64 protein-coding genes and 1 tRNA gene (2 of these 65 only partly in view) are annotated in these 56,905 nt (G+C 36.8%); 23 read left to right on the top strand and 42 right to left on the bottom strand.

Annotation, left to right across the window (positions count from 1 at the left end):
* The 8 genes from GL301_RS05105 to GL301_RS05070 form a co-directional block, all read right to left on the bottom strand.
* Positions 1-332, bottom strand: the 5' portion of a protein-coding gene (locus tag GL301_RS05105; protein WP_003740532.1) for a MarR family winged helix-turn-helix transcriptional regulator. It extends 94 nt beyond the left edge of the window; 332 of the gene's 426 nt are visible here — the first part of the coding sequence; the start codon lies at positions 330-332; the stop codon falls past the left edge of the window.
* A gap of 107 nt (positions 333-439) precedes the next feature.
* Positions 440-2,008 carry a peptide chain release factor 3 gene (locus GL301_RS05100; protein ID WP_003727054.1) on the bottom strand — a complete coding sequence of 523 codons (1,569 nt, stop codon included), beginning with the start codon at positions 2,006-2,008 and terminating at the stop codon, positions 440-442.
* 81 nt (positions 2,009-2,089) lie between these two features.
* Positions 2,090-2,944 (bottom strand): ABC transporter permease, encoded by an 855-nt coding sequence (locus GL301_RS05095; RefSeq protein WP_003726679.1) that lies wholly within the window; start codon positions 2,942-2,944, stop codon positions 2,090-2,092.
* Positions 2,937-3,848 (bottom strand): ABC transporter ATP-binding protein, encoded by a 912-nt coding sequence (locus GL301_RS05090; protein ID WP_003726678.1) that lies wholly within the window; start codon positions 3,846-3,848, stop codon positions 2,937-2,939. Before GL301_RS05090 ends, GL301_RS05095 begins: the two co-directional genes overlap by 8 nt.
* The gene (locus GL301_RS05085; RefSeq protein ID WP_003730929.1) at positions 3,845-4,273 is read right to left on the bottom strand and encodes a DUF3021 family protein; all 429 of its coding nucleotides are present in this window, start codon (positions 4,271-4,273) and stop codon (positions 3,845-3,847) included. The genes GL301_RS05090 and GL301_RS05085 overlap by 4 nt, the downstream gene beginning before the upstream one ends.
* Positions 4,270-4,725, bottom strand: coding sequence for a LytTR family DNA-binding domain-containing protein (locus GL301_RS05080; protein WP_003726676.1), 456 nt, complete (start codon positions 4,723-4,725; stop codon positions 4,270-4,272). The genes GL301_RS05085 and GL301_RS05080 overlap by 4 nt, the downstream gene beginning before the upstream one ends.
* A 132-nt stretch (positions 4,726-4,857) precedes the next feature.
* Complete coding sequence (locus GL301_RS05075) at positions 4,858-5,337, bottom strand: glutathione peroxidase (RefSeq protein ID WP_003726675.1); 480 nt, start codon at positions 5,335-5,337, stop codon at positions 4,858-4,860.
* A 12-nt stretch (positions 5,338-5,349) separates the two neighbouring features.
* Positions 5,350-6,402 carry a M42 family metallopeptidase gene (locus GL301_RS05070; RefSeq protein WP_274758842.1) on the bottom strand — a complete coding sequence of 351 codons (1,053 nt, stop codon included), beginning with the start codon at positions 6,400-6,402 and terminating at the stop codon, positions 5,350-5,352.
* Positions 6,403-6,542: 140 nt separating this feature from the next.
* Between GL301_RS05070 and GL301_RS05065 the strand changes: the two genes are divergently transcribed.
* The gene (locus tag GL301_RS05065; protein ID WP_003727059.1) at positions 6,543-8,018 is read left to right on the top strand and encodes an LM6179_1298 family efflux MFS transporter; all 1,476 of its coding nucleotides are present in this window, start codon (positions 6,543-6,545) and stop codon (positions 8,016-8,018) included.
* Positions 8,019-8,051: 33 nt separating this feature from the next.
* Here the strand turns inward: GL301_RS05065 and lieB are convergent, their stop codons facing one another.
* The 3 genes from lieB to GL301_RS05050 all read right to left on the bottom strand — a co-directional run bounded on the left by lieB (position 8,052) and on the right by GL301_RS05050 (position 10,782).
* Positions 8,052-8,804 (bottom strand): multidrug efflux ABC transporter permease LieB, encoded by a 753-nt coding sequence (lieB, locus tag GL301_RS05060; protein WP_003730926.1) that lies wholly within the window; start codon positions 8,802-8,804, stop codon positions 8,052-8,054.
* Positions 8,801-9,565 carry a multidrug efflux ABC transporter ATP-binding protein LieA gene (lieA, locus tag GL301_RS05055; RefSeq protein WP_010958831.1) on the bottom strand — a complete coding sequence of 255 codons (765 nt, stop codon included), beginning with the start codon at positions 9,563-9,565 and terminating at the stop codon, positions 8,801-8,803. The genes lieB and lieA overlap by 4 nt, the downstream gene beginning before the upstream one ends.
* A 197-nt stretch (positions 9,566-9,762) precedes the next feature.
* The gene (locus tag GL301_RS05050; protein ID WP_003726194.1) at positions 9,763-10,782 is read right to left on the bottom strand and encodes a branched-chain amino acid aminotransferase; all 1,020 of its coding nucleotides are present in this window, start codon (positions 10,780-10,782) and stop codon (positions 9,763-9,765) included.
* Between the two features lie 218 nt (positions 10,783-11,000).
* On the opposite strand from GL301_RS05050, the gene GL301_RS05045 reads away from it, so the two are divergent.
* Both GL301_RS05045 and GL301_RS05040 read left to right on the top strand, forming a co-directional pair.
* A complete protein-coding gene (locus GL301_RS05045) occupies positions 11,001-11,750 on the top strand; it encodes an alpha/beta hydrolase (RefSeq protein ID WP_003726193.1) in 750 nt (249 codons plus the stop codon).
* 17 nt (positions 11,751-11,767) lie between these two features.
* Positions 11,768-12,202 (top strand): GNAT family N-acetyltransferase, encoded by a 435-nt coding sequence (locus GL301_RS05040; protein ID WP_003727062.1) that lies wholly within the window; start codon positions 11,768-11,770, stop codon positions 12,200-12,202.
* A 44-nt stretch (positions 12,203-12,246) separates the two neighbouring features.
* On the opposite strand, the gene rpiA is transcribed toward GL301_RS05040, so the two are convergent.
* Positions 12,247-12,921 (bottom strand): ribose-5-phosphate isomerase RpiA, encoded by a 675-nt coding sequence (rpiA, locus tag GL301_RS05035; RefSeq protein WP_003727063.1) that lies wholly within the window; start codon positions 12,919-12,921, stop codon positions 12,247-12,249.
* A gap of 207 nt (positions 12,922-13,128) precedes the next feature.
* Here rpiA and GL301_RS05030 point away from each other — a divergent pair, with 207 nt between their 5' ends.
* The 5 genes from GL301_RS05030 to dltD are packed head-to-tail and all read left to right on the top strand — an operon-like array spanning position 13,129 to position 17,561.
* Positions 13,129-13,275, top strand: coding sequence for a teichoic acid D-Ala incorporation-associated protein DltX (locus GL301_RS05030; RefSeq protein WP_003726190.1), 147 nt, complete (start codon positions 13,129-13,131; stop codon positions 13,273-13,275).
* 36 nt (positions 13,276-13,311) lie between these two features.
* A complete protein-coding gene (gene dltA / locus GL301_RS05025; protein ID WP_003727064.1) occupies positions 13,312-14,844 on the top strand; it encodes a D-alanine--poly(phosphoribitol) ligase subunit DltA in 1,533 nt (510 codons plus the stop codon).
* Positions 14,841-16,025 carry a D-alanyl-lipoteichoic acid biosynthesis protein DltB gene (dltB, locus tag GL301_RS05020; RefSeq protein ID WP_003726188.1) on the top strand — a complete coding sequence of 395 codons (1,185 nt, stop codon included), beginning with the start codon at positions 14,841-14,843 and terminating at the stop codon, positions 16,023-16,025. The genes dltA and dltB overlap by 4 nt, the downstream gene beginning before the upstream one ends.
* Before the next feature lie 25 nt (positions 16,026-16,050).
* Positions 16,051-16,287: a D-alanine--poly(phosphoribitol) ligase subunit DltC gene (gene dltC / locus GL301_RS05015; protein WP_003722794.1), complete on the top strand. Its 237-nt coding sequence runs from the start codon at positions 16,051-16,053 to the stop codon at positions 16,285-16,287.
* Positions 16,287-17,561 carry a D-alanyl-lipoteichoic acid biosynthesis protein DltD gene (gene dltD / locus GL301_RS05010; protein ID WP_003726187.1) on the top strand — a complete coding sequence of 425 codons (1,275 nt, stop codon included), beginning with the start codon at positions 16,287-16,289 and terminating at the stop codon, positions 17,559-17,561. The genes dltC and dltD overlap by 1 nt, the downstream gene beginning before the upstream one ends.
* A 27-nt stretch (positions 17,562-17,588) precedes the next feature.
* Here the strand turns inward: dltD and fabI are convergent, their stop codons facing one another.
* From fabI to GL301_RS04990, 4 genes are all read right to left on the bottom strand, one after another.
* Positions 17,589-18,377, bottom strand: coding sequence for an enoyl-ACP reductase FabI (gene fabI, locus GL301_RS05005; protein ID WP_003722791.1), 789 nt, complete (start codon positions 18,375-18,377; stop codon positions 17,589-17,591).
* Between the two features lie 77 nt (positions 18,378-18,454).
* Positions 18,455-19,345 (bottom strand): RluA family pseudouridine synthase, encoded by an 891-nt coding sequence (locus tag GL301_RS05000; RefSeq protein ID WP_003730922.1) that lies wholly within the window; start codon positions 19,343-19,345, stop codon positions 18,455-18,457.
* An 18-nt stretch (positions 19,346-19,363) separates the two neighbouring features.
* Complete coding sequence (locus GL301_RS04995) at positions 19,364-20,158, bottom strand: NAD kinase (RefSeq protein ID WP_003726185.1); 795 nt, start codon at positions 20,156-20,158, stop codon at positions 19,364-19,366.
* Between the two features lie 31 nt (positions 20,159-20,189).
* Positions 20,190-20,858, bottom strand: a complete 669-nt coding sequence (locus GL301_RS04990; protein ID WP_003722788.1) for a GTP diphosphokinase — start codon at positions 20,856-20,858, stop codon at positions 20,190-20,192.
* A 158-nt stretch (positions 20,859-21,016) separates the two neighbouring features.
* Between GL301_RS04990 and GL301_RS04985 the strand changes: the two genes are divergently transcribed.
* From GL301_RS04985 to yjbH, 3 genes are all read left to right on the top strand, one after another.
* Positions 21,017-21,484, top strand: coding sequence for a tetratricopeptide repeat protein (locus GL301_RS04985; RefSeq protein ID WP_003727069.1), 468 nt, complete (start codon positions 21,017-21,019; stop codon positions 21,482-21,484).
* Positions 21,485-21,500: 16 nt separating this feature from the next.
* Positions 21,501-22,085, top strand: a complete 585-nt coding sequence (locus tag GL301_RS04980) for a CYTH domain-containing protein (RefSeq protein WP_010958830.1) — start codon at positions 21,501-21,503, stop codon at positions 22,083-22,085.
* 237 nt (positions 22,086-22,322) lie between these two features.
* Positions 22,323-23,141 (top strand): protease adaptor protein YjbH, encoded by an 819-nt coding sequence (yjbH, locus tag GL301_RS04975; protein WP_003726182.1) that lies wholly within the window; start codon positions 22,323-22,325, stop codon positions 23,139-23,141.
* 37 nt (positions 23,142-23,178) lie between these two features.
* Here yjbH and htpX read toward each other — a convergent pair whose 3' ends face one another.
* The 12 genes from htpX to GL301_RS04915 form a co-directional block, all read right to left on the bottom strand.
* On the bottom strand, positions 23,179-24,093 hold the full coding sequence (htpX, locus tag GL301_RS04970) for a zinc metalloprotease HtpX (RefSeq protein ID WP_003726181.1): 915 nt from the start codon (positions 24,091-24,093) through the stop codon (positions 23,179-23,181).
* Between the two features lie 22 nt (positions 24,094-24,115).
* The gene (locus GL301_RS04965; RefSeq protein WP_003722783.1) at positions 24,116-24,673 is read right to left on the bottom strand and encodes a LemA family protein; all 558 of its coding nucleotides are present in this window, start codon (positions 24,671-24,673) and stop codon (positions 24,116-24,118) included.
* An 83-nt stretch (positions 24,674-24,756) separates the two neighbouring features.
* Positions 24,757-25,983 carry a peptidase U32 family protein gene (locus GL301_RS04960; protein WP_003726180.1) on the bottom strand — a complete coding sequence of 409 codons (1,227 nt, stop codon included), beginning with the start codon at positions 25,981-25,983 and terminating at the stop codon, positions 24,757-24,759.
* A 14-nt stretch (positions 25,984-25,997) separates the two neighbouring features.
* The gene (locus GL301_RS04955) at positions 25,998-26,906 is read right to left on the bottom strand and encodes a peptidase U32 family protein (protein WP_003727071.1); all 909 of its coding nucleotides are present in this window, start codon (positions 26,904-26,906) and stop codon (positions 25,998-26,000) included.
* A gap of 112 nt (positions 26,907-27,018) precedes the next feature.
* Positions 27,019-28,074 carry a glycosyltransferase family 4 protein gene (locus GL301_RS04950; protein ID WP_003734310.1) on the bottom strand — a complete coding sequence of 352 codons (1,056 nt, stop codon included), beginning with the start codon at positions 28,072-28,074 and terminating at the stop codon, positions 27,019-27,021.
* Positions 28,075-28,193: 119 nt separating this feature from the next.
* Positions 28,194-28,916 carry a GntR family transcriptional regulator gene (locus tag GL301_RS04945; RefSeq protein ID WP_010958829.1) on the bottom strand — a complete coding sequence of 241 codons (723 nt, stop codon included), beginning with the start codon at positions 28,914-28,916 and terminating at the stop codon, positions 28,194-28,196.
* A 15-nt stretch (positions 28,917-28,931) separates the two neighbouring features.
* Positions 28,932-29,636, bottom strand: coding sequence for a glucosamine-6-phosphate deaminase (locus GL301_RS04940; RefSeq protein ID WP_003727073.1), 705 nt, complete (start codon positions 29,634-29,636; stop codon positions 28,932-28,934).
* Positions 29,637-29,651: 15 nt separating this feature from the next.
* Positions 29,652-30,785, bottom strand: coding sequence for an N-acetylglucosamine-6-phosphate deacetylase (gene nagA, locus GL301_RS04935; RefSeq protein ID WP_003726858.1), 1,134 nt, complete (start codon positions 30,783-30,785; stop codon positions 29,652-29,654).
* Positions 30,786-30,975: 190 nt separating this feature from the next.
* Entirely contained in the window at positions 30,976-31,821 is an 846-nt protein-coding gene (locus tag GL301_RS04930) for a PspA/IM30 family protein (protein WP_003722776.1), read from the bottom strand.
* Positions 31,822-31,836: 15 nt separating this feature from the next.
* On the bottom strand, positions 31,837-32,151 hold the full coding sequence (locus GL301_RS04925; protein WP_003726348.1) for a lmo0954 family membrane protein: 315 nt from the start codon (positions 32,149-32,151) through the stop codon (positions 31,837-31,839).
* 227 nt (positions 32,152-32,378) lie between these two features.
* Positions 32,379-32,612 carry a hypothetical protein gene (locus GL301_RS04920; protein ID WP_003726347.1) on the bottom strand — a complete coding sequence of 78 codons (234 nt, stop codon included), beginning with the start codon at positions 32,610-32,612 and terminating at the stop codon, positions 32,379-32,381.
* A 93-nt stretch (positions 32,613-32,705) separates the two neighbouring features.
* Positions 32,706-33,164, bottom strand: coding sequence for a DUF4064 domain-containing protein (locus GL301_RS04915; RefSeq protein ID WP_003726346.1), 459 nt, complete (start codon positions 33,162-33,164; stop codon positions 32,706-32,708).
* Between the two features lie 157 nt (positions 33,165-33,321).
* Here GL301_RS04915 and GL301_RS04910 point away from each other — a divergent pair, with 157 nt between their 5' ends.
* A complete protein-coding gene (locus GL301_RS04910) occupies positions 33,322-34,143 on the top strand; it encodes an alpha/beta hydrolase (protein WP_003726345.1) in 822 nt (273 codons plus the stop codon).
* A 20-nt stretch (positions 34,144-34,163) separates the two neighbouring features.
* Positions 34,164-35,063 carry an alpha/beta hydrolase gene (locus GL301_RS04905; protein WP_003726344.1) on the top strand — a complete coding sequence of 300 codons (900 nt, stop codon included), beginning with the start codon at positions 34,164-34,166 and terminating at the stop codon, positions 35,061-35,063.
* A gap of 9 nt (positions 35,064-35,072) precedes the next feature.
* On the opposite strand, the gene GL301_RS04900 is transcribed toward GL301_RS04905, so the two are convergent.
* On the bottom strand, positions 35,073-36,119 hold the full coding sequence (locus GL301_RS04900) for an AI-2E family transporter (RefSeq protein ID WP_003727076.1): 1,047 nt from the start codon (positions 36,117-36,119) through the stop codon (positions 35,073-35,075).
* A gap of 121 nt (positions 36,120-36,240) precedes the next feature.
* Here GL301_RS04900 and GL301_RS04895 point away from each other — a divergent pair, with 121 nt between their 5' ends.
* Both GL301_RS04895 and GL301_RS04890 read left to right on the top strand, forming a co-directional pair.
* On the top strand, positions 36,241-36,930 hold the full coding sequence (locus GL301_RS04895; protein WP_003726342.1) for a FadR/GntR family transcriptional regulator: 690 nt from the start codon (positions 36,241-36,243) through the stop codon (positions 36,928-36,930).
* Entirely contained in the window at positions 36,927-38,144 is a 1,218-nt protein-coding gene (locus GL301_RS04890; RefSeq protein ID WP_070298293.1) for a CynX/NimT family MFS transporter, read from the top strand. The genes GL301_RS04895 and GL301_RS04890 overlap by 4 nt, the downstream gene beginning before the upstream one ends.
* A gap of 198 nt (positions 38,145-38,342) precedes the next feature.
* Here the strand turns inward: GL301_RS04890 and GL301_RS04885 are convergent, their stop codons facing one another.
* From GL301_RS04885 to fri, 4 genes are all read right to left on the bottom strand, one after another.
* Positions 38,343-38,570: a DUF3006 domain-containing protein gene (locus GL301_RS04885; RefSeq protein ID WP_003722767.1), complete on the bottom strand. Its 228-nt coding sequence runs from the start codon at positions 38,568-38,570 to the stop codon at positions 38,343-38,345.
* A gap of 9 nt (positions 38,571-38,579) precedes the next feature.
* Positions 38,580-39,710 (bottom strand): MBL fold metallo-hydrolase, encoded by a 1,131-nt coding sequence (locus GL301_RS04880; protein ID WP_003726338.1) that lies wholly within the window; start codon positions 39,708-39,710, stop codon positions 38,580-38,582.
* A gap of 112 nt (positions 39,711-39,822) precedes the next feature.
* On the bottom strand, positions 39,823-40,125 hold the full coding sequence (locus GL301_RS04875; protein ID WP_003722764.1) for a HesB/YadR/YfhF family protein: 303 nt from the start codon (positions 40,123-40,125) through the stop codon (positions 39,823-39,825).
* 233 nt (positions 40,126-40,358) lie between these two features.
* Complete coding sequence (fri, locus tag GL301_RS04870; RefSeq protein ID WP_003719147.1) at positions 40,359-40,829, bottom strand: non-heme iron-binding ferritin Fri; 471 nt, start codon at positions 40,827-40,829, stop codon at positions 40,359-40,361.
* A gap of 202 nt (positions 40,830-41,031) precedes the next feature.
* Between fri and GL301_RS04865 the strand changes: the two genes are divergently transcribed.
* The 5 genes from GL301_RS04865 (at position 41,032) to GL301_RS04845 (ending at position 45,379) form a co-directional block, all read left to right on the top strand.
* On the top strand, positions 41,032-42,837 hold the full coding sequence (locus GL301_RS04865; protein ID WP_003730915.1) for an HSP90 family protein: 1,806 nt from the start codon (positions 41,032-41,034) through the stop codon (positions 42,835-42,837).
* Positions 42,838-42,848: 11 nt separating this feature from the next.
* Positions 42,849-43,817 (top strand): hypothetical protein, encoded by a 969-nt coding sequence (locus GL301_RS04860; RefSeq protein WP_003726336.1) that lies wholly within the window; start codon positions 42,849-42,851, stop codon positions 43,815-43,817.
* A gap of 95 nt (positions 43,818-43,912) precedes the next feature.
* Positions 43,913-44,659 carry an SMI1/KNR4 family protein gene (locus GL301_RS04855; RefSeq protein WP_003734305.1) on the top strand — a complete coding sequence of 249 codons (747 nt, stop codon included), beginning with the start codon at positions 43,913-43,915 and terminating at the stop codon, positions 44,657-44,659.
* Between the two features lie 12 nt (positions 44,660-44,671).
* A complete protein-coding gene (locus GL301_RS04850; protein WP_003726334.1) occupies positions 44,672-45,130 on the top strand; it encodes a low molecular weight protein-tyrosine-phosphatase in 459 nt (152 codons plus the stop codon).
* 87 nt (positions 45,131-45,217) lie between these two features.
* Complete coding sequence (locus tag GL301_RS04845; RefSeq protein ID WP_003722759.1) at positions 45,218-45,379, top strand: lmo0937 family membrane protein; 162 nt, start codon at positions 45,218-45,220, stop codon at positions 45,377-45,379.
* A gap of 49 nt (positions 45,380-45,428) precedes the next feature.
* Here the strand turns inward: GL301_RS04845 and nfsA are convergent, their stop codons facing one another.
* From nfsA to GL301_RS04825, 4 genes are all read right to left on the bottom strand, one after another.
* Complete coding sequence (gene nfsA / locus GL301_RS04840) at positions 45,429-46,169, bottom strand: oxygen-insensitive NADPH nitroreductase (RefSeq protein WP_003727081.1); 741 nt, start codon at positions 46,167-46,169, stop codon at positions 45,429-45,431.
* A 12-nt stretch (positions 46,170-46,181) separates the two neighbouring features.
* Positions 46,182-46,691 (bottom strand): tRNA (uridine(34)/cytosine(34)/5-carboxymethylaminomethyluridine(34)-2'-O)-methyltransferase TrmL, encoded by a 510-nt coding sequence (gene trmL, locus GL301_RS04835; protein WP_003724857.1) that lies wholly within the window; start codon positions 46,689-46,691, stop codon positions 46,182-46,184.
* Positions 46,692-46,711: 20 nt separating this feature from the next.
* Positions 46,712-47,851, bottom strand: a complete 1,140-nt coding sequence (queG, locus tag GL301_RS04830) for a tRNA epoxyqueuosine(34) reductase QueG (RefSeq protein WP_003724856.1) — start codon at positions 47,849-47,851, stop codon at positions 46,712-46,714.
* 101 nt (positions 47,852-47,952) lie between these two features.
* Positions 47,953-48,023: transfer RNA gene (locus GL301_RS04825), tRNA-Gly, on the bottom strand.
* Positions 48,024-48,210: 187 nt separating this feature from the next.
* Between GL301_RS04825 and GL301_RS04820 the strand changes: the two genes are divergently transcribed.
* Both GL301_RS04820 and GL301_RS04815 read left to right on the top strand, forming a co-directional pair.
* The gene (locus GL301_RS04820) at positions 48,211-50,268 is read left to right on the top strand and encodes an ArnT family glycosyltransferase (RefSeq protein WP_003724855.1); all 2,058 of its coding nucleotides are present in this window, start codon (positions 48,211-48,213) and stop codon (positions 50,266-50,268) included.
* A 126-nt stretch (positions 50,269-50,394) separates the two neighbouring features.
* Positions 50,395-51,000, top strand: coding sequence for a TVP38/TMEM64 family protein (locus GL301_RS04815; protein WP_003724854.1), 606 nt, complete (start codon positions 50,395-50,397; stop codon positions 50,998-51,000).
* A gap of 39 nt (positions 51,001-51,039) precedes the next feature.
* Here the strand turns inward: GL301_RS04815 and lplA1 are convergent, their stop codons facing one another.
* The 4 genes from lplA1 to GL301_RS04795 all read right to left on the bottom strand — a co-directional run bounded on the left by lplA1 (position 51,040) and on the right by GL301_RS04795 (position 54,303).
* Positions 51,040-52,035 carry a lipoate protein ligase LplA1 gene (lplA1, locus tag GL301_RS04810; protein ID WP_003734303.1) on the bottom strand — a complete coding sequence of 332 codons (996 nt, stop codon included), beginning with the start codon at positions 52,033-52,035 and terminating at the stop codon, positions 51,040-51,042.
* 23 nt (positions 52,036-52,058) lie between these two features.
* Positions 52,059-52,790, bottom strand: coding sequence for an MBL fold metallo-hydrolase (locus GL301_RS04805; protein ID WP_003724852.1), 732 nt, complete (start codon positions 52,788-52,790; stop codon positions 52,059-52,061).
* Between the two features lie 112 nt (positions 52,791-52,902).
* Positions 52,903-53,571, bottom strand: a complete 669-nt coding sequence (locus GL301_RS04800; RefSeq protein ID WP_003724851.1) for a class A sortase — start codon at positions 53,569-53,571, stop codon at positions 52,903-52,905.
* A 108-nt stretch (positions 53,572-53,679) separates the two neighbouring features.
* Positions 53,680-54,303, bottom strand: coding sequence for a DNA-3-methyladenine glycosylase (locus tag GL301_RS04795; RefSeq protein ID WP_003724850.1), 624 nt, complete (start codon positions 54,301-54,303; stop codon positions 53,680-53,682).
* Positions 54,304-54,561: 258 nt separating this feature from the next.
* On the opposite strand from GL301_RS04795, the gene ltaS reads away from it, so the two are divergent.
* On the top strand, positions 54,562-56,523 hold the full coding sequence (gene ltaS / locus GL301_RS04790) for a lipoteichoic acid synthase LtaS (protein WP_003722749.1): 1,962 nt from the start codon (positions 54,562-54,564) through the stop codon (positions 56,521-56,523).
* Between the two features lie 31 nt (positions 56,524-56,554).
* Here ltaS and GL301_RS04785 read toward each other — a convergent pair whose 3' ends face one another.
* Positions 56,555-56,905 carry the 3' portion of a TetR/AcrR family transcriptional regulator gene (locus GL301_RS04785; protein ID WP_003734004.1) on the bottom strand. Its footprint extends 306 nt past the window's final position, so 351 of the gene's 657 nt are visible here — the last part of the coding sequence; the start codon falls outside the window, past its right edge; the stop codon is at positions 56,555-56,557.

Genomic DNA, 56,905 nt, shown 5'->3' with positions numbered 1-56,905 from the left:
GGGAAGGATTCATTAAATTCGTCCACTATTCGTTTACCTTCTTCTGTTAAAGTGACTACTTTTTCTCTGCCATCTCGAATGCTTGGTTTACGAGAAATTAATTCTTTTTTCTCGAGTCCTTGAATGAGGCTAGTAATACTTGCGCCACGCGTTTGGAAGATTCGCTGAAGATCTTTTTGGATAATTTCATTTGCCGCATTATCATTTAAAAACCCTAGAACTCTAGCTTGTTGAGTTGTCAGCCCAAATTGAGCTACTTTTGCGTCCATTTTCCGTTTGGATTTAATCATAATCGAACGAATTAACGTATCCATCGTTTTCTCTCTTCTCACGAGTATTCCTCCTTATTAATTAGAATTCTAACTAATTATAGCGCGTTTCAAAAAATTGTCAAGCAAAAAAACAACCTATTTGCGAAAGTACAAATAGGTTGCAGCTATTATAGTAATGAAGTTAATTCGATATCTGGATTTTTATCATTAAACCAATTAATTGCGAATTCATTTTCAAATAAGAATAACGGTTGGTCGAAGCGGTCTTTTACGAGCATACTTCGAGCGGTGGATAGTTTTTCATCCGCATCTTCTTCTTTGACCCAACGAGCGATTTTTTTGCCGATTGGTTCCATCCGAATTTCTGAATTATATTCGCCACGCATTCTGTGTTCGAATACTTCAAATTGCAACTGACCAACAGCCCCAATAATGTATTCTTCCGTGCGCCACGTTTTAAATAATTGAATCGCACCTTCTTGAACAAGTTGCTCGACGCCTTTATGGAAATGCTTTTGTTTCATAACATTTTTCGCATAAACACGCATAAATAATTCTGGGGTAAACTGCGGAAGTTTTTCAAATTCAAGTTTTTTACTTCCATTAGTAATCGTATCGCCAATTTGGTAATTTCCCGTGTCGTACAAACCGATAATATCACCAGCTACCGCACGATTAACAGTTTCCCGGTCATCCGCCATAAACTGCGTTGAGTTAGCAAGCTTCATACTTTTGCCCGTTCGCGTTAACGTAACATTCATGCCGCGTTCAAATTCGCCTGAACAAATTCGAATAAAGGCAATCCGGTCCCGGTGAGCAGGATTCATATTCGCTTGGATTTTGAAAATAAAGCCAGAAAACTTCGGATTATCAGCTTCAATCACGCCCTCATTCGATTCATGACTTGAAGGAGATGGCGCAAAATCAACAAATGTACGTAAGAAAGTTTCTACACCAAAATTAGTTAAGGCACTTCCAAAGAATACTGGTGTTTGTTCACCGGCAATAATACGTTCCCGGCTAAAATCATTTCCAGCCTCATCAAGTAACATAATTTCTTCCAATGCTTGATCATAATAAAGTGATTTTTGAATAGCATGTGCTTCTTTCAAATCACCATCTTCACCAAGTGGCAAGAAACGCTCATCTTCCTCTGAACGATATTGTTCAATCACACGATGATAGCGGTCATAAAGCCCAGCAAGCTCTTTCCCCATACCAATTGGCCAGTTCATTGGATACGATTCAATGCCAAGAACTTCTTCTAATTCAGCAAGTAATTCAAGCGGCATTTTCCCTTGACGGTCCATTTTATTAATAAAAGTAAAAATTGGAATCCCGCGCATCCGACAAACTTTGAAAAGTTTTAGCGTTTGGGCTTCAATCCCTTTCGCAGCATCGATAACCATAACTGCACTATCCACTGCCATCAATGTCCGGTACGTATCCTCACTGAAATCCGAGTGACCCGGTGTATCCAAAATATTAATTCTTGAACCATTATAATCAAACTGCATCACAGAACTCGTTACCGAGATACCACGTTGTTTTTCAATTTCCATCCAGTCACTTGTCGCAAACTTGCCAGATTTCTTTCCCTTTACAGTCCCAGCTGAACGAATAACGCCACCGAATAATAATAATTGTTCCGTAATCGTCGTTTTCCCAGCATCCGGGTGAGAAATAATCGCAAACGTTTTGCGTGAAGCAACTTCTTTTTGCAAATCTTGACTCATTGTTATTTTCCTCCTAGATTCATTCACATTCCATTAGTATAGCATAACTAGGAGAATTTCGGCTGATTTTTTATTCAAAAATTATTTTGTTTGTCGTTTCATGAGGATCACAGATAATACACCAAACACGACTGCAAAGGCACTTAAAATAAGTAAACTAAGCCCTGTTGTAACTGTTTTATCGCTCCAATAAATCGTAATTCCAATCATTTCTTTTGTTGCATCCATCGCCTGAGTATTACCTGCAAAAACTTGTTGTAATGGCTCTTTCGTCATGATTTCTCGAATGGTAGAAGCTCCGTATGTGAAAGGAAAACATTTCATCGCAGTTTGCACCGTAGCCGGAAGTGAACCAATGGGTAAATAAATCCCTGCAATAAAACCAATAACAGTCCCAACAATCGTCGAAACGGAGCTAAAGGCACTCGCTTTTTTCACCAAACTGGCGATAAAAAACATCATACTACTACAACAGAAAACATTAATTAAAATAACCCCAATTAAACGAATCCAGCTCTCAAAAGGTAAAAATGCTCCGCCAGTCAACCAAATATACATTTCTCCAACAAAAAGTGTTACAACAGACAACAAGAAGGAAGCAACTAGTCCACTAACAATATAACTAATAACAATACGCCATCTGGAAGCTGGTGTTATCGCAAAGCTTCTCGCAATACTTAATTCTTCATCATGTACTTTCAAAGAAAAAACAGCTAACGATACTGTCACAGGTGTAATGGATAAAATCCCCGCAATCACCCAAGTATTCACTAATTCTTGAATCCCTATCGTTTTTCCAGAAGCCTGTTTGAACATCTCTTCCATATTATTTCCTAAAAAAATCGCATACAGCCCAATAATAATTAAAACAGTTAGTAATGACATAAATACAGCTGTTCTATCACGAAAATAAATTTTTAAATTACGACTAATCATTGGAGTCCTCCTTAATCATCGAAATAAAAGCGTCATCTAAGTTCCCTTTAATCACCTCAAAAGAGTCGTAAAATCCTATAGCCTGATTTAAAATAGCCAATATTTCGACATTTTCATCTATGACATCTACACGCATCGTTCTGTTAGTCACTTTAAATGGTAAATTCATTTTTTTCATTATTTTTTGAAGTTCTGCAACTTTTGCATCGTAAAAGAAAATTTTGTCTACAGAAAAACGACTTCTAATGTTTGCTGGTGTCCCTTGCGCGATGATTTTCCCCTTATGGATTACAGCCAACTGATCCGCATCTTTGGCTTCTTCTAAATAATGTGTCGTTAAAAACACCGTCATTCCTAATTCTTCTCGCAAATAATCAATAATTTTCCATACACTCACTCTAGTTTTTGGGTCCAGTCCGGTCGTTGGCTCATCTAGCAGCAAAATTTCTGGGTCATGCATAATTGCCCTAGCAATTTCCGCGCGACGTTTTTGACCACCAGACAATTTTTCAAAACGCCGATTTAAAATATCCTCAATCCCCATAATAGAAGAAACTAGCGCTAATCGTTCCGTAATTTCTGCTTTTGTTTTCCCATATAAACTAGCACGATTATATAAATTTTCGCGCACCGTGAGTAAGTCATCCAACACATTTTCTTGGAAAACAACGCCTAGTTTTTGTCTAAATAATTTACGGTTTTTAAATGTCAATTTTTCATCATCAATGAAAATTTCTCCCGAAGTTGGTTCGCTTTCTGTGCAAATCATGCTAAGCGTAGTCGATTTACCCGCACCATTTTCGCCTAGAAAAGCAAATAACGAGCCTTTTTCAACTTCTAAATTAATACCTTTGACAGCCTCGATTTTGCCAAATTTTTTAACTACATTGATCAATTTTATCATTTTGTCTCCCTTTCTCGCATTTCTGCTAGTTTTTGATTAATTTCATTACTGAATTTCACATCACGGAAGCTGAAGAAAATATGCATTACAAGGAAAGTCACACAAATAAAGCCCAAAATAATCATAAACCCAGCTATGTTATGATACCAATCCAGCAACCAACCAAGCCCTAAAATTGCTGCGCCAATAAAGAGGAAGAAAGCAATCAAACGACTGTAAAAAGCACGTTTCGTTTTCACTGAGTTATTAAATAATAATTGCTGTATGAATGTTGTCACAATACTAAAACCTAGCATAATAAAAATATCCCGGATTGCGACCGTTTCTGATTCTCCAGTTGCGATGTAAGAGCAGATCATCGTGATAATAGAGGCAGAAAAAATAAGGCATGCTGATTGTATAAATTGAATTAGTTTTGTACTCATTTCCGCTTACCTCCCATGTTTAATTTTTGCTTTAAAACCTTCGCGTACTGCCGAGAAATAATTACTTTTTCTCGATTTAAAAGTTTCGCTTCAAATTTACCGTTGAAGCCAGGGGCAATCTTTTCAATCCATTCAATATTTAAGATCATTGATTTCGAACATCTGAAAAAAGAACTCTCCTTGAATTTTTCTTCCAGTTCATATAATTTCCAATGGATTTCATAAATTTCTTTTTCCGTATAAACAAAAATCTTACTTTCGACTGCCTCAAAATATAAAATGGCTTTTGGTTCTAGTAAATAAGTGGCTCCATCCTTTTTGACTGAGATTTTTTCAGCTGACTCTTCTATTCCTATTACCATGTTCGTTACTTCTTCTAAATTATCGGGATGGCAATACACATCCACTTCACCAACTGCTAAATTATTATTTTGCTTCACATGGAATTTCATCTGGTTGCCTCCCTTTTTCTTTTATTATAAACGCCATGTCAAAAACTACAAGCTGATTTCAGTAACATGCATTTTTAACTAACTAAGATGCAAAAAACTCGGTAGTACTATAATAGCACTACCGAGTTTTCCTTAATTATTTACTTTCGCAACAAGTGCTTCCACTTTATCCTCAAAATCTGCTGGTTTCATTTTAGATGGGAAACGTTCAACAACTTCTCCATTTTCATCAATTAAGAATTTCGCAAAGTTCCATTCTACTTTTTTACCACCCGTTTGTTCGGTTAAATATTTATAAAGTGGGCTGGCATCTTTGCCTTTTACTTTAATTTTGGAAAACATTTGGAAAGTCACACCATAATTCATTTGGCAAAATTCTAAAATTTCCTCATCACTGCCAGGATCTTGTCGCAAAAACTGGTTACACGGGAAACCGAGGATTTCAAAATTAGCGCCACCCAATTTTTTATACATTGCTTCGAGACCTTCTAATTGGGGTGTTAAGCCACATTTACTCGCAGTATTCACGATGAGTAATACCTTACCTTTATAATCACTTAAAGCTATTTCTTTGCCATTCATTGCTTTTTCAGAAAAATCATGGACATTCATATGGGATTCCTCCTATTTCAATATATTTGAAAATAAATATGCATAAACTAATTTTTCTGTATGGTAAAGTGAATCGCGGTGTGTGCGTTCATATGCATGGCTAGCATTAATACCTGGTCCAATCAAACCATGGACAATATCATTACCAGCATTAATTGCCGCACTCGCATCAGATGCATAAAACGGATAAATATCCACTTTATAATCAATATTATTGCTTTTAGCAAGCTCCACTAAATGTTTGCGCAAGCCAAGGTGATACGGGCCACTACCATCTTTTGCACAAATAGAAACAGTGTATTCATCAGACGTTTGTCCGTCACCAAGGGCTCCCATGTCGACCGCTAAATATTCCACCGTTTCAGACGGAATGTTAGAATTACCACCATAGCCAATTTCTTCATTATTAGAGATGAGGAAATGGGTTGTATGAGGAAGCTCCAGTTTATTTTCGTGAATATGATTGATTAGTTGTAATAAAATCGCGACACTTGCTTTATCATCCAAATGGCGAGATTTGATATATTCATCATTAATAATTTGCACGCGCGGATCAAAAGAAACAAAATCCCCTACTTCTATTCCAAGCGCACGAACTTTGTCTGCATCTAATGCTTTTACATCTAAGCGAACTTCCATATTTTTGTCATTACGCTCAGCAGTCCCAGCATCTTTATAGACATGGACAGAAGTTTGATGCATTAATATGGTGCCACTATACAAATCTCCATCACTTGTCTCAATGGTACAATATTCGCCTTCAATCGCGTTAAAACGGTAGCCTCCAATTAAGGTTAAAAGTAATCGTCCGTCTGCTTTAATTTCTTTAACCATTGCACCAAGCGTATCCACATGGGCGGTTAGCATACGGTGTTTCGTGTCGTCTTTCCCAGGAAGCGTTACGATTAATCCACCTTTGTTGTTTAAATGGTAAGGGATTTTTGAAGCATCTAAATCTTTTGCCAGTTTTTCGATGATTTTCCCTGTATTGCCAGTTGGGCTTGGGATAGATGTTAATTCTTTAATTTTTTGCATTGTTTCTTTTGTATTTGGTTCGTATGACAAAAAAATTCCTCCTTTAGTTCGCTTTCTTCTATTATATTATAGCGCTTATCTTGAATATGCGCATTTCTTAGGATTAACTTTTTTCCCAATTTAGTCCTTTTATATGCTATAATTCGGTAGACGAAAAGGGAGGGAATTTTTTGGAACAAACAAAAGTAAAAGCCGTTACCATCGCCGTATTTGTCGCAACATTTATGGCAGCTATTGAAGGTACCATCGTGAGTACTGCGATGCCAACGATTGTAAGTCAGTTGGACGGCATAGAGTTAATGAACTGGATTTTTTCTGTTTATTTGCTAACATCAGCAGTGACGGTTCCGATTTACGGAAAACTGTCTGATTTGTATGGACGAAAAAATATTTTTGTGATTGCGACAATTATTTTTATTATTGGTTCATCACTTTGTGGATTTGCACAAAATATGGAACAATTAATTATTTTTCGCGCGATCCAAGGTATTGGAGCAGGTGGGATTTTACCATCTACTATGACGATTATCGCAGACGTGTATCCATTTGAAAAACGAGCAAAAGTACTTGGCTTCATGGGTTCCGCTTGGGGTATCGCTGGCGTATTTGGACCACTTGTTGGAGGATTTTTAGTAGACCAACTTTCATGGCATTGGATTTTCTTCATCAATGTCCCAATCGGTATTTTAACAATCCTACTTATTTTGCTTTATTTACGCGAAAAAGTGGAACATGTCAAACTACCAATTGACTATTTAGGTGCCTCGTTCTTTACGGTGGCTCTGCTTGGATTATTATTTGCGTTACAGCGAGCCGGGGAATCACTCAACTGGACAGAACCGCTCGTCGTTATTCTTTTTGCCGTTTCGATTGTGTTATTTATTGCTTTTTATTTTGTCGAAAAACGTGCAAAAGATCCGATTATGCCATTTGTATTATTTAAAAACCCAGTGGTGTTAATTGGGAACTTAATTGGTTTCTTGATTAGTGCCTTCCTAATTGGAATTAACGTGTATATTCCAATGTGGGCACAAGGAATGCTTGGGCACGGGGCTACGATTGCTGGATTTATGCTTGCACCGCTTTCAGTTACATGGATAATTGGTTCATTTATCGGCGGCAAACTTTTAATGACGCTTGGAAATCGGCATACGGTTGGCATTGGCGTTTTAATTACTGCTGCAAGTGGATTAATTTTAGCCTTATTCCCCGCTTCCACAAATGATATCTTCTTCTATTTAAATAGTGCATTTATGGGATTTGGTTTTGGGATAATCTTTACAACAACAACTGTTACCGTTCAAGATGCAGTACCGCGATTCCAAACTGGTATTGCTACAGCTTCTAACACACTGTTTAGAACAGTTGGTCAAACAATCGGGGTCGCTGTCTTTGGAACTATCTTCAACTCAGTTCTTACAAGCGAATTCCGCGCTGCAGCTGGCAGTGAAGTAAATCGTAGTAATCTAAACCAACTAATTAGCCCACAAACTTCTGGCAACGTTAGTGCAGACCTTGTTGATCCGCTTCGAGATATTTTATATAGCGGGCTTCATATGGTTTTCTGGGTTATGTTTGCTTGCTGTATCGTTAGTTATTTTATTCATTTTATCTTACCGAAAAAACATATTTCCGGTGAAAAATAAAAAGTTTGGCTCCGCGGAGCCAAACTTTTTATTTTATACCATTTTTTTATAAATAGTTATCGCAAAAACATACGCAACAACGGTAATTCCGACACACCAAGCAAGCGCAATCCAAATATCATTCCCGATTGGTTCTGAATACAGCAATCCACGTATCGTATTAACAATTGAGGTCACGGGCTGATTTTCTGCAAAAACACGAACTGCAGTTGGCATCGTATCTGTTGGAACAAAAGCTGAACTAATGAATGGTAAAAATATGAGCGGATAAGAAAATGCGCTTGCTCCATCTACTGATTTGGCAGTTAAACCAGGAATCACAGCAACCCATGTGAGCGCTAATGTGAATAATAGCAAAATACCGGCTACAGAAAGCCATTCCACTATTCCTGCCGATGAACGAAAACCAATAAGAAGAGCAACTAAAATAATGAGCACAATAGAGATAACATTAGAAACTAAAGAAGTTAAAACATGACCCCATAATACCGAAGAACGACTAATTGGCATAGAATGAAATCGTTGAAATAATCCTTTTTGTACATCTGTAAATAATCGTACCGCCGTATAAGCAATCCCACTTGCGATTGCCATCAAAATAATTCCCGGCAACAAATAATCTACGTAATTGTCTGTCCCCGTTTGAATTGCGCCTCCAAGCACATACACAAACATCAACATAATCATAATTGGAATAATGGCAACTGTAATAATCGTATCAGGACTACGCATAATATGACGCATGGAGCGACCAAATAATATGCTTGTATCACGAATTGCTTTCATTTTACTTCCTCCTTCCCATTAATAATTGCTAAGAAAATTTCTTCTAGTGATGGTTGTTTTTCGATATATTCTACTTCAGCTGGCGGGAATAATTTTTTAAGTTCATCCAAGGTTCCATTTGCAATAATGGTTCCACCGTGAAGGATAGCGATTCTATCCGCAAGCTGCTCTGCTTCATCTAAATATTGCGTTGTTAGTAATATAGTTGTTCCTCCATCAGAAAGTGTTTTAATCGTTTTCCAGACTTCCATTCGCCCTTCCGGATCAAGTCCAGTTGTTGGCTCATCAAGAAAAATCACATCTGGGGAGCCAACGAGACTCATCGCAATATCCAGTCGTCTTGTCATTCCACCTGAATAAGTGTCTGCACGCCGATCCGCAGCTTTTTCAAGTCCAAAACGTGCCAATAAGTCATCTGCCGTTTGTGCTGGATTCTTTTCACTACGTAACTTAGCAATGAGTAAAATATTTTCTCGTCCTGTTAAAAGTCCATCTACTGCCGCAAATTGTCCGGTAAGACTAATATGTTTCCGTACTTTTTCCGGCTCCGTTTTCACATCAAAACTAGAAACTGTAGCAAGTCCATTATCCGCTTTTAAAAGAGTCGCTAAAATTTGGATGGTTGTCGTCTTGCCCGCACCGTTTGAGCCTAGTAATGCAAAAATTTCGCCATGTTTTACTTCAAAATCCACACCTTTCAAGACTTCTGTTTTCTTAAATGACTTTTCCAAACCCGTGGCTTTAATCATCACTTCTTTCATTTGAATACAACCTTCTTTCCATTTTTTATTAAAACTCCACTACTCAGTAATACAGGTATTCTGTATCACTTATTACTACTACATAGTAACACCGAGTTGCTATCATGTCAATAAAAAAGTCATTTTCTTTTTATTAATCAGAAATGACTTTTGATTTTGTACATAAAAAAACCGTCCGCTGAACGGACGGTTTAAAATTATTTCACTTTATAAATCCAACCTTCTGGAGCTTCTACATCTCCAAATTGAATGCCACATAGTTCATCGAATAAACGCTTCGTTACTGGCCCCACTTCTGTTTCACTATGGAATACATGGAAATCATCTTTGGTTTGAATACCACCAATTGGTGTAATAACCGCTGCCGTTCCACATGCTCCAGCTTCTTTAAACTCATCTAATTTATCAATATATACATCACCTTCTAATGCTTCTAAACCTAGACGATGCTCTGCCAAATAAAGTAACGAATACTTCGTGATACTTGGCAAAATAGAAGGAGAATACGGCGTAACAAATTTATCATCTTTTGTAATACCAAAGAAATTAGCAGAACCAACTTCTTCTATTTTTGTATGAGTAGCTGGATCTAAATAAATACAATCACCAAAATTGCGTTCTTTTGCAGCCTGGCCTGGAAGTAAACTTGCAGCATAGTTTCCGCCTACTTTTGCGGCACCCGTACCATTTGGAGCAGCACGGTCAAAATCGGAAACAATAAAGTTAGTTGGCGCCATTCCACCTTTGAAGTAAGGGCCGACTGGTGAACAGAAAACAGAGAAAATATACTCTGGGGCTGCATGAACACCAATATTGTCACCTACACCAATAACAAATGGACGTAAATAAAGTGTTGCACCTGTTCCATACGGCGGTACAAATTCTTCATTGGCACGAACAACTTGCATAACAGCATCAATAAATTTTTCAGTTGGGATGTGAGGCATTAATAAACGCTCACAGCTTTTTTGAATACGAGCAGCATTCCGATCTGGGCGGAAAAGATTAATTGAACCGTCCTTACAACGATATGCTTTTAAACCTTCAAAACATTGTTGTCCGTAATGAAGCGCTGTTGAACCCTCACTAATATGTAGCGTATTATCTTCTGTTAGCGTACCTTCATCCCATTCCCCGTCTTTCCAATAAGAAATGTAACGCTTATCCGTTTTAATATAACTAAATCCTAAATTACTCCAGTCAATATCTTTACTCATTCAAAATCCCCACTTTCTATCATTAAAACAGAATTATTGTATGTTTCAGTATAGCATATTAAATAGCATTATTGCAGTGATGTCTCGTGAAAAAGAAATTTTTTTCAAATAAATAGGCAAAATGTTCTTTCTTTTAACGTAATTCATGCTAAAATAGAGTAACTTTTCAAAAAACAATCCCCTATGAAGGAATGATTTCAAGAAAGGAGAGAATGAAAATGACAGCTCACAAAATGTTAGATGAGAAATTTTACAGTAAATCGCTAGGAGAGGAACTTGATTTAATTATCTGCTTACCACCTGATTTTTCTCCACTATACAAATATCCACTTTTCATTGTACAAGATGGTAAAGATTATTTTCAGTTTGGCAAACTTGCGCGTCACTCCGAAGAATTAGCGCTAAATGAGCAGATTCAAAAAGCCATTTTCATTGGTATCCCATACAAAACTGTTATGGATCGTCGCGAAAAATATCATCCGGACGGTAAACAAAACGATGCATATATCAGATTTTTAGCATTTGAACTCGTTCCTTATCTTGAAGAACGCTTTCCTTCTTTCCAAATGCCTACTAGTAGATTCCTGATGGGAGATTCACTCGGGGCATCCGTTTCTTTAAAGGCAGCTCTTCTTTTTCCCTTTACATTTGGTAATGTGATTTTACATTCCCCCTATGTGGATGACACAATCCTTACACTTGCAGAAAAAGTAGACCCTTCAAAAGTGAAAATCTTCCATATTATCGGTGACCGAGAAACTGCAGTCGAAACATCCGGAAATGAAGTGCTCGATTTCCTATCACCAAATAAATCTTTAGAGCAAATTTTAACCACTCGCGGATTTGATTATTATTTCCATGTATTTAACGGTGATCATCGCTGGAAATACTGGCAGCCATTTATCAAAGATTCTTTACAATTTATGCTACCAGTGAATACATTTGATTTAGAAAGCATGCGCGCATAAGAAAGGACGGAAACAACTTGACCGTAAAGAAAGTAACAGATGATATTGGCAAACAAGCCGCACTTAAAATTAGAAATGATGTTTTTGTCGTTGAGCAACATGTTGATCCAGCATTAGAATGGGATGAATTCGATGAAATAGATTCTGTTGTAATGTTTGTTGATTATGCAGAAGATGGCACACCGCTTGCAACCGGTAGATTCCGCGAAAAGGATGGTTATGGTAAAGTCGAACGCATCTGTACCCAGAAAATAGCTCGCGGCACTGGGAGCGGCCGGAGAATCATGGAAGCCATTGAATCCGAAGCTAAGTCTCGTGGCTTAACAACCTTAAAATTAGGAGCCCAAGTAACTGCTATTCCCTTCTATGAAAAATTGGGATACGAAACTTGCTCGGGATTGTTCCTTGATGCTGGAATTGAACATAAAGAAATGAAAAAAACATTAACATAGGAAATTTAATAAAAATAGTTATTTCTTTTATATAGAAGAAATAACTATTTTTTTATTAGCTCTATTTCGCCATTTGCCTTCGCACAAACAATTATATCCACATAATGAAGAAATAATCCATGCTCCACAATCCCTGGAATTTGCGCTAATTTTTCTTGCCACATTTCTGCATCCCTAAAAGTTTGATTTACTATATCCAAAATATAGTTCCCGTTATTTGTCACATAGATTTCTCCTGAAGATTGTCTCCGTAAAATTGTTTGAATATGCTCTTTTTCAAGTGTTCTCTCAATTTGCTTCCAACCAAAAGGTATTACTTCTATAGGCAAAGGAAACTTCCCTAAGTTTCTTACAAGCTTCTCCTCACTGACAACCCAAATGTTTTTCAAACTCGCACTTGCTACCATTTTTTCACGTAATAGTGCTCCTCCTCCACCTTTTATTCCTTGAAAATCCGTATCAATTTCATCAGCACCATCAATAGTAATATCTATTTCCGCTACGTCATTTAGCGATTTCAAAGGTATTCCTAAATTTTGTGCTTGTTTGCTTGTTTCTTCAGAAGTTGCCACCCCTGTAATATGCAAACCATTATTTACCATTTCTCCAAGCTTTTCAATCGTGTAATAGACTGTACTGCCCGTTCCAAGGCCCACAACCATTCCATCTTTAATCCACTCACAAGCCTTTTCTCCTGCTATCTTCTTTTGATTAATCATATTCCAACCTCTTTTCTAGCATTAAAACATTACTATATCTATTGTTTCATTATACTCGTACCTACTTTCAAGTTCAAAATATGCATATTTTCCTAACCTTACAAAAATGTAATTAGACATTTAAAGACAAATGTATTACAGTAAGTAAGTATTAAACGTTTATTTTTAATATTTGTAACACAAATGAAATAATAAAGAGGTGGATTTATGAATAAAATAAAACTCATTTTGCAACATCCAGCAACTATTTTTACAATGAAAACTTTTTTCTACCTTGTTGTTTTGCTAGGATTGCTTTGGTTTTATGGTTTCAAAAACCCTGAAGGTGCGAAATTCATTTACAATGAATTCTAAAAGAAGAAAGGACTGTTAAAAATGGGAATATCAATAATGACAACGAGTATCATAGAAAGAATTGATGCATGGGCAGAGAAGACACCGGATTTCCCTTGCTATGAATATGCTGGAACACGTCTTTCCTATAAAGAACTAAAACGACAATCTGATGCATTCGGCTCTTTTCTACTAAAAAACCTAAATACTGACAAAGAAAAACCTATTATCGTTTACGGACATATGTCTCCCCTAATGCTAGTTGCATTTTTAGGCTCTATCAAATCAGGTCGAGCTTATGTACCAGTAGATGTTTCTATGCCAGTTGAACGTATAGAACAAATTAAAAAAGCAGCTGATCCTTCTTTGTTTATTTGTACAGAAGAGCTACCTAGTAACCTTACTATTACTGGTTGTCCGGTACTAACACAAGATCAGCTAATGGACGCCTTAGAGAAACATTTCGGAGAAGTTCCAGATAAAGAAGCATGTGTAAAAAATGATGATAACTACTATATTATTTACACATCCGGAAGTACAGGAAATCCTAAAGGGGTTCAAATCAGTCAAAACAATCTAGTAAGTTTTAGTAACTGGATATTACAAGACTTTTCTTTAAGCCAAGGATTGCGTTTCTTAAACCAAGCACCCTTTTCCTTCGATCTATCCGTTATGGATTTATATCCAAGTTTACTATCGGGTGGAACGCTTGTACCTCTTGATAAAACAATTACTGCGAATATGAAAGATTTATATCGTGAAATACCTGCTCAAAACTTGGATGTATGGGTTTCTACTCCTTCTTTTGCTGATTTGTGCTTACTAGACGATAACTTTAACCAAGAAAATAACCCTGGCTTAATTCGTTTCTTATTCTGTGGTGAAGTACTTGCCAAGAAAACAGCAAGCGAATTGCTGAACCGTTTCCCAGATGCAGTTATTTACAACACATACGGACCTACAGAAGCAACCGTGGCTGTCACTCAAGTAAAAGTAACTCGAGAGGTTATCGATGCTTATCCAAGCTTACCACTTGGCGTTATTAAACCAGATATGCGTTTACACATCGTTGACCAAGAAACTGGTGAGGTTCTTCCAGAAGGCGAAAAAGGAGAAATTGTCCTGATTGGTGCTAGCGTTTCTAAAGGTTACTTAAATGAACCTGAAAAAACAGACCAAGTATTCTTCGACTATAAAGGTTATCAAGCTTATCGCACAGGAGACTCTGGCATTATCAAAGACGGTTATCTGTTCTTCCAAGGACGTCTTGACTTCCAAATTAAACTGCATGGTTATCGCATCGAATTAGAAGATATCGAAAACAACCTAAAAAAAGTAAGTTACATTCAAAACTGCGCTATTATTCCTAAAATGAAAGATGAAAAGGTAGATATGTTGGTCGCACAGGTCATCCCTACTAACCATGATTTCGAAAAAGAATACCAGCTAAGTGCAGCAATAAAAAATGAACTGAAAGAATTTATGCCAGCATACATGATCCCAAGAAAATGGATTTACAAAACGGAATTCCCGTTAACTATGAATGGCAAAATCGATCGCAAGGCGCTTAATAGCGAGGTTAACAAGTGAGTTTACCATACGGCACAATCCTTTATTTTGGAGTACTTGTACTATTTTTGATTCCTATCATAGTAGCTGGTTTGTTAGGAAAAAGATTACCGATTTATAATGCTTTTGTGACACTCGTATTTTTATACTTTATGTTCTCAGCAAGTCCAGTCCAAGGAGCTACTTTTATCTTCTTTGTCTTCTGGCAACTTGCTCTTGTACGACTTTACTTCCATTACAGGCAGGAGAAAAAGCAGAACCACGGCGGCGTATTCGTCATAGCAGTGATTCTGTCTATTCTCCCCCTTATTATCTCTAAAGTTGTTCCAATTTTAGGAGACAATGTTACAATGGTTGGTTTCCTAGGGATTTCCTACTTAACATTTAAAGCGGCACAAATGATTATTGAAATACGCGATAACTTAATTAAACAGTATAACGCGTGGGATTTTGTTAATTTCTTACTATTCTTCCCGACTATATCATCCGGACCGATTGACCGATTCCGTCGCTTTAAAAAAGACGTGGATAATCCGCCTAGTAAAGAAGCTTATCTAGCTTTATTAAACCGAGGAATATTCCTTATCTTCCTTGGTTTTCTCTACAAATTCATTATCGCTTACTTAGTAAACAAACATTTTGTTGTTCCACTAGACATCGCGATTACACACCATGTAGACACAACAAAGAGTTTAATTGGTTATATGTATGCCTATAGTATGTATTTATTCTTTGACTTTGCAGGTTACAGTGCCTTTGCAGTTGGGGTTAGTTACTTACTCGGCGTTCAAACACCTATGAACTTTAACAAACCTTTCGCAGCTCGCAATATTAAAGAGTTCTGGAATCGTTGGCATATGACGCTTTCTTTCTGGTTCCGCGATTATGTATTCATGCGTTTCGTATTTTGGGTTACAAAAAAGAAATGGTTTAAAAGTAAGTTCACTATTGCCTACCTAGCATATTTCGTTAACTTTTTCATCATGGGTGTATGGCATGGACTTCATTGGTATTACATCGTTTATGGCCTTTATCAAGCAACACTAATTGTTGGATTTGACCTATTCGAACGCTTTAACAAGAAGCACAAATTCTATCCAAAAAACAAAATTACTTATGTAATCGGCGTTTTCATTACATTCCAATTTGTTTGTTTCGGATTCCTGATATTCTCAGGTATTTTAGATAAAATTAATTTTTAAAACTAACTAAAGGTGGTAATTTATAATGGCTTTTCGTGAAAATGTATTAGAAATCTTAGAGGAAATTACAGAAACGGATGAAGTAGTACAAAATACAAATATTAAATTATTTGATGAAGGCTTGCTTGATTCTATGGCTACGGTTCAACTTTTAATTGAAATTGAAGAAAAATTAGATATCACTGTACCTGTTTCCGAATTTGACCGCGACGAATGGGCTACTCCTGAAATGATTATTACACAACTCGAGGCGCTAAAATAATGAAAAAAAAGCTGTGGATGACATTTGGGCCTTTACTGGTCGCATTCGCGGTTTTCCTTTTCGTTCTATTCGGACCTAGTAGCTTATTCTCTAAAGTTTCTTCTGAAACCGTAGAGAAAAGCGCTACATCAATGAACGAATCCGTCATCCAAGGCTTAGACATCCAGAAAAAAGCTTTACAAGAAGGAAACTATTTACCAATTTATGGTTCTTCAGAGCTTTCCCGCGTCGACCCATTTCATCCTAGCGTAGTCTCAAAAAAATACAATCAGGGCTATACACCATTTTTACTTGGTCGCCCAGGTACACAATCATTAAGTCATTTCTTAGACGTAAATGCACTTGGTGATGATTTAAAAGGAAAAAAAGTAGCGGTAGTTTTATCTCCACAATGGTTCCAACCTAAAGGCGTTTCTGACCCATCATTTGGTGCCAATTTTTCCCCTCTTCATGCATATAAATTCGCATTAGAAGATACGAAAAATACGCCTGAACGTCGCTATGCAGCTAAACGTTTATTATCTTTTCAAGTAGTTCAAAGTGACTCTACATTAAAAAAATTACTCGAAAACATTGTCGCAAAAGGGCCTAAAAAACCTCATGATCCAAAACTTCTAAACATTACTGGTAATATCGAACTGAAGATTTTGGAACGTAAAGATGATTTAGAATCAAAATACATCATTGGTTCCAAACAAGATCGCGTAAACAAAGGCCTAAAAGAACTTCCAGAAACTTTAGATTACCAAAAACTAGATGAATTGGCTAAAGAAACTGGGGAGAGAAGTACTGGTAATAACCCTTTTCAAGTCAAAGAACATTATTACCAAAAGAAAATCAAACCAATTGAAGGTAAATTAAAAAATAGCCGCAAAGATTTACGTTATGACCAATCTCCTGAGTTTGCTGATTTACAGCTACTAATGGATGCTTTCAAAAAGGCTGGTGCAGATGTCATTTTCATTAACCCGCCTATCAATGGAAAATGGATTGATTACATTGGTATGGACAAACAAGGTTTAGATGACTATTATGCTAAAACAAAAGAACAAATTGAGAGTCAAGGTTTCCGTTACTACTCTCTAGAAGAATATCAAAATGATGCTTTTTTCTTAGAAGATCCGATTCATTTAAGCTGGCGCGGTTGGGTAAAAATCGACCAAGTATTAGCAGACTTTGTTAAAGAACCAATGCAAACAAACTATAAACCAACACCAAAAGAATATTACTTTAAAGAACATCCAGAAAATGGACCAAAAAAAGACCGTAAGTAGTTTTTAACTACTTACGGTCTTTTTTCTTTAAAATCCAATAATATGATAACCGCTATCTACATGAATTACTTCGCCTGTAACGCCTCGAGATAAATTACTGAATAAGTAATATGCTGTGTCGCCAACTTCTTCCGCTTGTGTCGCACGTTTTAGTGGGGCTCTTTCTTCCACTAGTGAAATAGAATCAGAGAAACCGCTAACGCCACGAGCAGATACCGTTCTGATTGGTCCTGCAGAAATAGCATTTACACGAACACCAATTGCCCCTAAGTCCATAGCAAGGTATCGAACACTTGCATCCAGAGAAGCTTTTGCTACACCCATAATATTATAGTTTTCTACTACACGTTCCCCACCAAGGTAAGTTAATGTTAGTAAACTTGCATCTTCTGTCAACATTTCTAAGTGTTTTAGTGCACGAGCAACAGCTGTGAATGAGTAAGCACTAATTTCATGTGCCTGTAAGAAGCTTTTACGATCTACTTCTAAATAATCTCCAGTTAAAAAGTCTTTGTTAGCGAAAGCAATACAATGTGCTAAGCCACTAAGTTTGCCAGTTTTATCTTTAATTGTTTCAAATGTTTCTGTAATAGCTTCTTCACTTGTTACATCACAAGCTAAGATAAGTGGATTTTGATTTACTTCGCTTAATGAAGGTACTAGTTCTGTAATGCTTTTTTTCGCACGATCGTCCGCATATGTAAATACAAGTTTCGCTCCAGCTTCATTTAGTGAACGCGCAATTGCCCAAGCAATACTACGCTTATTAGCTACTCCCATTACAACATATGTTTTTCCCTCTAATGATAAATTCATGTTCTTTCCTCCTAAAATTGATGCGATTTGTTCGCTTCTTCCATTTTACATGACCAAATAACTTTTTAAAACTCTTATTACTTCGATTTTTGAATTATCTCTTCCATATCTGCTGGTAAAGGTAGATCAAACGCCATATATTTTTCTGTCAAAGGGTGGACTAAATGCAGATGACATGAGTGCAGCGCTTGTCTTTTCAACAAATTCGTATCTCCTCCGTACATATCATCGCCAATAAGCGGATGTCCAATATAAGAGAAATGCACACGAATCTGGTGTGTTCTTCCTGTCTCAAGTTGAATAGCCACATGGTCAAATGCTCTATAGCGCGCGAGAACCTCATAATTTGTTTTGGCATATTTACCTTCAGGAGTAACAAAACGTTCCATTATACTCACTTCTTTGCGTCCTATTGGCGCTTCAATCGAACCCTTTTGTTCTACTAAAACTCCTGATGTAAATGCTTGATAGCGCCGTTTTAGTAATCCTTTTTGCAAAAACGTACTTAATCTAGCATGAGCAAATCTATTTTTGGCGATTAACATTAACCCAGACGTCTCACGATCGAGTCTTGTTACAATATGAATAGCATTCGTCAGTCCTTGCGTTTCATAATGCCCTTTGACAAAATTTGCAACGGATCCATTTGGATGATATTGTGATGGAATAGAAGCCATACCAGCTGGTTTATTGATAATTAATAAAAAATCATCTTCAAAAATAATATCTAAATCGGTATATTCCGCAAGCAATCGTTCATTTTGTTGCTCTGTTGGAAAAGTAAGCCTCACTTTATCGCCTGCTTTTACGTGATACAAAACATTTTGTTCTTCGTTATTTACTTCAATTTTCCCCTCTGCCCCAAATTTCACGGCAGTTAATAATTGTTTCGAAATATGTTTACTCTTCAAAAACGTGCGAAGTAAGAGTCCATCTTCTTCCGTTTCGACTTTCCATTCTAAAAACACATGCTTCCTCCTGCTAGCTTAATCTTCAATAAACGAATCGTGTACACGACGCCAAAATGGAAATGATTTAAATCTGGCAAAGTGAATTTTTTTTGCAGATACTTCATACCGAATTTCTTGTACATCCCGGTGCAAAATGCTCAAATGATCTACAGAAATTTGAAAGTCCTTGTCATTAACCGGTTGTAAACTAACAACATGATGTTTCGGAAAAACTAGTGGGCTACCGATTGTCCGGTACACTCGATTATTAATCGATGCCATCTCTGTTAACTGCATTGCTTCAATAGAAGGATGCATAAGTGCCCCACCTAGCGATTTATTGTAAGCCGTTGTTCCACTAGGTGTTGACATACAAAGGCCATCTCCACGAAATCGTTCAAAATGAATATCGTTAATCACAACATCTACTACAAAAGGGCCTCCTGAACTTTTTACAGTTGATTCATTAAGCGCTAAATATGTTGCTTCTTTTTTGCCAATCCCATATTTCACGGTTGTTTTGAGAAGAGGATAGGAAACTTTCTGATATTCTCCTTTTGCTACAAGCTTAACTAATTTATTTGCCTCAGCTGGTCTCCAATCCGCATAAAAGCCTAGATGACCAGTATGAATCCCTATAAAGGCAATTTCATCCAAGCGTTCCTCGTATTGATGAAAAGCAGACAGAAACGTTCCATCTCCACCAATAGAAATAACAATTTCAGGCTCTACGTCATCATATTCCATGTCATATTCCCCAAAACCTGCGATCATATTTAGTCGCAGCAAATCGGATTTTTCGTCCCCTTTGGAAGTAATCATATATTTCATTATTTCTATTCGCCCCTATTCCTACAACTAATTACTTATTTTTCTTTGGCATTACTTGATGCACTGCTTTTTTATCCTTTGATACGTCTTTATTTTGAGAAAAATAAACTTGCGCTTCTTGTATTTCTTCGCGAATTTGCGACATTTCCTCATCTAGTTGAAAAGCAGCCTCAGCAGCACGCTTTAAACGTTTATTGATCGCTTCTGGAAATTCGCCTTGATACTTGTAGTTTACCGAATGCTCAATCGTTGCCCAAAAATTCATTGCAAGTGTCCTAATTTGGATTTCAGCTAAGATTTTCTTTTCTCCTTGAATTGTTTCCACTGGGTACTCAATAACAACGTGATAGGAGCGGTAACCACTGGGTTTCTTGTTTGTAATATAATCGCGTTCTTCTACAATTCGAAAATCATTCCGCTGTCTTAAAAGGCGCACTACTACTTCAATATCATCTACAAATTGGCACATCATACGGAGTCCCGCAATATCCTGCATTTCTTCTACTAAGTGATCTAGTGCAATATGCTTTTGATTGGCCTTATCTAATATGCTCGCAACCGGCTTCACTCGGCCTGTAACAAATTCAATTGGCGAATGATTATTTTCAAGCTCAAATTGTGAACGCATTCCTTTAAGTTTAATTTTAAGTTCTTCCACAGCCTGTTTGTATGGCGCTAAAAAGTCTTCCCAATGATTCAAATCGCTCACCTCAAGTATATTCATGATTAAATTTATGCAACATCAGTTTTATTTTAACACAAAAGCAGTTAATCCACCTTGCTTAAAGTAACCTTTTTTTCAATCCCGTGGTAAAATAAAACCGAAGCATTCAAACGACAACTAAAAGGAGGATGAAAATGATTCTAACATTACTTCAAAACGGCGATTACGAAACTGCGCGCACTCAAGCACTTGCTGAATTAAAAAACAACTCCGATAACGCAGAACTTCATTATTATGCAGCATGGGCCCATGACGCACTCGGTAAAGAAGATGCTGCAATCCCCTTTTATGAGAAAGCCATACAACTCGGTCTTCCAGTTGATTCTCGTAAAGAAGCATATATAGGCCTTGGTAGTACTTACCGTATTACAGGTCAGCCCGAAAAAGCTAGCCTGCTTTTCCAAACCGCTTTACAAGAATTTCCAGATAATAATGCCTTGCGTACTTTTTCAGTTATGGCTAAATACAATCAAGGCTTAGAAAAAGAAGCTTTGCAGGAAGCCTTAATACTCTTGACACAAACAACGAGTGATGAAGACATTTTAAGTTACAAGAAAGCAATTCAATTTTATGCGCAAGATTTAGATGCGACATTTCATTAAAGGGAGCTGAACTATCATGGTCAAAGAACTAGAAATCGAATTTCGTAACCTACTAACCAAAGAAGAATACGATACATTAATAGAAAGTTTTCGAGTGAAAGAAGAAGATTTCTTTGAGCAAACAAATTATTATTTAGACACAGCAAATTTCGGGTTAAAAGAACGTCATTCCGCTCTTCGAATTCGACAATTAGAAACACAGTACCAATTAACACTCAAAACCCCAGAAGCACGTGGACTGATGGAAACTACTCAAATTCTTGGCGAGGACCAAGCAAGTGCCATCATCTCTGGAGCAAATATTCCAGTTGGACCAGTTCGTGACACGTTAAAAGAACTAGGAATCAATCATGAAGACTTACAGGTTTTCGGTTCACTCAAAACAATTCGCGCAGAAAAAGATTATAAAAAAGGCTTACTTGTGTTTGATAAGAATTTTTATGGTTCTATATCAGATTTCGACTTAGAGTATGAAGTGTCTGATTATGATAAAGGAAAAGAGGTTTTTGACAAACTACTTAAAGAATATCAAATCACCAATCAACCTGCCAAAAATAAAGTAGCACGATTTTATCATCACGTATATGAAAATAATAAGTAAGAATAGATACTTTTATAGCAAAAAGACACAAATTCTTAAAAAATAACGAATAAATATGTTAAGCCAATGACAATTATTTGTTAAATTTACATTACGCTGATAAAATAGATATGTAAGTTACAAAAACAAATTTTGTATCAGCTTTTACTGAGCAGTGAATTATTTCTTTTCACACTGGTACATTGAAATGAGTATCTGTTTGAAGATATTTAGAATTTGAAAATCAGGTGATAGCAAATGATTAACCAAAATTTATATTATCAGTCAGTAGCAAATTCCAAGCCAATCGAAATTTATCTATTTTTTGATCCAGCTTGTGATGACTGTTGGAATATTGAAGCGAATATGCTCCGATTACAAATGGAGTACGGGAACTATTTCAAATTGCGCTATGTTCTGCATAATAATTTGCAGACATTTGTATGTAAACAAAAGCGCGCAGGAAATAGTAACCTAAGCTTAAAAGAACAACAAATAGGGGCGCACCTTTCCTATATTTCTTGTCTTGCAGTCAAAGCCGCTGAACTACAAGGAAAAAAACAAGGAATTACATTCTTGCGCAAAATACAAGCAGCCTACTTCCTTGAAAATAAAGATATCGCTAGCGAAGAAGTACTTTATGATATCGCCGTTTCCACCGGTCTAGATTTATCAGAATTCAAAAAAGATCTAGCTTCTACAGTTGCCAAGCGTGCTTATATTGGCGATCAAAAAGTAGCTCAAGAAATGGAAATTCATGAAAATCCTACCGTAGTCTTTTTCAATAAAAATATAGAAGATGCTGGATTAAAACTAAGTGGGCTTCATCGTTATGAAGTTTATGTGCATGTTTTATCCGAGCTTTTAAATGATGCCCCACAACCAGAAGAACGCCCGCAAATGGAAGAATACTTGGCAAAAGTAAAAGTTACTTCTTCCGCTACTATGGCAGATTTTTATGGTGTTTCTGAACAACAAATCGAGCGTCAAATGAAAAAATGGCGTCTCCAACAAAAAGTAGAATTAATCGATGCTCCAGATGGCCAGGCTCACTGGAAATACATCGGAAACTTATAAAAAAGAAGCACCCCCATTCCTGGGTTGCTTCTTTTTTTTACATATTTTCTAAGCGTTCAATCCGCGAACTAATTGGCGGATGAGAGTCAAAAAGACCTGGCTTATTTTTTTTAGACTTTAGAGGTGACGCAAAGTAAATGGACTCACTAGAAGCACTAACTTCTTCCATTTTTTTCGAATCTCCGCTGATTTTTTGTAAAGCTTGGATAAGTCCATCAGGATTTCTGGTTAATTCTACCGCACTAGCATCAGCTAAATACTCTCTATTACGAGATAAAGCAAATTGGATAGCTGTTGCAATAATAGGCGCCAAAATAACAAATATGAGTGCAACGATATAGATAATCGCTTGTGCCCCACCACTGTTATTATTGTCACTCTTACGATTATTTCTGCCACCAGTTAGGCTTCCCCAGAAAATCATTCGCATAGCTAAATCACTAAGAATCGCAATAACAGCTACTAGCGCAATGGCAATCGTTGATAATCGAATATCATAATTACGAATATGAGAAATTTCATGCGCAATAACGCCCTCAAGTTCATAACGTTCTAATTTATTAAGCAATCCTCTAGTAACCGCCACGGCTCCTTTTTCAGGAGAAATCCCCGTCGCAAATGCGTTCGGACTTGCATCTTCAACGATATATACTTTTGGCATCGGAATACCAGCAACCATTGCCATACTCTCTACTGTATCCCACAAAACTGGCGCTTGATCTTTGGATGTAACTTCTTTCGCATGGTTCATCGCCATGACAACAGATGAACTGCTCATTACCATAATCAAAATATAAAATGCACCAATCACTGCCGCGAGTATGAGCCCATTCAGATAGTTATTCCAAACAATTATACCTATAGCAGCGCCAACCATAAGAACGAAAATGAAAAAGCCAAGAATAATAAAAATTGTTTTTCGCTTATTTGCTGCAATTTGTTCAAATAGCATAATTTTCGCTCTCCTTCATGGCTTAAAACTCTACTTTTGGTGCAACGCGTTCTACTTCAGGAATAGAAAGCATGTCACGTTCTGTAAAGTTATGCAGTTTTGCAACGATGTTTGTTGGTACAGATTGTACTTTTGTGTTGTAAGTCATTACGGTTGTATTATAAAGTTGGCGAGAATAAGCCACTTTATTTTCCGTAGTAGTTAATTCATGTTGCAATTCGATGAAAGAAGTATTTGCTTTTAAATCTGGGTAAGCTTCTCCTAATGCAAAAATGGATTTAAGCGCTCCACTTAACATATTGTCCGCTTCGATTTGACCTTGACGATTGTCAGCAGGAACTTCCATCATTTTATTACGAGCTTCAATTACTTGTGTTAATGTTTCTTTTTCATGTTTTGCATACCCTTTAACTGTTTCAACTAAATTAGGAATTAAATCAAATCTACGTTTTAATTGTACGTCAATTTGCGCCCAAGTTTCATCCACACGGTTACGGTATTTTACAAGGCTGTTGTATAGACCAAAATAAATCAATACTAAAATAACAACAACAGCGATAGCAATAATCCATCCTATCATAATTAATCTCCTCCTTCATATGTACTTACCCCATTATACCTTACTTAGGGAGTACACGACAATCCTACTGCAGCATGAGATTTTTATTTTTTCTTCCGCATAAAGTAAAATGGCTTCACAGGTTTATCTACCGGCATTTTAATGGTCATCATTGCATTTGGAGCACGGTCAATTTCTACACCATCTTCATTCCAAAGTACTTCTACAATCTGCTTAAATCCAGTATCTCCTGGCCCGTAAAATTCAATTTCTTCTCCAACACCAAAATTATTTCGTTGCTGTAAAGTAGCGATTTTCGTTTTCTCGTCATATTCCAATACTTGCGCCGCAAAAGCATATTGAGGAATTTTCCGCGTTTTCCCAAATAGTTGTTCGTCCTCGGTTGGTTCTTTATAGAAAAATCCTGTAGATAGTTCGCGTTGTGCAACTTTCCATAATTCTTCTTCCCAAGCTGGATCGAATACATAATTTTCCGGGTCCGCGCAGTAAGCATCTACGGCACGACGGTATACACTTGCGACAGTCGAAACATAATGAATGGACTTCATTCGTCCTTCGATTTTCAAACTATCCACACCAGCATTTACCATATCCGGAATGTATTTAATCATTGATAAATCAACCGCGCTCATTGAAAACGGCTCTTCATCAGTATCCACTAAATTTTTCGAGACACCATTATCAATTTCAAACAAGTCATATTTCCAGCGACAACTTTGCGCACACCCGCCACGGTTCGCATCACGATTAGCCATATGATTTGATAAAGTACAACGACCAGAATAAGAAATACACATTGCCCCATGGATAAATGCTTCCATTTCGACATCCGTTTTTTCGCCGATTTCTTGAATTTCTTGCATGCTAACTTCACGAGCAAGTACAACTCGTTCAAGACCTTGCTTCTTCCAAAATTCTAATGTCTTATAGTTTGTTGCCGAGGCTTGTGTAGATAAGTGGACTGGTAACCCTGGCGCATCTTGAAAACAAATGCTAATGAGCGCTGGATCCGATACAATCACTGCATCAATACCAATATCGCGTAATGTTCGGAAAAATTCCCCAGCACCTTCTGTATCACCAGCATGCGCAACCATATTTGCCGCAACGTACACTTTTGCATTTCGTTCATGCGCAAAAGCGATACCTTCTTTCATTTCTTCAAAGCTAAAATTACCTGCTCGTGACCGAAGACCAAAAGCCTGACCACCAATATATACAGCATCCGCACCATAGCGAATGGCAATTTTTAATTTTTCTAAGTTACCAGCCGGAGCTAGCACTTCTGGTTTTTTTAATATTTTACTCATTTATGCTATTCCCCCTATTTCACATCATCCGGATTTTTCAAATAAAATCCTGCGTCTAGTTTTCGTGTTGGAGGCTGAAGTTCCGTTAATTTATTCACAAAATACTCTGCGACAAATTGACCTTTCATAACAGCTTCTTTCGCTTCAACTAACAGCGATGCGATTTGAACAAAATTCTCTGATTCTGCAAGAACACCATCTAGTTTCCATGTTTTCAATCCAGCCTCATATAAGTCCGCCAAATAAGGGACAAGTGAAACATCTTCGGAAGCAAAAATATGTGTTCCAGACTCATCTTCATAGATTGGTAATTGACTTGTTTCATCATTAGGTTCGCGTAAATAAAGACCACGTTCCTTCGATGTATCATCTTCCAGTTCGACAATACGCTCATAATTCGTTACTAGTTTACGTTTGGATTGGTGAATGCATGTTGGTCCATAAACCAGAACTTCAACTGGGATAGTAAGGCTACTTGCAATGGCTTTGATTTCGCCTTCTGTTAGTTCCCGAGCAAGTACCGCACCAATCGCTCCTTGTTTTTCCCAAAACGAGATTTGTTCTGCGCTAGTTACAAATGTTTGGGCGTCATAAATAAACGGAATCGGTTGAGCCATTTCACTCAAAAGCATAATTGCCCCTGGATCACCGCACGTTACTGCATCCACTTTCATATCTGCAAGATGCTCTAAAAATCCCGGTAACTCTTCCATATGTTCGTTATGCATTAACGAATTTACTGCTACAGTTACTTTCTTTCCTTCTTGATGTGCTAAATGAACTATTTCACGTAATTCTTCGACAGAAAATGAATGCGGCAATCTTAAACCAAATTGGCTATTACCTACATATAGTCTGTCTACCCCCGCGCGAAGCAATTGTTCAGCTTGTTTCATTGAATCTGCTGTCGCAATGATTTCCATGTTTTTCTCCTCATTTCTACAAAAACGTTACTTGATAAATGTATCACAAGAAGACTTGTTACTCAATAAGAATTTTGGCATAAAAAAAGAGACTAGTCTAAGTGACCAATCTCTAATCTATTTTTTCTTCTTTGGTTAATTTAAATAAATTAAGTAATGGGCGATATGTGCTCCCTACTAATCCAAGCGTCTCAATCAATACCTCAATTAAAATGAGTAGTACACCGATTAAAATCATCGAACCCCACAGTGTCGACATCGTGAAAATGAAGGCAAATAAAGAAAATAGTGCGGCAATGGCATAAATCAAAATAACCGTTTGACGATGCGTGAAGCCTAGTCGTAATAAACAATGATGTAAATGCGACTTATCTGCCATCGCGATTGGTTGTTTCGTTACCATGCGTCGTATAATAGCAAAAAGTGTATCAGAAATCGGTACACCTAAAATTAAAATTGGTACGATTAAAGAGATAAACGTAACATTTTTGAATCCCATCACGGATAACACGGAAATAATAAAACCTAAGAAAAGCGCGCCAGTGTCACCCATGAAAATTTTTGCAGGATTAAAATTATAAGGTAAGAAACCAAGTGTCCCAGCGATTAACACACTTGCTATCATAATTACTAGTGCATCTCCCATAATAAACGCCATTCCTAAAATAGTGAGTAAGGCAATGGTTGAAACACCTGCGGCAAGACCGTCCAGTCCATCAATTAGATTTATAGCGTTCGTAATGGCTACAATCCAAATAATTGTGAGTGGGATACTTAACACCCCAAAATGGATTTCCCCACCGAATGGTAAGTTGATAAAGTCGATACTAATGTTACCCCAAAACACAATAATAAAGGCAGCGGTAACTTGGCCGATTAATTTATATCTTGCTTTAAATTCCATAATATCATCTAATAGCCCAGTCAAAACCATGACAAATGCTGCAATCAGAAGCGGCCATAAGAATTCGTTTTCAATTGGGAGTAAAAACATTCCGATAGTAAAACTGATAAACATTGCTAGTCCACCTAAACTCGGAATTGGTTTAATATTAATACGACGTTGGTCTGGTTTATCTGTAATATCAAAGTATAGAGCTATTTTTCGAATTAGCGGTGTAAGTAATACGGACGCGCCAAAACATATCAATATAATCATCCAGCTCATGGCTAGTCCTCCCCGCAAATTTTTTACTCATCTCATTATACTTTTTTATTTGCAAAAAGACAACGAAAATCATTATGCAAAAAAGCTTGGGGCAGACAGATACCGCCTCAAGCTTTTATTTATTGTTTAATCCTAGCTACAAATTGAAATCTACTACCTACATACTGGGAACGCGTAAATTCAAATGGTCGACCGTCTTCTAACATTGTAATCTGCCTGAGTTTCATAACCGGCGATCCGAGTTTCACATCAAGATATGGCGCAATTTTTTCTGATACTAAAGAAGCTTCCATGATTTGTTCCGCTTCTCCAATTGGTTGACCAAGTTTTAATTCAATCGCTTTATAAAGGGAATCCATAATGTCTTCCTTTGTAAGCAGTGAAGCAATTTTTTCTGGAATGGCAGCAACTTCATAAAGAATTGGCACACGGTCGCCGTAACGAATCCGTTCAATTTTCATTACATTGCTGTTTTCTGGCAGTTGCAACGCTTCTTGTTCTTGCGTACTTGCCGGACGAATGCCATACGATACGATTCGCGTCGAAGGAACTTTCCCCTCTTGTAACATCAAATTCGTAAAACTCGTAACCGCTTCAAGTCGTTCGGTTAGTTTCTTTTCCGCAATAAAGGTCCCGGCACCAACACGTCTTTGCAAAATGTTATCATCAACGAGGCCTTGAATGGCTTGTCTTACCGTCATTCGGCTAACGTGAAACATTTCAGCAAGTTGACGTTCAGCTGGAATAGAAGTGCCAACTTTCCAAACACCATCTTCCATTTTCTTTTTAATTTCACTTTGAATCTGAATGTAAATCGGTATTCCTGATTGTTTATCGATCATTTTCCCGCCCTCTTCTTATAGAAGTGACGCCGCCTCGTTGTCAAGAATCACAGTAACATCTGGATGATTTTGAAGTACAGAAGCAGGACAATTCACATCTACAGGTCCTTTAATAGTTTCTTTGATTGCTTGTGCTTTGTTTTCACCAAAAGCAAGTAGGATAATTTTCTTCGCATTCATGATGGATTTAATTCCCATAGAATAAGCATGTGTTGGAACATCTTCTTCTCTTTCGAAAAAGCGTTTATTAGCTTCACGAGTGGAATCTGTTAAAACCACTTTATGTGTTAACGAATCAAAAGGAGTTCCTGGTTCGTTAAAACCAATATGGCCGTTTGTTCCAATTCCAAGCACTTGAATATCAATTGGGTGCTCAGATAAAATTTCTTCATAACGTGCGCATTCTGCTTCTGCATCCGTCGCTTCTCCGTTAGGTAAGAAACTTTCTTTAAATGCTTTTTTAGAGAATAACAATTCATTCATATAGTAATGATAACTGTTTGGATCGTTTGCCGCAAGACCTACATATTCATCTAAGTTCGTTGTTGTGACATTTTTTGTGTCAACATCGCTTTTTACAAGCTCTGCATAAAGTGTTTCTGGTGTGCTACCAGTTGCTAGGCCAAGTGTGTTTACTTCACCTGATGTAATTCCTTTTTCAATAATTTCTAGTGCTTTTTTAGAACCTGCTAATTTATTTTCTGTTGTGATAAGTTGCATTTTATTATCTTCCTCTCAAGAATGTTTTTTTCCGAATGAATAAGTTGCTGTAATGTGTAAATCTTCGTCAAGTAAGTTGAAATCTGCATCCTTACCAGCCTCGATTGCACCTTTTTGTGTTAAATTAAATTCGCGTGCTTGGTTTCCAGAAGACATAAGAACTGCCTCTTCTACCGAGCATCCAGTAAATTTAATCATGTTGCGGAAGCCATCGTCATAAGTGAGTACACTTCCAGCTAAAGTTCCATCTTCTAAACGAGCTTGTTTATCTTTCACGATAACAGTTTGGCCGCCAAGTTCAGATTTCCCTTCTGGCATACCTTTTGCTCGCATGGAGTCAGTGATAATGCATAAATGTTCTGGCCCTTTCATTTGATAAGCTAATTTCACCATATCAGGATGAACGTGAATGCCATCAACGATTAGTTCTGCATTAATACCGCGTTCTAGTAAAACATGACCTGGAACGCCTGGCTCACGGTGCGTCATACGGTGACAAGCATTATATAAATGTGTCGCGTGTGTCGCTTTACTTGTTTTCAAGTGCTCACGAACATCATTAGAGTGACCAATACTCGGAACAACCCCTAGTTCAAAACACAAATTTTCAAAATCAGCTGAAGTATCATGTTCTGGTGCATATGTTACTAATTTAATTAAACCACCAGAAATATCAAACCACTTTTTGAAAAGTTCCAAGTCAGGTGCTTGAATATATTCTTCTGGTTGTGCGCCTTTAAAGACTTTAGAAACAAATGGACCTTCCAAATGAATTCCACCAATAACAGGTTCTGTTTGAGCAACCTCATTGATCACTTTTAATGCTTTTTCAATATTTTCATGTGATTGTGTCATCGTTGTTGGGAAGTAAGTAGTAATTCCTTCATTTAACATTCCATTCACTTGTTTTCTAAGTGCTTCTGGATCTGCATCCATTGCGTCAAAACTATAACCACCGTGGGAATGAACATCAATGAAACCTGGAACAAGTTTTTGTCCTTTGGCATCGATTACTTCTTCTGCTTTGTCCGCTTGGAAATCAGCCATCGAGCCAACCTCTAAAATTTGTTTGTCAAAACGTACGAAAGCATTTTCTAGAACACCTTTACCAGTATAAATTGTAGCGTTAGTAATTACTTTATTAGTCATTACATATTGCCTCCTTGTTAAATCGGTCTATACCAATTATTATAGCACGTATCTATTAAAATGCAACTTATCTTTTCCTATTTACCCGAAAAAAAGTAATATAACCAAAAAAAGCTACGAGCATATTTAGATGGCCCATAGCGTTTTGTTATAAAAAAAGCGCAGAATGATTATTCTGCGCTAATTACTTTTATTTATCTGTTTCGTTTTCTTCTTCTTTTTTCTCTAATTCTGGAATTAATACTTCTTTTTCTTCTTTTGGTTTTTCTTTTGCAGCTTCTTTTTCAAGTTCATTTAATTGATCTTCCATCGAAGCTTTTTCTGGTTTTTTGAAATTTTGTTTTTCGCGTTCAATAATTTCATCTACCATTGTTGTAAAGTTTTGCGCTTTATCTTTGATAATTTCTTTGCTTTTCTTTGTTTTCTTTTCTAGTTCGTCCATTAGATCATCAAAGGATTGAGAAAGTTCTTTGCTCATATCCGCTTTCTTTTCTGCTTCTTCCGCTAAATCGCGTTGTTTTTGTGCTTCATGATAGTCACTAACACTACCCCAGCTCATGTCATGGATAACTTTGTCCATTTTTTCGGAAGTTTCTGTTGCATTTTTTTCAGCCATTTCAGCTAAATGTTGGGTTTTAAGATTTTTCCATTTTAAGCGCATTTCGTGCATACGTAGTTCTAATTTTTCAAGCTGTTCGGACGCTTGATCGTAATGTGCTTTTGTAGCTTCTAATTGTTCTTCATATTGAGCCACTTCTTCTAAAGCGAAATCAGCTAGTTTTGTTTCACCAGCTTCTTTGGCGATTTCTGCTTGGTGACGACGTTTTTCAACATAAACTTCCATTTCTTTATATTCCTTGTAGAAAAGAGATTTCAGTTCGCGTTGTTTTTCTACCATGCGTTCTGCGTCTTTCATTTCTTGTTTTGTTTTATCCATATAGTAACTTACTGAATTGCGACGTTTTTCTTCACGTTTCTCGATTTTTTCACTAACTTCTTTATTCCATTGTTTCATTTTTTCAAAAAGGTTTGCCATTTTTTTCTCCTCCAATTATTTATTGTATGGGTAGTCGAATACGTCATCATTTTTTCTTGGTTTATTTTTATTTCTAGTTAGGAAGTAAATGATTGCTCCGATAATTACAACAACCAGAATTCCTTTTAAGTTAGCTAGAATTATTAAGGCACCAACACCAATTAGAATACCATAAATAACTTTTTCACCTACGGACCTTGCTTCAAGTAGCTTCTTAAGTGACCAAAAGCCGAGCACTGCACCAATTGTTGCTAGTATCGCTGGCAATAAAACTATAAGTATCATCGCAATTAGTAAAATTATTAATACGCCAATCAATATTGCTCTCATACGCCTACCTCCTAACTTCCAAATGTAGCTGATATATTTTCTTTTATTACTGTACCTATCATAACCCTATCTATCAAGTATAATAACCCGCTGTAGAAGGAAATTCACCTACAACTTGAGTCCTATTGTCTAACTACAGGATAACATAATCTACTATAATAAGCAGTGTTTTCTACATAAAAAAACAGCTTGTTCTCGCGTAACACAAGATACAAACTGCATTCTCATTATTTGACTTTTTCTTCATATTGAAGAGATGAAACGCCACCTTCTGAAATCATGTTATTTTCTTCCAGTTCTGTTTCAGAAATTTCTTTGTCAGCGTAACGGGTCCGAATATCATTTACCTCATCAAAAGGGGTAGGCGGCTGTTGCTTTTTAACCACGTATACTACTGCACAAGCTAAAACTCCAGCGACAGCTCCCACGGCTCCGGCAATAATTCCTACTTTATTTTTCACACTATCAACCTCCTCTTGAAATCCACTATTTTATTCCCTAAAAAAGTAGAAGTAAAACAAAAACGAGCTTGAAAAGTTCAAACTCGTTTCGAATTATAATCCAGAAAAAGTGCTCTTCGGTTTGCGGACAAAACAAAGTATCGCAACAACAATGAATAATAACGCAGGAATGAAACTAATTAGTGCTGTAGAAAGCAACGATACAACGCCTGCTGCTAAAAATAAATATCCTGCAAAAACTGGTTTTTTATTTTTGAATATGTAGTAAATCCCAAAGATACCAAGTGCGAGCGTAATTAAGCCTCCTGTTAATGCAGTCCAAGATAATGTTTGCACAAAATCTAGTACACGATCGGGATCAGGAATCTCTTTTTTCGGGATCTCCCATTCATTCATTGTTTTGTAGTAGTTGTTGTAGAAAGTTGTTAAACCTTCTTTTCCTTTTGAACCACTTATCATCAATAGACCAATAATAGCAATAAATGCTTGTGCGAGTATACTTAAAACAAGACCAATAATAGCGAGTACTATCTCACCAGTTCGTTTAATCATATGAATATGCCTCCGTTTCTTCGCTTATTTTTCCAGTATACTATATGTGTTCATGAGATGAAACCATTAAATTAGTAGAAAAAGTAGACCAATCGTGCGTTTTCTATAAAAAAAATGTATAATTTGTTCATAACGAATTTTAAAGGGGCGTAAAATAATGCTAAAGCGCGTATTCTTCTCCATTATCTTACCATTAGGTTGTTTAGTTGGAGCAATTTTTATTTTACTGACGATTAACACGACTTATCCAAAAGCAGCCAATGAATCCATCCCTACCATTTTTATACATGGTTATCGTGGGACAGACCGCTCGCTTCACGGAATGATACGTCGCTTTGACCAAAAGTATGATTGGGGTACAGAGTCATTGACCGTAAATGTAAGCCCAGATGGAAAAATTTCTACTACTGGAACTTATAACAAAAAAGAAAAAAATCCACTTATCAACATTGTTTTTGAAGATAATCGAGCAACGCTTCCTCAACAATCAATGTGGACAAAAAAGGTAATGTCTTATTTACAACAAAATTATGCCATAAAAAAATTTAATGCAGTAGGTCATTCAATGGGTGGCGGTGCTTGGGTTTCTTATTTAGCTAGTTACGAGAAAAACAAGTCCTATCCACAAGTAAATAAAATTGTGTTTCTTGCAGTTCCATTTTATCCGGAAGAATATGTGAATGGCGATCAGCAGGTTGATATTAAAAATGCCAATAATGTGCATGCTAAATTCGCTGAGAAAATGGCCAAAGTTTTACCCAACAATACTGAAATTATGATTATTGGTGGTAATTTGGAAGATGGTTCAAATAGTGATGGTGAAGTGAAATTAGATAGTGTTTTATATGGTGAAAAATTATTTGCACATCAAAAGGTAACGACACATGTCATTAAAGGACCACAAGCTACTCATAGTAGTATGCATGAATCTACTGTAGTGGATAAGTATGTTGGTCAATTTTTATGGGGCGAGAAATAAACGATTAAAGGATGTTTGAAATGAAAAAAGTTATTAGTTTAATTATCGCATTAGCCATTATCATTACTGGCTTTTGGATAATTTTTCTTCAATTTGAGCCGACTAAAAAAGAAGCTAAAGAGCCTGCTGTGACAGCAAATAAAACAACAAAAAAAGAACAAAAACCTGTTTCAGAAATAGCAATCCCTACTCTGTTTGTTCATGGGTATTCTGGAACAATTAATTCATTCGGAGGTATGATTAATCGTCTTGCTGAAGACGGGGATGTAACAAAATCACTTGTTATGAATGTTGCAGCTGATGGGACTGTAAGCTCTGATGGAAACTATGATAAGTTTAGTCATAACCCTACTATTCAAGTTATTTTTGAAGATAATAAAAGCTCAGCGGCAAATCAAACACAATGGATTCAAAATGTCATGAAAGAATTAAAAAATAATTATCATATCGAAAAAGTATACGCAGTTGGTCATTCCATGGGTGGCGTTAGTTTAACAAGTTACATTGAAAAAGTAGGTAGTGATAAAACTTATCCTGTTCTTGAAAAACTTGTTTTAATCGGTGCTCCACTTAATGGACTAGTAATTGGTGATGATGGTGTTACAGCTTACGACCTTACAGATTCAGGGCCAAAAAAATCTTCAGACCGTTATAGTGAATTCATGAAAAACAAACAAAAAATCCCTACTAATTTGCACGTATTAAATATTGCAGGTGATACTTTAAACGGAACAAAAAGCGATGGTAGCGTTTCTGTTGCGAGTGCCTTATCTGGCAAATTCATTTTTGAAGGCCAGGCAGCAAGTTACGAAGAAAAAACATTCACAGGTAAGAATGCAGCTCATAGTAAACTCCACGAAAATACCGATGTTGATGCTGAAGTAGCTGACTTTTTATGGGGAATAGAAAAAGTAGATTAAGGCTATCGCCTAATCTACTTTTTTCTTGCGTCCAAATATTGTTCGTTTTTTTAAGTCTTCTGCATTTCTCACTTCTAAAATATCTAATAAGAATACAAAGACTGGAATTCCTACAATTAGCCCCCACACTCCAAAGAATGTTTCCGAGAAAATCAAAATAATAAATGTGTAAAATACCGGTAAGTTCGTTTTAGATGACATTAATTTTGGATTTAAAATGTAGGTCTCTATTGCATGAACAATGACAACGGTAATTAAAATGTACACCACATCTTGAAATCCTCCAACAGAATAAGCTATAAGCACCAGTGGAATACAGGAAATAATCACCCCCGCAACGGGGATTAATCCTAAGACGAAAACCATAATGGATAAACTAAGCAACTGTGGAAAGTCCATTAAATAAAGCGCGATTGTCGTAATAAATGTGTTTACTAAAGCGATCATTAATTGCGCCTCTAAAACGACTCCAAAAGTCGAAACAAATTTCTTTCCAAAAAACGCAGCCTCTTTAAAAATAAAGCCTACCTTACTTGTCATGAACTGCCCAGTAAAAGAAGTTACTCGTTCTTTTTCCAAAGAGAAAAATAAACTAAGAATTAATGCTAAGAAGAAAGATAATCCGACAGATCCAATACCGGATAGTGAAGCAATAATAAAATCGACCCCAGCTTGCAAATATTTCTGTATGTTAGATTCTTTTAAAAACCCAACAATCCACTTCACAATCGTATTGTCACTTGGATTATTGTAAAGTTTCACAAGAGAATCTACTAATTGAGAAATTTGATTAATTAAAATTGGTAAGAAATGCACTATAGCGACATATAAGAATACTGCTACTAATGAATAAAGTACAATGACAATTAGCTTTCTTGGTACGCGCACCCTTTTCAAAATAACATTCTCTAGTCGTGTTACTAAAAATGCAAAAATGAATGTTAGTAAAATCAAATCAATCATACTTCTGAGTAAATATAAAACAATGCCTAGAAGAACAAACACTAGCACCCGTCTTGCAGTGTCGTTTTCTTTTAGCTTTTCTAACCAATTCATATTTTCACCAGCCCTCTTCTTCCTTCATTTTATCATAGTTTAACAAAATAAGGTTTACAAAAAAAGAATTCTTCTGTAAAATAGAACCAATCATCCTACCTTTAGAAATGGAGTGAATAGTATGGTAGAAAAAATTGAACGCAAATCGCTTGCAGAGCAAGTTTATGATCAAATAAAAGCAGAAATTACTAACGGTACTTGGAAAATCGGTGAACGCATTCCGAAAGAAGCGGATTTAATGGCTGAATTTGGCATTAGTCGTAATACGCTACGTGAAGCCATTCGTGCCCTATCTCATATCGGTTTACTGGAAACCAAACAAGGTGACGGGACTTTTGTTCGTAACAATAGTGAACTAAATGCTATCATGCAGAGGCGTGTCCGCGAATCCACGGTTCAAGAAATCCTGGAAATTCGGCATGCGCTTGACAGAGAAGCAGTTATTCTGGCCTGTGATCGACGCACGGAAGAAGATGTAAAAACACTAGAAAAATATAGACACCAATGCCAACTAGCGACGGAAAAAAATGATGTTGGTGCTTTTGTGAAAGCTGATTCTGCCCTTCATTTAACAATTGTAAAGGCAGCTCATAACGATTTGTTGTTAGATATGTATGTCAATATTTTAGAAGAAATACAGTTTTCCATCACGAGTACAACCGAAATGAGCCCAGAAGCTAATCAGCATAATGGGCACGCTGCGCTTGTCAAAGCGATTGAAAAACGAAATAAAGAACAAGCAGCTCATGAAGTAACAGAGTATATTACTCTTTTCAAACGAATTGATGCTAAGAATGGAGAAAAGAAATGAATTCAGATTTAACCAATAAAAAAATCCTTACACGCTCGAGTAAGGTAATGCTTGTTTTAGGAATTATTTTAATTGCGGCAAACTTACGGACACCAATTACCTCTGTAGGTCCGTTACTTGGAATGATTCAATCAGATTTACATTTAACCAATACGATGGCTGGATTACTTACAACAATTCCGCTACTTGCATTTGCAGGACTATCCCCGTTCGTTTCTAAGCTAAGTCGAGCACTTGGTATAGAGGTATTAATTTTTGTAGCACTATTGACACTTGTACTTGGTAGCTTACTTCGACCTTTTGGGGGCGAACTCAATTTATTTGCTGGAACGTTTATGATTGGTCTTGCTATTGCTGTCGGAAATGTTATTTTGCCAAGTTTGATAAAAAAAGAATTTCCATTTAAATTGGGTCTAATGACTGGAGTTTATTCCATTTCGATGAATTTGTGTGCAGCGATTGCAGCTGGCTTAACGGTTCCAATTGCTATGAACAATCGCTTTAGCTGGCATGGAAGTATGGTTTTCTGGGCAATTCTTGGAATCGTTGCTTTAGTCATTTGGCTTCCACAGTTAAAATATAATCAACGCTCGACGGAAAAAATTGCAACTCACTTGGTTACAACTTCGGTTTGGAAGTCTCCGCTTGCGTGGAAAATTTCTTTATTTATGGGTTCGCAGTCAGCAATTTTTTATATTTCGATTGCCTGGTTACCAAATATTTTGGCGGACCAAGGATTATCTAGTACTTCTAGTGGCTTAATGCTCTCCTTAATGCAGTTTGCGGTTATGCCGATTACGTTTATTATTCCTATTATTGCCGGACGAATGAAAAATCAGCAATTACTAGTTGGAATTTCTATTTTATTCTTTTTAATTGGAATTTTTGGCATTATGTTTGCTTCTGGTAGCGTGCTTATTTTATCGATTGCTATCATTGTATACGGAATTGGTTCGGGGATGTCATTTAGTTTGTCGATGATGTTCTTTAATTTGCGAACAACAAGCGCTACCGAATCAGCGGATCTCTCTGGAATGGCGCAATCTATCGGTTACTTGTTTGCCGCTTCCGGTCCGATATTATTTGGTACCCTGCATGATGCGCTTGGTAGCTGGCAACCAACCTTATATGTTTTAGTCGGTATTACCATGCTTATGCTATACTGCGGCCTAGATGCTGGACGCAATAATTTTCTCTTTCCACAGAAAAAGTGATTTTTGCGCATAAAAAAACTAGTGCGGAAAAAGGGAGTAAACCGCACTAGCTAAAAGGGAGTTTGGGATTTTCATTCTAAAAAGGGAAAGAAATGAAAATGTTTTGCTTGTTGTTAGCTTATACATATAATAACTTTTCAAAAAAAGAATGTGCTGAAAGAAAGATGATAATTTCATGAGAGTTTAAAAAAGTTTTTCTCAGTTTCTCCCTCTTAATCTTTCTAGCTTTTCTGCAATTCTATTTTTCATTTCTTCCGTTTCTTGGGGATGTTTCATTATTTCATTAGTTTCTGAAATAGTGACGACATCTCCTTCTTTTATGGATGAATCGAGCTTTTCTTTGTCAATTTGCCATTCTGTTTGGTCTGGTTCTAATAAAAAAACTGCTTTGCCATCTTCTATCCGATCTAAAATTGCTTTTTTCACCCTAATCACCTACTTTGTTACGGCAATGCCTTGTTCTTTGATTTGGCGCACAATGCCATCGCCAATGCCGTTAATTTTTTTCAAGTCATCTATGGACTGATATGGTCGCTCGGCAATGATTTTTTCTGCAAGCGCTGGCCCAATTAGTGGTAATAATTGTAATTCTTCACTAGATGCTGTATTTAAATTAATGCTGTCTGGTAATTCTTCTGATGTTGCATCTTCTGTTTTTTGCGTGCTATTTTCTTTATTATAGCTGCTACCTGCTTTTGGTGTACCTGATTTTTCGGTTTGCACATGGATTTTTTCACCGTCTGTTTCAATGATTACCGTTCCATTCACATCTGTTCCATATGTTTTTATATCACGCTCTTTTAACCACTCCAGCACTTCCACATGAGGATGTCCGTAACTATTGGCCATTTCAGCAGAGTAAACAGCCACTTGGGGTTTTACTTTATCTAGGAAAAATGGCTGGTTGGATGTGGACGATCCGTGGTGCCCTAAATCTAAAATATCCGCTTCTAAATCGGCACCGCTGTCTACCATTTCTCTTTCTCGACCTTTTTCTGCGTCACCTGTAAAAATAGCGGAAATATCTTTATAGGTGATTTTTACAGCGATAGAATCATTATTAGCGTCATTTTCCAATTTATCAGGGCTTAAAACCTCTAGATTAAATGGACCAAAAGTCGCTTTTTCGCCGCGTCTCGGTTCTTTGTATTTGGCATCTGAAGCTAATGCTGCGTCAATTACTTTCTCGTAAATACTACTAGAAAAAGTTAAGCCATCCATCCAAATTTCTTTCGGTTTGTATGTAGCGATTACTTTATCAGCATTACCGATATGGTCTGCGTGCGGGTGTGTCAGTAGCAGCAAATCTATTTTCTTTATATTCGCTTCTTTTAAATAGGTTAAAATACGGTCATCATCTTGGCGACCTGTATCAATCAAAATAGTTGTACCATCTTCTGCTTGGATAAGTGTGCTATCCCCTTGGCCAACATCAAAAAATGTAAAACTTGCACCATTCAATGTTTTTTCGGTAATGTTCGATTTACTCGTTGATGGTTCGGAAAAACTACAACCGCTTAAAAATATCGCGATTAAACTTATACAGATTACTAATTTCTTTGTCATCTTTCTCCTCCTGCTCTCTTAGTAGAATAGCAAAGGAAGGCGAAACAGTAAAGTTTTTAAAACAAAAACCGCCTGAAATCAATTTGATTACACGCGGTCATTTATGTTGGATTCATTTCACTTTTTCTTTAAAGGAAAAAAGTACTTCTTCCGTTTTTGGTTCATAGTCAATTTTCCAGTCGTGGTCTTTGAAATACCAATAGTCATGGTCTTCAATGAAGAAAATTAAGTCTTCTTTCTTCTCAGCGACTGCTGCTTCTTGCGGTTTTTCGGCAGTTAAACCGATAGAGAAACCAGGATGCAAGGAACTGTTAGAACCACCGTATTTCGCAAAAAGTCGAATTCCATTACCATTAGCTACATCAAACTCATCATGAAACCATTTATTTGCTTGGTCCGTTACCTCGATATTCATACTTTTCACTCCTCGTTTCCAATTTTTTCGTAATGATTGTTATTCAAGAATAGCAGATTTCTTGGTGAATTTCACTTTTTCTGCTTTTTGTTATGAAGATAATATACCTCTTTCAAAGAAACTTTAAACCACATTGTGTTAAGACAATGTAAAAATAAGGAAATTGTACTATAACAGACTGGGGCAAAAAAAACTGTGTGAGACGATTAATCCCACACAGTTTTTATAACTCTTTATTCTAATGGCGCTTTTCCTAAGAATGCTTTGAACATCCAGATATGTTTGTCAATGCTTGCTTTGAAAGCAATTAACATATCGTTTGTTACGTTGTCGCCTTCTTTGTCAGTAAGCTCAATACCTTGTTGATATTCGTCTCTAAGTAATTCTAATGTTCCAACTAAGTCTTCCATTAATTGATCCATTGTTTTTGGTTTCGTATAAGGAGCTTCTTCAACGCTCGCATTTTCTAAAAACTCTTTTAAAGTCGAGAATGGGCTTCCGCCGATTGCTAGTAAGCGTTCTGCTACTTCGTCCATTTGTTCGCCGAATTCGCTATATAAATCATCCATTTTTTCATGTAAAGTGAAGAAGTTGTGGCCTCTCATATACCAATGAATTTGATGAATTTTTACTGTGAATACGTTTAGGTTCGCTACTTGGTGATTCAAAAATTCCTTTGTGTCTACTGAGTTGATTGTTTTCATAATTATCTTCCTCCTATTTTATAATGATTATCACTTAATAATAAGTATAATCTATTTCCACATCAATGTCCAGTGTGGAAACCATCACAAAGTATTTACCACTGATATAAATTCTTAAACATCTATTATTGTTTTCTCATTATTTATCTCTTCTTTTATGATAGAATAAAAAGGACTTTTGTACAACTAGGAGGACCAAGCTATGGAAAATTATTCTCACCGCTTTCAGGTGAACTTGGCTGGTATGATTGACATTCTCTCAAACCACCTTTATGACGAAAAAGATGTTTATATTCGCGAATTACTGCAAAATGCAACCGATGCCATTCGCGCCAGGAAAAAAATCGATTCAACTTTAGAAGGTAAAATCCATGCATCTCTAACTGGAGATAATAATGAAAAAACATTAATTGTAGAAGACAACGGAATTGGTTTAACGGAAGATGAGGTTCACGCTTTTCTAGCTACTATTGCTAATTCATCAAAAGGCGAAAAAAACTTTGATGGAGAAAGTTCCAATGACTTTATTGGTCGTTTTGGGATTGGTTTACTTTCTTGTTTTATTGTTAGTGATGAAATTGTAATGATTTCTACTTCCAAAAAAGATGGTGGCACAACAGAATGGCGCGGAAAAGCGGACGGAACTTATTCGGTTCGGAAAATAGAAACGGAAACTCGCGAACCAGGTACACAAGTGTATTTGCGCTTACGAGCTGATTTAGACGAGCACCCTGAATGCGAGGACGTAGAAGAATTAATCAATACACTCAAAAAATATGGTTCCTCTTTGGAAAGTAATATAATAGTAGAAATTAATGGTTTAGAAGAAGAAATTAATAGTTGGACCAAACAGTTTTCCAATAAAGAAACCTTGTCTAAACTATCAAAAGATCAAATTATTCAGTACGGCGAATATATCCTTGGAACGCGTTTCCAAGATTATTTCTTAATTGAAAATGAGTCAGGAAGAACGTTTGGGATTGCTTATATGATTCCTCATGCTGTTCAAATGAATGCTATCCGGAAGAACACGGTATTTTTAAATAATATGTATGTCACAAGTGAAGCAAATAATATTTTGCCTGATTGGTCGTTTTTTGCTAAATGCGTGATTTGGACGGATGAGCTTCAACCTGTTGCTTCTCGTGAGGCGTTTTATAAAAATGAGCGATTAACTAGTGTTGCCGACGAGCTTGGCGTTGCTTTGAAAAAAGGAATTGAAACTCTTCCAGAAGAAGCATTGATGAAATTATTAGCTACACATTATCTTGGTTTTAAAGCACTTGCGAGTGAAGATGCACCATTTTTAAAATTAATCTATCCTTATCTTCCAGTTCGGACTTTGAATGGCGAGGAAAAATTAGGTGATATTATCGCTAAAAATGATGTCATTTATTACACCTACTCGGTCGATGACTTTAGACAAATTAAGGATATTGCGAGATCAAGCGGTATGACGCTTATTAACGGCGGCTATTCCTATGATTCGCCAATCTTAGCGCAATTAAGTTACTTTGTTGAGGGGACAGAATTTGTTTTAATCGAACCGGAAGAAATGACTAATAAATTACGGCCTATGACAGTGAGCGAAGAACAGGCTTACCAACCTATTTTGACAGAAATGAATAGTATGATGGCTGAATTTGATACAGATGTATTAATTAAACATTTTGAACCGAAAGATTTACCGATTATTTTCATCCACTCTACAGCAACACAAGAATTACGCGAACTAGAACGTGCTGTCGAAGAAACAAATTCTGTTTTTAGTGATATTTTAGAGAGCATCCAAAAAGAACAAGAACCTGCACCGCTTGCTCACTTGTATTTAAATTTGGATAACGAGCTGATTAAAAGACTTTTCACTTCTGGAAAAACAGTGAAAGAATTGTCCGTAATTGTGAATGTACTTTATATCCAAGCCTTACTATTAGGGCATTATCCGCTTAAACGGAAAGAAATGGTATTAATGAATCAAAATATGTTACGAATCTTAGAGATGCTATAGGAGGAAGAAAAATGGATTATTTGAATGATTTAGAATCAGTTTGGGGAATGGATGACACGCCTGAAAAAATAAAAGTATTAGAACGAATTATTGCTGGTGCAGATTTGTATAACAATATAGATGATGGCATTGAAGCACGTGATCTGTTGATTGACACATGCTTAACAGCTGGTTTTCCGAAAAAGCAATTACAGGCTTTTAGCTGGTTAATCAAAAAATGGGAAGACAAAGATAGTGATGCTTACATTGACACGGAAGATCTTTTTTGGAAATATAAATGGATTAGTGAACATGTCCCGACTTTTGATGAAGTATCGAAAGCGCAAATTGACGGACTTTTGAATGATATGAAGGTGAAATTCGAACAAGAAAATTATTCGCTAAGACCTTATTATAAAGTGTGCACGCTTGCAGCCATGCGTATGGGCGATGTTGAAAAAGCCAAAGAGCTATTTAAAAAATGGAGTGATACGAAAGCAGACTTTTTAAATGACTGTCCTGCTTGCGAAAGAAATGATCAAGTACATTATTATTGCTTCATTAAAGACTATGAAACAGCTAAGAAAACAGCAAAACCGATTATTGAAGGAAAACAACGCTGTGCGGAAGTTCCTCATTTAACGTATGGAAATATGGCGCTTGCATATTTAGCGCTTGGAGATGAAAAAATGGCGCAAGAATGCTTTGATAAAGGTTATCCCCTTGTGGAGAAACAAATCTCCTTACTACCACCACTTGGGCAATTACTTAAATATTTAGTCCTTACCAAGCAAACGGAAAAAGCGCGAGAAGTGATTGATACCAACTTAGAAACTGTTCTTAAAGCTGAGGGTGGTTTAGACCGACTTATTTTCTTACAAGCAGCCTACCCTCTTTTCGACCGAGAAAAAGAAGCTGATTTGGTAGAAATGACGGAAGCTTTAACGGCGAAGTTTGATGCGCGGAATGGAAATAGTTATTATCAAGATCTTTTGAAGTAAAATTTTGGAACATAGTTAGGAATTATTTCTAGCTATGTTCTTTTGTTTGCGCTATTTTGCTTTTTTTAGGATAATACAGGGAGGAGTTGAAGAGGATGACGATTTGGGTTAAAAACGAAAAGAATGGCGCAACTGAACAAGTAATTCGTGAAAAAGAAATAGCGTTAGGCGTCACTTTACCATTTGAATACAAACAGCTTTTATCAGAGCAAAATGGTGGATTGATTCGCAAAAATCATTTTAAGACGACGGAACCGACTTCTTATGGCCTAGATTTTGGTGAAATCTATTATCTGGCTAGTTTGGATGAAATTTTAACGGATATTCCGGAACAAAAGGATGTTGATCTCGCAGGGAAGCAAGTTTATTTCCACCGGGATGAATCGCGCTATATTGGTTTTTCTTATATAGATAATACGTCCGAACCCAGTATTATTTATGTTGATTTTGAAACGTTACAAACACTTATTGTTGCTGAAACGTTTGCTACATTTATAGAGGAATTGTACTTTAGTCCCTTTCCTACCGATTTCGCGGAACAATTTCCCATAAAAAAATTAAATCAAATTCTCGCTTCCAGCAATGTGCAAAAAACAAAACAATTACTGGAACTATTAGAAGATTATCCAGATAAAAAGTGGTATTTAGCGACATTTTTAGGATTACTTGAAAAACAAGAAATCCCGTATAATTTAGTTGTCTATCGTTTGTTTGAAAATCAATTGCTTTATTTCCGGAGAAAACTCGCGCCTGAACTTGTGGAGCAAATTTTCGTCCGACTGGAAGCATGTGATGGGATAAATAAAGCGGCTCTGGCCGAATTATATAAGGAATGGAAATAAGGAGGAATTCAATTGTTAAAAGTAGTTTTTGTCTGTTTAGGGAATATTTGTCGTTCACCAATGGCTGAGGGGTTATTTCGGAAAGAAGTTGCAGAAGCTGGGTTAACGAATGAAATAAAAATTGATTCTGCTGCAACTGGTACTTGGAATTTAGGGAAACCGCCACACCGCGGGACGCAAGCTGTGTTGAAAAAGCATGGTGTTGATTATCAAGAGATGCGAGCTCGAAAAATTTCTGATGTTGATTTTAACGAAGCTGATTTTATTATAGGGATGGATCAGCAAAATTTAGCAGATTTAAATGCACTTAATAATAATCCAGATGTCATCGTTCGCTCGCTTATGTCCTTTGTGCCTGGTCAAGAGGATAAAGATATTCCAGACCCATATTATACAGGGGATTTTGATGAAACCGAACGCATGGTAACTGAGGGAGTAAAGGCCCTTTTAGCTTATATCACAAAAAAATAGTCTGTTTTTAGCCCTAATATGTTTAAAGACTGACCTCACGGGAATATATAAGAGTACAATCAAAAGTGCAGAAAGAGGTTTTTATACATGTTAGGAATTATTTGGGGAATCATCGTAGTTTTATTAGCAGTGTGGTTACTTGGAATTATTTTCCATATTGCGGGTGGATTAATTAATATCTTGTTAGTAATCGTTTTAATACTCGTTATTTGGAACTTAATTCAAATGGCTAGAAATAAACGGAAATAACCGAAAAAGAACGGTACGGCGCATTATCTTAATGCGCCGTACCGTTCTTTTATTTTTGATTTAAATGTTGTTTTTCTAAAAATGCTTTTAAGTCTAGACGGCTTGTTCTTCCAAGCCCACGCGCAATTTGTTCGGACCAACCTTCTACTCGTTTTCCTGCTGTTCTTTCGTCGTAGTAATTTTTTATTTGTTCATCATATTCAGTTAGAATAGTTGGGTTCATTTTTTGGTAGGTGTTTTCGTGGTATACCAAATCTTGAGGCAATCTCGGTTTCGCTTTTTCTTTGTTAGCAACCGGATAACCAATTGTCAAGCCGAATAATGGCATCGTATATGGTGGTAAATCAAGTATTTCCGCGATTTGTTCGACATCGTTACGAATCCCGCCAATAAAGCAAATGCCAAGTCCTAATGATTCTGCGGCAACGGCCATATTTTGTGCAGCAAGTGCGGCATCAATCACAGAAACAAGCCATTTTTCTGACGTTTCCAGTGCAGTTGTATCCACTTGATGTTCTTCTAAGATGGCGTGATGACGAGCTAAATCAGCAACGAAAATAAATAGTTGACCGGTTTGTACTGTATATGGTTGATTTCCTGCAATGGCTGAGATTTGTTCACGAACGCCTTTATCTGTTATTCCGATGATGGAGTATGCTTGAACAAAACTGGATGTAGATGCGGCTTGTGCACTCTTGATAAGTAAGGTCAACGCTTCTTCCGTTAAGTCCTTATCTTCAAATTTTCGCACTGAGTAATGTCCTAGAATAGCATCTATCGCCTGATTCATCCTAACTCCCCCTTAGTCTTGAAAAATTTTTCGATCGTAATTCGGTTCTTGTAAAAGTGCGCCAAAATTCTGCTGACGTAACGCTTCATAAGCTAAAATTGCCGCTGTGTTCGATAAATTCAACGAACGAATATGATCTGTCATTGGAATACGCAAACAATTTTCTTCATTCTTTTGTAAAAGCGCATCTGGCAATCCGGTCGTTTCTTTTCCAAAAACGAAGAAATAATCTTTGTTTGGGTCACTATAATCGATATCACTATAAACATGACGACCAAATTTGGTAATGTAGTAAAATTCTCCGCCTTCATTTTTCTCGAAGAATTCATCTAGAGAATCGTAATAGGAAAGTTTTACGTTATCCCAGTAATCAAGTCCAGCACGTTTTAACATTTTATCATCTGTCGAAAAACCAAGTGGACGGATTAAATGTAAGTAAGTATCCGTCCCGGCACATGTTCTGGAGATATTTCCGGTATTCGCTGGGATTTCTGGTTGATATAGTACGATATGGTTTGGCATTGCTTTTCACCTGGTTTCTATTAATTTGTTATGGCTGTTAATTCTTGTAATACTTGTTCATCTTGTTCGGTTTGAAGTGCTTGCTCGACAGCTTTTTCGGCATCGCTTCCACCGATTTTTCTTAGCGCCCAGCCAGCCGTTCCTCGAATGACTGGTCTTGGATCGTTTTGTAAACAGTCAATTAAGTCTGGTACAGCTGTTTTATCTTTATACCGCGCTAGAATAATGATGGCATTTCGCTGAATGGGCTTCTTCCCACGCCACGAACCCGCCATATCGCCAAATTGTTCTTTAAAAGCGCGATTGGAAATGTGTAATAGTGGTTTTAATTCTGGTCGAACAAGCTCTGGATCCGGCTCCATCTCATCATGAAAGTGGAAATCATGCCCACGATTATACGGACAAACTACCTGACAAGTATCACAACCATACAAACGATTATGCAACACTTCGCGATATTTTTCATCTAGAAAGTCTTTTGTTTGTGTCAAATAACTTAAACATATTTTCGGATTCATCTTCCCTTCACCCAGTAAGGAACCTGTCGGGCAGGCTTTCACACATTGATTGCAACTACCACACAAGTCGCTAGCCGGCGTATCTGGTTCGAATGGTATATTAGTTATCATTTCGCCTAAATAGACCCACGAGCCGTATTCTGGCGTTATGAGCAGCGTGTTTTTCCCGCGCCAGCCAATGCCCGCTCGTTCTGCTACAGCTACATCTGATAATTCCCCAGTATCCACCATTGATTTCATTCGTACATCTGGCAAACGTTCACTTAAAAAAGTTTCGAGTAGCGCTAATTTTTCTCGTAAAACGGTATGATAATCAATTCCCCAAGAAGCTCTGGCAAATACACCTCGTCTAGCTCCTTTTTTACTTATAGGTGCTTCTTTTAATTTAGACGGATAAGCAAGTGCAATGGCGATAATCGACTGCGGTTCCTTGAAAATAAGCTCTGGATAAACCCGTTCATCAATTACCGGATGTTCAAATCCTGTAAAAAGGTCCAGCGCTTCCGCTTCTAGTAATCGTTCTTTTAAAAATAAAAAAGGGTCTGCTGTTGTGAAACCAATTTTTTGAATACCTATTTCATGCGCATAAGCAATGAGTTCTTCTTTCAATGCGGCGTAATCTGATGTCGACTTCACTATCATCATCCCCTCTCTCCTTATTTTCAGGCAATAAAATAAACGCAATGCTTCGCTTAAAAAGGTCGAAACACTGCGTTGATAACAGGATTTATAAAAAAATATAAAGCGGGTGATGGGAATCGAACCCACGACAACAGCTTGGAAGGCTGTAGTTTTACCACTAAACTACACCCGCATAGTAAGTAGTTCTTAGTGTTTTAACAACTTTTATATAATACCATTCTATGTTAGTTTTGACAAGGCTTTTTCTGGAATTTCTTTGTAAAAAATAAATACCTCGTTTATTTCTAAATTTATTCACGTTTTTTTCATATTTGAACTCTAAAATAAAAGGTATTATCTTATGGAAAGAAGTGAAGAATATGAAGAAACGGATACAACATTTAGATTTTTATTTTGTTGGAATTATTGTTATTGCCATCTTTTTTAATTTTTATGGTATTTGGAATGATGATACGGTAAATCCTTATTATACAGCTGCTGTGACAAGTATGGTGCAAAATATTCATAATTTTTTCTACGGAGCTTTTGATCCTGCTGGTTTTATTACGGTAGATAAGCCACCTGTTGCACTTTGGTTGCAAGCGATCAGTGCCCTTATTTTCGGCATACATGGTTGGAGTGTTATCTTACCACAAGCGTTGGCTGGTGTTGGTTCGGTGATTTTGCTTTATGTGCTCGTCAAACCTAGATTTGGCGCATGGGCTGCAAGAATTACTGCTTTGATTATGGCGCTGACTCCTATTGCGGTAGCCGTGACGCGTACTAATAATATGGATGCTATTCTTGTATTTGTGTTATTACTAGCAACCTTTTTCCTTTTTAAAGCTGTTCATCGTGCAAAAATCGGCTGGCTTTTACTTTCTTTTGCGTTGATTGGTGTCGGTTTTAATGTAAAAATGCTCCAAGCTTTCATGGTCGTGCCCGCATTTTTGCTCTTCTATTTTATTGCTACAAAACTAAGTTGGAGAAAAAAGCTAGTTCAATTAGTAATCGCACTTGTCTTAATGCTAGGTGTCTCTGTTTCTTGGGCAGTCGTAGTTGATCAAACAGCTGCTTCAGAGCGACCTTATATCGGTAGTAGTCAAACCAATTCGGTGCTTGAGTTGGCATTTGGCTATAATGGTATGGAACGGCTTCTTGGTCAAGAAACTGGAACAGGTAGTAATGGTAATGTGGAAATGGGGACTCCTCCTAGCACTAACTCAACAGATTCAAGTAACGCAACCCCACCGACTCCTCCAAGTGGAAGTATGCAGGACGGTGCTAACGGCGGAACTCCTCCTCAAGGAAATAATGGCGCTCCTCCAACTGGAGCTCCCAGTAATGCGGCAAACGGCGGCGGGAATGGATCAAAAATGACTGGTAGCACAGGCATGTTTGGAACAGGGAACGCTGGACCACTTCGTCTATTCCAAACCGCACTTGGTGATCAAATTAGTTGGTTCTTACCACTTGCTATTATCGGTATGCTAGCCATTTTCCTGGTGTATCGAAATGAAAATAAACGAATTTACCAATTGACCTCCAGACAAAAGGAAATAGTTTTCTGGGCAGCTTGGCTTATCCCTGTCGCCGGATTCTTTAGTATCGCTGGCTTTTTCCATCATTATTATTTGATTATGCTAGCTCCGCCAATTGCTTTACTTAGTGGCGTAGGTCTAGTGGCGCTCTTTCGGTTATACCAAGACAAAGAGAATTGGCAAAGGTTCCTGCTACCTGCTGCAGTTACGCTAACTGGAGGTCTACAAGCATTCTTTGTTGCTGCTTACTTGCCTGTTTTAGCGGTAGTTATTGGTATTGCTGCACTAATTACGTCTATTATCTTAATTGTACTTAGACCACAACCTTCCAAACTCACCGCGAAAATAACAGCGCTCGCTTTAGCGATTTTGCTCATTGCTCCAACATATTGGTCTTTAACACCTATTTTATATGGTGGGAATAGTTCCTTACCCGAAGCTGGACCACAATTAAAACAATCTAGTGGTGGTGGATTCGCCGATGCATCTGTTGATAGTGATTTAATTAGCTATTTACAGAAAAACAATACCGGAGAAACCTACTTATTTGGGACAACAGATGCAACAACAGCAGGTCCTTATATTATTAAAACGAAAGAAGCTGTTATGGCACTTGGTGGTTTCAATGGAACAGATCCAACTCTAACTGTAAAACAATTAAAACAAATGATTCAAGCCGGTGAAATAAAATATTTCTATCTCCCATCAAATAGTAAAGCTTCTGACTCAGATGTGGTAAAATGGATTCAAGAAAACGGTACAGAAATTGATAGTTCGAAGTGGAGTAGCTCCGGTTCTACGGATGATGACACCACTTCTAGCGCTTCTTTTAATATGCAAGGTGGCGCTCAAGGAATGAATGGCACTGGTACAGGAACACTATATCAATTAAAATAAAGAAGAAATGTTAAAATCCTGGTTAAAATACTAGGATTTTAACTATATTCAAGCTGTTTTATTAGCGCTTTATCATTTTGATGTGAGAAAATAAGTATGTTGTTAAAGACTACTGGAGGCTTGCTTATGACATTTTGGCAGGATATGATGAATTTCTTTTCTTATGATAATTTAATGTACTGGCTAAGTGAGTATCGGAATTTAGGTCCACTTTTAGCTTTTCTCTTACCTTTTATTGAAGCGTTTTTACCATTTTTACCATTTATAGTTTTCGTTGTAGTGAACGTAAATGCATACGGACTACTTGGTGGTTTTTTAATTTCGGTGACAGCAGCAATTGCTGGTAGTTTGTGCGTATTTTTGTTAGCACGGAAATTTGGTCAAACTCGTTTTTTACGTTTTATTTCGGGCCATAAACAAATTAAACGAGTAATGGAATGGATTGATAGACATGGTTTTAGTCCGATTTTCATTTTACTTGTAATGCCATTTACCCCATCTTCGGCGGTAAATATTGTTGCAGGTCTCTCTAAAATAAAAGTATATCAATTTATATTAGCGCTTGTAGGTGGCAAACTAATCAAAGTCTTCGCCATTAGCTATATTGGCTATGACTTTGTCGACTTGATTCACCAGCCGCTCAAACTGGCTATATTAGCTGTTTCTGTCGTTATTTTATGGTTTGTTGGAAAACGGCTGGAACATTGGATGTCAGGAAAAAATCTCAAATAAAAAAATGGAAAGCACGCGGGATGCGTACTTTCCATTTTTTTAATAAAGTAAATCTAAAAATTCATCTTTCGTAATGTTACCAAAGTATTCTTTTACGTCTATATCTGCTAAAGCCTCGTCCAATGCTTCGCGCTTATAAGTTGTATTGACTAATTTCTCCTCAATATCCGCCACATTTTTTACGCCGAAGAAGTCTCCGAAAATCTTGATATCTGTAATAATCCCTTTTTGTACATTTAAGCGAACATCGACTGCTCCTACTGGAAAACGTTTTGTTCGTGTTAAATCGAATTTTGGAGATTTTCCGTAGTTCCAGTCCCAATTACCATAACGTTTAGCAGAGATTTCGTGGATTTTTTCCCAATCTGCAGCAGTTAATTTATATTCTTTTACATCTTCTACTTTTTCAACATTGAAAATATAAAGTAATAGCAAATCGCGAAACTCTTCCGTTGTCATTTCTTGATCCATGAAATCAGAAATATTCGCTACACGACTACGAACAGACTTAATTCCTTTTGATTCGATTTTATCTTTACGTGGTTTTAGCGATGCAGCAACATTATCTAGGTTCAAATCATACATTAATGTCCCGTGTGAGAACATTTTCCCTTTCGTTGCAAATTGCGCATTTCCAGAAACTTTAAAACCATCAATCAATAAGTCGTTACGCCCTTTTAGTTCCGCATTGACGCCTAAACGTTTCAGCGCTTCCACGATTGGTTGCGTGAATTTCGCAAAATTATGGAAAGACTCGCCATCATCTTCCGTGATAAAACTGAAATTTAAGTTTCCTTCATCATGATAAACAGCGCCGCCGCCAGAAAGTCTGCGCACAACGATGACATCATTTTTCTCCACATACTCTGTATCAATTTCTTCTACTGTATTTTGGTTGCGTCCAATGATAATCGATGGCTTATTAATATAAAATAACAGCACAGGCTCATCTAGATTTAATTCAGTTAAAATAAATTCCTCCACCGCTAAATTAATACGAGGATCTTTCTCATTATTATTATCTATAAAGTACATACTCCTACCCCTTTTCTTCTATATTAAAATGTTTTCGTGAATCCTTTTGAAGCGAGTGCAATTTCTCCTTTGTAAATAGCCGCTGCTTCTTGTTTTAGAACTTCTAAATCGCCAACTTCGGGTAAATGACTGAGGAGTAATGATTTCACATTGGCTTCTTTGGCAATTTTTGCAACTTCCGTGCTAGCCATATGCACTTTTGTTTTTCCGGCTAGGTCATGGAAAAAATTGGTGTCTGTTACTAATAAATCTGCCCCCTCTGAAAAAGGGATAAAACTATCTTGATAAGCGCTATCTGCGGTGTATACGAAAACTTTGTCACCTGCTTCTATTCTCATAGCATAGCAAGGTACCGGATGGATCGTCTTTAAGAAAGTTACTTTAAACGGTCCGATTTCAAGTCTATCATCTGGTTTATATTCGATTGCTTTTGTTACATTTGCCATTTCTAAATAAGAATAACCGCGTTCATCTTCTTTATGTCCATATATCGGCAATACTGGCGGTTTTTCCTTTTTTTGTGATAATAGGCGAATGTGCTGCAAAATCCCTACATCTGCTACATGGTCTGGATGGTAATGAGAAATTATTGCCGCATCAATATCATCAGGATCAATATAGTTTTGCATAATAGAAACAGCACTTGCGCCAACATCAATTAATAGCTTAAATCCAGCTTCTTCCAGCAAATAACTAGATGTGCCTTCATTTGCTAATGGATAGCCACCCCAATGTCCAAAAACGGTTAGTTTCATCACTGCACTTCCTTTCTCAAAATAAACCTCCTTTATATGATACAACATTTATAATAAAAGGAGAAATTATCCAGAAAAAAAGACAGCTTAGAAAATCCGCTGTCTTTTCTCATTATTTACTAGGGAAATATTTATTCTCTAGTTCTTTTGTTAGCTTTTCCGTTTTTTCTAGTTCACCAACCGCGACAAACCGTTTTGTTGTTTCAGTTGGTTTATCACATGTAATAAGTGTAATTCTAGCGTCTTTCGTATCGTCAATCACACTTACTTCTGTTTCATCAATCGTTTTTGTTTCCGTAACAGTGTATTCGTATAAATTCTCAAGATCTGTTAGATAAATCTTGTCGCCTTTTTTGACTTTCATTATAGGACCAAACAACATAGATTCATCACGCATATGGTGACCTGCCAGCGGATAGTTACCCTTACCCATGACTTGATCAGAACGCATGGTTGTTGCACCCGCCAGTAAATTAGCTGTATTTGTTCCTTTGAAAACTAAGAGGTTAACGTCTACAGATGGAACTGCGATAGAACCAACGACTGCATCTTTGTCGTAATTTGCTGCTCCTTTAATAACAGATGTCATAGAGGGTAGCTGAACACTTTCAAAATCAAATGTAGCGTCTTTTTCATTATTTTTCTTTATATCTGATGCTTTATATTGCTCGATTGTTTCATGACCACTCATGTATTTCACAATGCCGTTTTTGATGAATGGGGAAAAAATTAATAGTAGCCCAATGATTAAAATAATTATTGCAATTGTTTTCTTTAACATATAATTCCTCCTTGTAACTATTTCATTATATAGTAGCTCTTCTTATGAAGCAAAGAAAATCAGTGTCTGGATAAAACTATTTTCTCTACCTGTGACAAAATTGTAAATTCACTTCCAAATATCGGTAAGAATCCGACTTTTTCGTTGAGCTGAAATATATGGGCTGCCTTTAACAGTAAATCTGAGTGGAAAATGAGTTGCAATTCCTTTGTTTGGCACCCCTATTCGATTAGTTGCTTCTATTAAATGCGGCAATTTTGCCTCTTCTAACCAAATGTTACTATCAAAAAGAGTTTTCCCGTAATCTTGCATACTTAATCCTAAAGCTTGCGTTAATTTTCCGGGGCCATTGGTAAGTTCGTAACCAGTTTTTCCGTGACGATTTTGTACCATTTGTTGTTTAGCTTGTTCGTCAGGTTCGATGGCTCGTATTAGAATGGCTTCTGGGATTCCTTTTGGCATGGTTATAAAATTAAGCAACACTTGGCGATGCATTTGGTACATGTAGATTCTTCCCGGCGATGAAAACATGACTTCTGTTCGTTTCGTTCGGAGGTTTTGAAAACTATGTGCAGCCATATCTGTTGCCCCGAGGTACGCTTCTGTTTCCACTATTAGCCCAGATAGAATTCCCTCATCCGTTTGATGTACTAGACGCATACCCAAGATATCTCTCGCTAATTCGATTGTTGTCTTATCTTCAAAAAATTCTTTCGTAATAATCGCTTCCATTTCATACCTCAATGTTTTCTTTTTATTCTAGCAGAATTCTATTCCAAATGGTTCTTTTTTGACTAGTTATATCAGCCTATTTCCCCTAAAATCCTACTTCAGACGTATAGGTTATAACTTGCCTTTTATTAATCTTGTGTTAGAATTATGTTAAAGTGGGTGCTGTATGAAAATGTTTCTTGTTACATAATACAGCTTCTTTTTTTCATTTCAAAATAACAATTAAAACGAGTAAATAGTGTGTAGGAGAGGTGTTTCATGAAGGATTGGAAAATAAAAATCCAAACGTTTTTAAGCAAGAATTATGGATTTTTTGTTCTAGCCGTCATTCTTTATTGGCTAAAAACGTATATTGCATATCAACTTGAATTTAAACTTGGCATAGAAAATCTGATGCAGCAAATTTTGCTGTTCATTAATCCATTAAGTGGGGCCATTTTCTTTATGGGTCTTGCGCTCTTTGCTAAGGGACGTCGTTCATTCATTTGGATTATCGTCATTGACTTTTTAATGAGTTTTATTCTTTACGCAAATATTGTATATTATCGATTCTTTAGTGATTTCATTACACTTCCGAATCTAAACGCAAAACAAATGCAAAACATGGGCGACATGGGAAGTAGTATCACAGCGTTACTCAGCTGGCACGATATTATTTACTTCGCGGATATTATCATTTTAATTGCACTACTTGCTTTCCGCTTTGTAAAACCAAACAAAACAGCCCGTATTCGTGCAAGAAAAGTAGTTGGGGTTCTGACGCTTGGTATCGCAATGTTCTTTGGAAACTTGGGACTTGCAGAAATTGATCGTCCACAACTTCTAACAAGAACGTTTGATAGAAATTATATTGTTAAATATCTTGGTATGACTAACTATCAAATCTATGACGCAGTGAAAAGTACCGAATCATCCACACAGCGTGCACTTGCTGATAGTAGTGATGTTACAGAAGTCTTAAACTATACCAAATCCAAATATGCCGCGCCAAATCCGGAATATTTTGGTAAAGCAAAAGGCAAAAACGTCATTTATATCCATTTAGAGAGTTTCCAACAATTCCTAGTAAATTACAAATTAAATGGAGAAGAAGTAACGCCGTTTATTAACTCTTTCTTTAAAGACCAAAATACACTAAGCTTTACAAACTTCTTCCACCAAACAGGTCAAGGTAAAACAGCTGACTCCGAAATGTTACTTGAGAACTCGCTTTACGGCTTGCCTCAAGGTTCTGCCTTTACAACTAAAGGGCAAAACACTTATGAATCTGCATCTGCTATTTTAGGCCAACAAGGCTATACAAGTGCTGTATTCCACGGTAACTATAAGAGCTTCTGGAATCGTGATGAAATTTATAAACAATTTGGTTACGATAATTTCTTTGATGCTAGTTACTACGATATGAACGAAGCAGATGTTTCTAACTACGGACTTAAAGATAAACCATTCTTTAAGGAATCCGAAGAATATCTATCGTCATTACAACAACCGTTCTACACGAAATTTATTACGCTTACGAACCACTTCCCTTATCCAATTGATGAGAAAGATGCTTCGATTGCTCCGGCAACAACAGGCGATTCATCTGTAGATACGTATTTCCAAACAGCTCGTTATTTAGACGAATCTGTGAAGAGCTTTGTTGATTACTTGAAGAAATCTGGTCTTTACGATAACTCTGTCATTATCATGTACGGTGACCATTATGGTATTTCCGACAACCATGAAGAAGCAATGACAAAAATTCTTGGTAAAGATTACAACACTTTTGAAAATGCCCAAGCGCAGCGTGTTCCTTTAATGATTCACGTTCCTGGTGTTCAAGGTGGCGTTCAAGAACAATACGGTGGTCAAGTTGACTTACTTCCGACATTACTTCACTTACTTGGTGTTGATAATAAAGAGTACTTACAATTTGGTACAGATTTACTTTCTAAAGACCATAAACAACTTGTTCCATTCCGAAATGGTGATTATATAACTCCTACCTATTCAATGATTGGTGGTAACATGTATAATCAACAAACTGGGGAACCAATTGCTACGGAAACAAAAGAAATGAAAGAAACAAAAGAAAAAGTAGCAAAAGAATTAGAGCTTTCAGATTCTGTACTACAAGGTGACTTGTTACGTTTCTATGCTCCTGATGGTTTCAAAAAAGTGGATCCAAGTAAATACAATTACAATAAGAAAAAATCAACTGATTCATCCGATAAATGAGAAAAAGAGTCCAGAATATCTGGACTCTTTTTTACTTACCTAAACCTCTCATAATATACGCCACCGTATCATCAATTTCTTTGGCATCATCCCACTCCACGTCGGGCATCACGACAAACCTTGTTAGCATAAATCCGACAATATTCGTGATAAGAGCGCGCATAATCGTGCTGTTCGGCATATCAACAATTTCCCCGCGCTCTTTATAATAATCAATCATTTGATCAAATTGCCCTTTGACATGTGTCATAAAAATTTCTGAAAACTGTATTCTTAACTCATCGTGATAAAACAGTTCCATAAAGTAAATTTTGATGACCTTACCATTCTCTTTGGCAAAATCAAAGCGATTAACGATGATTTCCCGAATGAATGACTGAAA

Source organism: Listeria sp. LM90SB2 (genome assembly GCF_028867355.1).
Lineage (GTDB): Bacteria > Bacillota > Bacilli > Lactobacillales > Listeriaceae > Listeria > Listeria monocytogenes_B.
Note: the sequence above shows the minus strand (reverse complement) of the source record. Positions and strands in the feature narration are given on the sequence as shown.

Bases quoted from the DNA above. Each gene is read 5' to 3' on its own strand.
- GL301_RS05100 (WP_003727054.1), bottom strand. From the start codon at position 2,008: ATGAGTCAAGATTTGCAAAAAGAAGTTGCTTCACGCAAAACGTTTGCG.
- GL301_RS05095 (WP_003726679.1), bottom strand. From the start codon at position 2,944: ATGATTAGTCGTAATTTAAAAATTTATTTTCGTGATAGAACAGCTGTA.
- GL301_RS05090 (WP_003726678.1), bottom strand. From the start codon at position 3,848: ATGATAAAATTGATCAATGTAGTTAAAAAATTTGGCAAAATCGAGGCT.
- GL301_RS05085 (WP_003730929.1), bottom strand. From the start codon at position 4,273: ATGAGTACAAAACTAATTCAATTTATACAATCAGCATGCCTTATTTTT.
- GL301_RS05080 (WP_003726676.1), bottom strand. From the start codon at position 4,725: ATGAAATTCCATGTGAAGCAAAATAATAATTTAGCAGTTGGTGAAGTG.
- GL301_RS05075 (WP_003726675.1), bottom strand. From the start codon at position 5,337: ATGAATGTCCATGATTTTTCTGAAAAAGCAATGAATGGCAAAGAAATA.
- lieB (WP_003730926.1), bottom strand. From the start codon at position 8,804: ATGAAAGCAATTCGTGATACAAGCATATTATTTGGTCGCTCCATGCGT.
- lieA (WP_010958831.1), bottom strand. From the start codon at position 9,565: ATGAAAGAAGTGATGATTAAAGCCACGGGTTTGGAAAAGTCATTTAAG.
- GL301_RS05050 (WP_003726194.1), bottom strand. From the start codon at position 10,782: ATGAGTAAAGATATTGACTGGAGTAATTTAGGATTTAGTTATATTAAA.
- GL301_RS05045 (WP_003726193.1), top strand. From the start codon at position 11,001: ATGACAGCTCACAAAATGTTAGATGAGAAATTTTACAGTAAATCGCTA.
- rpiA (WP_003727063.1), bottom strand. From the start codon at position 12,921: ATGATTAATCAAAAGAAGATAGCAGGAGAAAAGGCTTGTGAGTGGATT.
- GL301_RS05030 (WP_003726190.1), top strand. From the start codon at position 13,129: ATGAATAAAATAAAACTCATTTTGCAACATCCAGCAACTATTTTTACA.
- dltA (WP_003727064.1), top strand. From the start codon at position 13,312: ATGACAACGAGTATCATAGAAAGAATTGATGCATGGGCAGAGAAGACA.
- dltC (WP_003722794.1), top strand. From the start codon at position 16,051: ATGGCTTTTCGTGAAAATGTATTAGAAATCTTAGAGGAAATTACAGAA.
- dltD (WP_003726187.1), top strand. From the start codon at position 16,287: ATGAAAAAAAAGCTGTGGATGACATTTGGGCCTTTACTGGTCGCATTC.
- fabI (WP_003722791.1), bottom strand. From the start codon at position 18,377: ATGAATTTATCATTAGAGGGAAAAACATATGTTGTAATGGGAGTAGCT.
- GL301_RS04995 (WP_003726185.1), bottom strand. From the start codon at position 20,158: ATGAAATATATGATTACTTCCAAAGGGGACGAAAAATCCGATTTGCTG.
- GL301_RS04985 (WP_003727069.1), top strand. From the start codon at position 21,017: ATGATTCTAACATTACTTCAAAACGGCGATTACGAAACTGCGCGCACT.
- GL301_RS04980 (WP_010958830.1), top strand. From the start codon at position 21,501: ATGGTCAAAGAACTAGAAATCGAATTTCGTAACCTACTAACCAAAGAA.
- yjbH (WP_003726182.1), top strand. From the start codon at position 22,323: ATGATTAACCAAAATTTATATTATCAGTCAGTAGCAAATTCCAAGCCA.
- htpX (WP_003726181.1), bottom strand. From the start codon at position 24,093: ATGCTATTTGAACAAATTGCAGCAAATAAGCGAAAAACAATTTTTATT.
- GL301_RS04965 (WP_003722783.1), bottom strand. From the start codon at position 24,673: ATGATAGGATGGATTATTGCTATCGCTGTTGTTGTTATTTTAGTATTG.
- GL301_RS04960 (WP_003726180.1), bottom strand. From the start codon at position 25,983: ATGAGTAAAATATTAAAAAAACCAGAAGTGCTAGCTCCGGCTGGTAAC.
- GL301_RS04955 (WP_003727071.1), bottom strand. From the start codon at position 26,906: ATGGAAATCATTGCGACAGCAGATTCAATGAAACAAGCTGAACAATTG.
- GL301_RS04950 (WP_003734310.1), bottom strand. From the start codon at position 28,074: ATGAGCTGGATGATTATATTGATATGTTTTGGCGCGTCCGTATTACTT.
- GL301_RS04945 (WP_010958829.1), bottom strand. From the start codon at position 28,916: ATGATCGATAAACAATCAGGAATACCGATTTACATTCAGATTCAAAGT.
- GL301_RS04940 (WP_003727073.1), bottom strand. From the start codon at position 29,636: ATGCAACTTATCACAACAGAAAATAAATTAGCAGGTTCTAAAAAAGCA.
- nagA (WP_003726858.1), bottom strand. From the start codon at position 30,785: ATGACTAATAAAGTAATTACTAACGCTACAATTTATACTGGTAAAGGT.
- GL301_RS04930 (WP_003722776.1), bottom strand. From the start codon at position 31,821: ATGGCAAACCTTTTTGAAAAAATGAAACAATGGAATAAAGAAGTTAGT.
- GL301_RS04925 (WP_003726348.1), bottom strand. From the start codon at position 32,151: ATGAGAGCAATATTGATTGGCGTATTAATAATTTTACTAATTGCGATG.
- GL301_RS04915 (WP_003726346.1), bottom strand. From the start codon at position 33,164: ATGATTAAACGAACTGGTGAGATAGTACTCGCTATTATTGGTCTTGTT.
- GL301_RS04910 (WP_003726345.1), top strand. From the start codon at position 33,322: ATGCTAAAGCGCGTATTCTTCTCCATTATCTTACCATTAGGTTGTTTA.
- GL301_RS04905 (WP_003726344.1), top strand. From the start codon at position 34,164: ATGAAAAAAGTTATTAGTTTAATTATCGCATTAGCCATTATCATTACT.
- GL301_RS04900 (WP_003727076.1), bottom strand. From the start codon at position 36,119: ATGAATTGGTTAGAAAAGCTAAAAGAAAACGACACTGCAAGACGGGTG.
- GL301_RS04895 (WP_003726342.1), top strand. From the start codon at position 36,241: ATGGTAGAAAAAATTGAACGCAAATCGCTTGCAGAGCAAGTTTATGAT.
- GL301_RS04890 (WP_070298293.1), top strand. From the start codon at position 36,927: ATGAATTCAGATTTAACCAATAAAAAAATCCTTACACGCTCGAGTAAG.
- GL301_RS04880 (WP_003726338.1), bottom strand. From the start codon at position 39,710: ATGACAAAGAAATTAGTAATCTGTATAAGTTTAATCGCGATATTTTTA.
- GL301_RS04875 (WP_003722764.1), bottom strand. From the start codon at position 40,125: ATGAATATCGAGGTAACGGACCAAGCAAATAAATGGTTTCATGATGAG.
- fri (WP_003719147.1), bottom strand. From the start codon at position 40,829: ATGAAAACAATCAACTCAGTAGACACAAAGGAATTTTTGAATCACCAA.
- GL301_RS04865 (WP_003730915.1), top strand. From the start codon at position 41,032: ATGGAAAATTATTCTCACCGCTTTCAGGTGAACTTGGCTGGTATGATT.
- GL301_RS04860 (WP_003726336.1), top strand. From the start codon at position 42,849: ATGGATTATTTGAATGATTTAGAATCAGTTTGGGGAATGGATGACACG.
- GL301_RS04855 (WP_003734305.1), top strand. From the start codon at position 43,913: ATGACGATTTGGGTTAAAAACGAAAAGAATGGCGCAACTGAACAAGTA.
- GL301_RS04845 (WP_003722759.1), top strand. From the start codon at position 45,218: ATGTTAGGAATTATTTGGGGAATCATCGTAGTTTTATTAGCAGTGTGG.
- nfsA (WP_003727081.1), bottom strand. From the start codon at position 46,169: ATGAATCAGGCGATAGATGCTATTCTAGGACATTACTCAGTGCGAAAA.
- trmL (WP_003724857.1), bottom strand. From the start codon at position 46,691: ATGCCAAACCATATCGTACTATATCAACCAGAAATCCCAGCGAATACC.
- queG (WP_003724856.1), bottom strand. From the start codon at position 47,851: ATGATAGTGAAGTCGACATCAGATTACGCCGCATTGAAAGAAGAACTC.
- GL301_RS04820 (WP_003724855.1), top strand. From the start codon at position 48,211: ATGAAGAAACGGATACAACATTTAGATTTTTATTTTGTTGGAATTATT.
- GL301_RS04815 (WP_003724854.1), top strand. From the start codon at position 50,395: ATGACATTTTGGCAGGATATGATGAATTTCTTTTCTTATGATAATTTA.
- lplA1 (WP_003734303.1), bottom strand. From the start codon at position 52,035: ATGTACTTTATAGATAATAATAATGAGAAAGATCCTCGTATTAATTTA.
- GL301_RS04805 (WP_003724852.1), bottom strand. From the start codon at position 52,790: ATGAAACTAACCGTTTTTGGACATTGGGGTGGCTATCCATTAGCAAAT.
- GL301_RS04800 (WP_003724851.1), bottom strand. From the start codon at position 53,571: ATGTTAAAGAAAACAATTGCAATAATTATTTTAATCATTGGGCTACTA.
- GL301_RS04795 (WP_003724850.1), bottom strand. From the start codon at position 54,303: ATGGAAGCGATTATTACGAAAGAATTTTTTGAAGATAAGACAACAATC.
- ltaS (WP_003722749.1), top strand. From the start codon at position 54,562: ATGAAGGATTGGAAAATAAAAATCCAAACGTTTTTAAGCAAGAATTAT.